Raw genomic sequence first — 55,234 nt, 5'->3', positions numbered from 1 at the left:
GCGATCCGTTCCGCCGCCCTCCAGCCTGCCGCCCCACCCACCACCCGGCATCCACCGATCGGCCCGTGCGGCGGACGACCCCCGTTCCCCGGGGTCCCCGTAGAGCGGAACCCCCTGGCAGCGGCGGCATGACCGGCGCCGAGTCCAGCGCCGTGACCGGCCGCGACATGGCCGCGTTCGACAGTCCTCAGGACGGGCAGGTACGGCGCGCCCGGCAGGATGGAGCCCGTGCCGAAGACCCCCCCGGAATCGATGCAGCACCACCTGCGCCAACGCCTCAACTGCCGTGCCCGCGCGCGGTGGCCGCAGGTGAACGCCGTCACGGTCCGCCTCCGCGCGGAATTCGCCTACGTGGCAGCCGAACTGACCAGCGGCCAGATCCTCCCGCTGTGTCGCCTGCGCTTCACCGGGGTGTTGCACACCTGGTCCTTCGCGCTCTACCTGGCGAGCAGCGACAGCTACCAGGACACTGCCCTGCCCAGCGGGCTGCCCGCCGGCTCTCCCGAGGAAGCCCTGGAATGCGCGGGTGACCTCTACCTCCGGCCGCACGCACCGGGCGACTGCGGACCGGCGCGCGTGCCAATGGGACTGTGGTCCTCATCGGAGCGCCGGCTTCGGGCAAGACCAGCTTCGTGCGGGCCCTGCTCGCCCGCCGCCAGATCGACGAGCAAGCAGTGGTGTCCAGCGACGAGATCCACGCTGAACTCTTCGACACCGCACCTGCCGAGGCGCACTCCGAGGCGGCGGACTCCCGGATCTTCGAGGAGCGCGACCGGCGGATCGCCGCCCGGCTCTCCGGCGGACGAACCGCAGTCGCCGAGTCCACGAACGTCACTCCCCAGGCGCGCGCCCGCCTCATCGCCATCGCCAGGCGCTTCGACGCCCCGGTGACCGTGCTGCGATTCGACCCGGACCTCAGCGTCCTCCTCCGGCAGCACACGGAGCGAAGCCGTACCGACCTCACGGCCGACGACGTCCGCGCCTACGCCGCGGTCATGGCCCGGCACGGCGGGGCCGACCAACTGCGCGCCGAGGGCACACACGCCGTCCACGACGTGCCCGGGGAGCGTCAGGGGACCACGCCGGCCGAGGCCGCCGCGCGGTTCTCCTTCACCTGACAGCCCAGGCTCAGCGGCTCAGCCTGGCCTGCCAGCTCTCCTTGGTCCTTCTGGACCTATTCGCTCGCTTCCTTGACCAGTTGGTACGAGGCGGCGAGCGAGAGGCTCGGCCGCGCGGTCCGCAGTGCCTTCACCGCCGCGACCTGGTCGTGGACGTCGATGCCCGATTCGCGGAGGAACTCCCGTACCCAGCGGCGGCGTACGAGGGCGTCGGACGCCGCCGCCGTCTCGGCGACGATGCGCAACGCTTTGTCCAGGCCTGCCCGCTCGCCCGCCTCGGCGGCTTCCAGAGCCTGTCGCAGGTCCGATTCCACCTGCAGGGAGTCGCGGATGACGACGACGGGCTCCTCCTGAGCCTTGTGCGACCGGAACACTGCACCACTCCTAGGGGTAGACGACGTGAACGCGCGTCCGGTCAGAGGCAGTTGGACCGGATCGCCGAGGCGCCGAGGATTTCGGGGGCCGCTCCCGAGGTGCCGTTACCGGTGGTGGCGGTCGGCGGAGCGGTCGGCTCGCCTGTTGACGAGGCGGGTGGCGACGTTGAAGAGCAGGCCGATGCCCACCGCGGCTGCGAGTCCTGTGATCGGATCGGAGGCATTCCCCATCACGGCCCCACCCACGGCGCCTGCGACGGCGCACATGCCCAGCCCCGTGCCCCATCGAGCGGTCGATCCGTCCGTCATGGCCCCTCCTACGGTCGATGCGCGCTCAGCATGTCACACGCTGCGGTACGGCCGGGAGACACCACGGCTGCTCCCCGCCTCCTCACCGGCGCCCACACCGTCCGCCGTCTCACCCTGCGCCCCCGCTCAGCCTCTGACCCCTACAACACCGGGATTCCCGGCGTCCACCTCTGCTCCGCCGCCACACCCCTCGGCGATCGTGACCCGCGACGAGATGTGCGGCGGCGGCGCCACCAGGCGGTTGCTGTCAGTCACCATGGTGTGAGCTGGATCCCCTTCTGACGGGTGCCGGCCGGGGGTGGCCCGTGACGGTCCTCACGCGCCCCGGGCGCCTCCTACCCTTCCTCGTAGACCAAGCACCGGGCCACTCCGGCCGCTCAGCCGGTCAGCCCTTGTCGATGCCACGTTCGGGCGCCAGACGCCGTGTCCGCGCTGTTTTCACGGCTCAAACCATCACAAAACGCCCAAAATGTCATGCCCTGCGAGGTTTGGCCGACCCGAACAGCACTCCCCGACCGGCCCGCGCGCCCCGCTCCACTACGACGCAGCGTCGTACCAGCACCCCTTGGAGCCAGCCGCCGACCCCGCTAACAATTGCGGAGTCGCCAGCTGCGACGGCAGTACGAACCGCCCCGCAGCTCCCCTGCGGCAGTCACCACTGGTGACCGCCCCGGCGCCGACACCCGCCCGCCGGGCCCCACCGGGCCCGCCGAACCGCGGAGCGAGGCGCCCAACCGATGTGAGGTCGAACTCCACATGCCCGTGATCACCACCCGCATGCGCAAGTCCGCCGCCCTGCTCGCCTCCGCCGCCGGCATCGTCGCCATCGGCGCCGCCGTCGCCCCCACCGCCGCCTCCGCCGCCACCCCGCAGCAGATCGCCGCCAGCATCGTTCCCGCCGACCAGCTCGCGTCCTTCGACCAGATCGTCTCCCACGAGAGCGGCTGGAACGTCACCGCCACCAACCCGTCCTCGGGCGCCTACGGCCTGGGCCAGGCCCTGCCGGGCAACAAGATGGCCTCCGCCGGCGCCGACTGGCAGACCAACGCCTCCACCCAGATCAAGTGGACCTACGACTACATGAACAGCCGCTACGGCAGCCCCAACCAGGCCTGGGCCTACTGGCAGATCCACCACAACTACTGATCGTCCCGATCGACCCGATCAACGGCCCCCGGCGGGGCCAACCCCGAGGGGCCCGGCACCCGCACACGCGCGAGCCGGGCCCCTCGGGCGTTCCCAGCGACAGCGACCGGTCTCAGCGGAACGCGGCCACACCCGCCGACCTCACCGCGCAGCCGACCAGGCCCGACCGAGGAGCGAGGATGGGTACGTCCCGCACCCTCGGCCTCGCCCTTGGCCTCCCCCTGCTTCCCCGCTTCCGCGATCGAGGAGGCAGCCGACGCGGTCAGGACGAAGTTCTTCGGGTTGGTCCCCGAGAGCAGCGGGCCGAGGACCAGGGCACGCCTGGCCGAGGCGAGGTCCAGTGACGTCATCCAGCCCGGTTCCTGGGCCTCGTCGCCCTCCCGGGGGCGCGACAACCACGTGCGCACGCCCAGGACGATCAGTCCGGCCCCGACGACCACCCGCCCGCAGTCAGCGATGGCGGAGCTCGTGCTGTCGGGGTCGTAGGCCCCGGAGAACAGCGTCACGACGGCGGTCGCCACAATCGCGAGCCCGGCGATCCATCCGCCCGCGAACAGCGCACCGTTGCGCTCGGCACGGTCGCCCGTCAGGATCAGCACGACGCCGATGAGCGGGAACGGGCTGAGTGCGACCGCCGCGGCCGTATTGGAGCAGCACCGAAGAGCCCTCCTGTCGCACGCCTGGTGACAGCAGTGTGCGTCCTTCCCCGTCCGTATCCCGGAGCCGCCTCACCGGTGCCCCGCGGTGCTGCCTCCGAACGGGTCAGCACCGCCCGGACAGCGATCGAACCCCGGGTGGGCAGGTGGCGGCCCCACGCCCACGCCTCGTGTCGAGCCGAGGCATGCCGGTGATGGGCGACCGTCGGGGGAAGATTAAGGGGTAGCAGAGGAGACCACCCCCGGACCGACACCCCGTTTGACACCGGCCGCAGCCGGAGCGGAGGCCCTCGGGGACGAAGCGGAGACGGCGCGGGGACGAAGGGCACGCGTGGACCATGACCGTGGTGGCCAGGAGGTCCTGGAGTTCGCGGAGGACCGCGTAGAGGGTCAGGCCGGCGCAGGGACTTTTGGGTCGAGCCGCAGCAGGGTGCAGAAGGCCTGGGCGACGGAGGCGAGGGTGACGTGGCGGTGCCAGCCGGAGTAGTTGCGGCCCTCGAAGTGGTCCAGGCCGAGACCATTCTTGAGTTCGCGGTAGTCGTGCTCAACTCTCCAGCGGATCTTGGCGATTCGCACCAGCTCGCGCAGTGGGGTGTCGGCGGGCAGCGTCGAGAGCCAGTAGTCGGTGGGCTCGGCGCAGTCGGGGGGCCACTCGGCGAGCAGCCAGCAGTCGGGCAGGGAGCCGTCGGCGCCTCGGGGGCGTGTCGGTTGGCCGGGCGGACCCGCAGGGCCAGGAACTGGGAGCGCATCTCGGCGTTCGGGTTGTGCTTGGTGGATTTGCTGCCCTGGCGCCAGGTGACGGTGCGGGCGGCCGCCTGTCCGGCTGCCAGGGCCAGCGCGCGCAGGGTGGTGTGCTGCTGGGGGTAGGCGGACACGGGAGGGCGGCCCTGCCCGCAGTACGGCGGGCGTTTCCCTTGGACCCGACGCCACGTCACCAGAACGAAGGCGGGGTCGGCGACGAGGTTGAACAGATCGTCGAACCTGCGGGGAGGTCATCGTTCACCCAACGGTGCGGCTTGGTCCGGATCTCCAGTCAGAGCAGGGCGTCGGTCTCGACAGGCCCTGCCGTGATGTGCAGAGTGCGGATGCGCGGTAGCGCTTCGTCGCTCTGGTCGAGGTAGAAGATGTGCGTGAACGGGGCACGCACGACGGTGTCAGGTTCGGTCTTCTTGGCGACGGTCGCCTCGCCCCGGAGGATCAGCACGTCCCCGACGGTCCACGTCTCGATCACCTCGTGCGTGGTGATGAGCGGGGCGTCGATCTTCACGAAGAAGTCCTTGATGGCGTCGACTCCGTGCACGCGGGCCGTACCGAAGATCATCTCGGTGTCCTGGTCGAGGTTCGTGGCGAACGCGGTCGCGAACTCGAGGGTGTCGATCTCGTGCATGAAGGCGTGGATCCATGCAGGGGCTTCGCCGCGGTCGGTGGTGGCGGGCATGCTCATCAGATCCTTTCCAGCGCGGGCAGTTCGGCGAGGAAGGCGTCGATCTCGGCGTTGACGGCCTGTGGGTTCTCGCGAGCGGCGAGGTGGCCGGTGTGCAGCAGCACTTTGAAGGTGGCGGTGGGGATCGCGTCGGCCATCCGGCGCACGGCGTGCACGGGGAACTGGCTGTCCTCCTCGCCGGCGATCACGAGGACGGGGACGTCCTTGATCGTGGCGAGCAGGCGGTGTTCGTCGCGGCGGCCGATCAGGATGCTGCGCAGCGCCCAGGCGACCGACTTGGGGTCGTTGGTGAGCACGAAATTCAGGAACTCGAGGAACTCCGGGCGTTCGGCCTCGGCCGTTGGCCCGGCGAACGCGCTGCGGGCCGCTTTCAAGGCCAGTTGAGGCATCTTCGAGTTCAGTGACAGGTACCCGGCCAGCGCAGTGGCCCAGACGCTCTCGAAGGTCGTGGGGAGCGAGGCCGTGCAGTTGATGCCGACCGTCCCCGCCGAGCGGTCCGGGTGGTAGGCGGGGAAGACGCCGGCCAGCATGCCGCCCCAGCTGTTGCCGATCAGCACCGCCTTGTCGATGCCGAGCGCGTCCTGGATCTCGACGAGCGCGTCAGCGCACTGCTTGAGGTCGATGATGCGGCGCAGGGCGTCGGACTTGCCGTGTCCGGGGCTGTCGATGAGCACCACGCGGTGGGTGGGGGCGAAATGCTCGTACTGGTGGCGCCACATGGTGCCGTCCATCATCAAGCTCGGCCAGAAGATCAGAGGCGAGCTGCCCGCCCTGCCGCCGTCGCGCACGTTGATCAACCCGACAGAAGTGGGGATGAGCCGCTCGGTGACGCCGTCGAGCCAGGTCGTGGTCATGGCGATTCCTCTCGTGACGGGGATCGTTCTCCACTCTCTAACCAGGAGCGTATTGCTACTAGTTCTTGTCTGCAACCATTGGGATCAGGTTCGAGGCCTGGATCGACTGGTGACAGACGCTGCACGCCAGGTAGGGCTCGGTCTCCTTGCCGCAGACGGTGTGCAGGAGCGGCCGGCGCGGGCCGGCGCCGGCAGCCTGCGGATCCGGTCCGCGCTCCTCGGCCCAGCGGGTGATCGCCACGATCGCCGGCACGACCAGCTCGCGAGCGGCATCCGAGAGCTCGTACTCGAACCACTGCTTGTCCTCGCGGTACGCCCGCCGCGTGAGCAGGCCCAGCTCGGTAAGGGCGTTCAGGCGGGTGGTCAGGATGTTCGCCGAGATGCCGAGCGCGCGCTTCAGTTCGCCGAACCGCGCTGTACCGAAGAAGACTTCGCGCAGGATCTGATAGTTCCAGCGCTCCGAGATCGTCGCGAGAAACGTCTGGCCATGCTGGAACACGACGGGCTGTGAGTCGTTCATCACGGGACCACCTTGATTGCAATTCGATACTAGTTCTACCATGATATCGGTGGAGGCCACGCGGCTGCCGGGACATGCGCGCACAGCGCCGTGCGGCTGTACCACCCAGGCGTCGGAGAGCGGGTCACCGGGTCTTCGCGAGGCGCCGGGCGCGCTGACGCGTTCTCGACCCGAAGGGCGGACCGGTGGGATGACGACCGGTCAGCCGGCCCGTCGCCCCGCTTCCGAAGCGGAACGTCCTCCATTCGAAGAGGCGAGCGGTTACGCGACGGACAGGGCCTACCCGCCGCTCGGGTACGCGGGCCTGCGAGAGCCGCCAGTGGCGGGCAAGACCGTCGGGCGGGTCGGTGAGGCAGTCCCCGTCCAGACGGGTTCCGGCTTGTTCGACCTGACGGAGGATCGGGCCGACCTCCATGCCTTCGACGCCGGGCAGCGTTCCGAGGCCCTCGGTGGTGAACCCGAACAGCTCGTCGAGAGCACGGCACTGCACGACGGCCTGGAGGTTGTGCGGAAACGGCACCGTCGTGAACGACTGGCTGGACGGCAACGGCCGCTGGCAGGGCCCCTCCCCCTCGGCGGCACCAGCCGCTAACACCACACACCACGCGCCCCGACACAATCAGTCGGGGCGTTCGGCGACCAGAGCCCGGACCGGTGGAAGCCGCCGGCCCGGTCGGCGTGGTGTCCGTACGCGGCGGGCCTGGACGGATGTGAAGGCCCTCTACAAGCTGACGGTGACCGCGCCGGAGAGGACGGCGCTCGTGTCCGTGCTTGACACATGTGGGGCCGGCTGATGCCCACGATCGAGTCGGCGATGTGCGAGGACGAGGCCACCGCCGGCCCCGGCGGCGCGATGACCGTCGAAGTCGGTGTCATCACCGGGGACCTGACGGTTCGCACCGAACGCCGCACCGACGGGCCGGTCGAGGTCAGGGTCCAGTACACGGGCGCCGACGAGTGGTACACCCTGCAGGGCAGCCTCGCCCGCGCGCCGGAGGGTGAGCTCGAGGGCTACCACCACCTGGTCCTGGACACGATCGAGGTCGGCGCCGCGCAGGCACCGCCGGCCTGATGACCCGCCGTGGGGTGGGTCAGGCGCTGCGCCGCCGCTTGCCGGCGGGGAGGTGTTCGATCGCCTCCGGGAAGTGGGCCATCCCGGGCCGGGACCGCGGGATTGGTGTGGGGTGGGTCAGCCGGTGACGGTTTCGGCATGCCGGGTGAGCCCGTCCAGGAGCGCGGTCTGCTGCTCGGTCGGCTTGCCCTCGGTGCGGGCCTTGTCCTGCTTGCGCAGCCAGGTGCCGGGCCGGAGCGCCGGGTCGGCTTCGCCGCCGGTGCGGTTCGCCGGGCCGTCGATGATGCCGCCGGCCGCGAGGTAGGCGAGCAGACGGCGGTAGGAGCGGTTCCAGTCCGGCTCCAGGCGCCACAGCTCGTCCAGCGCGACGAGCTTGGCGGCCTGGTCGAGGTCAAGGTTGTCGGCCTTGCGCTGGCGGCGCATCCACGCGCCCGCCGCGTAGTCGTCCGGCTTCGGGGCCGCGCTCGGCTTCGTGCAGCGCCAGGCGATCGACGACCTGCGCGGCTTCAAGGAGTTCATCGAGTCCCGCGTGGTCGACACCGCGGCTGGGACGGGCGCCGGCCTCGCCCGAGGCGCGGACCGGCCGGGTCGCGCCACTGCCCCGGCCGACGCGCCACTGCTGTTTGTCCGGCCCGACCGGGGACAGACGGGGGGCGTGCGTTTCAGCGGCATCATCGACACGAAGGGCGGCGCAGTCGCATGGGAATCATCGCGTGGATCCTGATCGGCCTCCTGGCGGGAGCGATCGCCAAGGCCCTGATGCCCGGCCGGGACCCCGGCGGAGCGATCGTCACCATGGCGATCGGGATCGCGGGCGGGTTGCTCGGCGGGTGGCTCGGGAAGATTATCTTTCATGTGCACTCCATCAACGGCTTCTTCCACCTCTCCACCTGGATCGCCGCGATCGCCGGCTCCTTGATCATCCTGACCCTGTACCGGCTGACGGCCGGTCGGGGCCGCTGATGACGACGGCCCGGCGGGTCCGGGCGCTGGTCGCAGTCGACCGCCGCGCCCGGCCCGCCGGACTGCTCGACAACGGCCCGGTCCGCGCCGGCTCCCTTCGGGCCGGTTCCCTGCGGGCCGGGCCGACCCGCGCGAGGGAGCGCGCCGCCACCGTGCGCGGCGCTGCCGCCGCGCTCGATCAGCGGCTGTTCGTCCGGGTGGCGCGGGCCCGGCTGCCCGGCGTGGGGCGGGTGCTGCCGGGGCTGAGCCGGGCGGCCGATCACGGTGTGCTGTGGTCGGCCGCAGCGGCAGGTCTGGCGGCCTGCGGTACCCCGCAGGCCAAGCGGGCGGCCGGGCGGGCACTCGGCTCGCTGCTGGTGGCCTCGGCCCTGGCCAACGTGGTGGCCAAGCGGATGGCCGGGCGTCCGCGCCCCGAGCTGAGCTCCGTTCCACTGGTCCGCCATCTGCGCCGGGCGCCGTTCACCAGCTCCTTCCCGTCCGGGCATTCGGCTTCGGCCGCCGCATTCGCGGTCGGTCTGGGCCTGGAGTCGCCCGCGCTGGGCGTGGCGGCGGCGCCGGTCGCGCTCGGCGTGATGCTCTCGCGCGTCTATGTGGGTGCCCACTATCCGGGTGATGTGCTGGCCGGTGCCGCGCTCGGCGCGTCGACCGCCGTCCTGCTCAGGCGCCGGCGGCCGGGGCCACAGACCCCTCCCCCACCGGCCGGGCTGCCAGGGCCGGCGGTCCAGCTGCCCGCGCTGCCCGGTGGAGCGGGCCTGCACGTCGTGGTGAACAGCGGCTCGGGCGCGGGCGGCCTGGCCGACCTCTGGCGCGACGCCGACGCCGACGATCCCCACCAGGCGCTGATCCGGGACCTGCTGCCGAAGGCCGACGTCCAACTGGCCTCGGACGGCGACGCGTTGCCCCAGTTGATCGCCGAGGCGGCCGAACGGGCCCGCGCCGACGGCGGCGCGCTCGGCATCTGCGGCGGCGACGGCTCGATCAATCTGGCGGCGGGGATCGCCGCCGAGCACGACCTGCCGCTCGCGGTCTTCACCGGCGGCACGCTCAACCACTTCGCCGCGGACGCCGGCATCACCGACTTCGCGACCGTGGCCGCGGCGGTGACGGCGGGCTCCGGAATGGCGGTGGACCTGGGCACGGTGACCGACTCCGGCGGCGACCGGCACCGGGTCTTCGTCAACACCTTCAGCATCGGCGTCTACCCCGACCTGGTGCGCCTGCGCGAGCGTTGGGAGCACCGGATCGGCAAGTGGCCCGCGCTGGCCCTGGCCGGCGCCCGGCTGCTCCACACCGCCGAGCCCGTCGAACTGGAGATCGCCGGCCGGCCGCGGCGCATCTGGCTGCTCTTCGCGGGCAACGGGCGCTACCACCGTCGCGGCGTCGCGCCGATCACCCGCGAACGCCTCGACGACGGGGTGCTCGACGCCCGGGTGGTCAACGCCGGACACCGATTCACCCGACTGCGCTTGGCCGTGGCCTGCCTGACCGGCGCGCTGGACCGCACCCGGTTCTACCACGCGACACGGTTGCGAGCTCTTGAACTCACCGACCTGACAGCGGTGAGCCATCTGAGCGTGGACGGTGAAGCGGTGCCGGCGCCCGACGCGCTACGACTGGCCTCGGCCGCCGGGGCGCTGCGGATCTACCGCGTCACCTCCTGATCGAACGCGGGTGGCGGTGGCTCGCCCGTCCGGCGAGGGGCTGAGCCGTTTGAGCCGCCCTCCAGTGGTCAGACGACACCTGAGGCCGTCGGCCGGCCCCGCGCGTCTCTCCCCCCTCACGCGGCGGGTCGGCATCCGGATACGGCCTCGGGCAGCCGCTCCGGACCCGGTGAAACCACCCGGGTCCGGGGCGCTTCCCGTTCACCCGCACGGCGGCACCGCCCTGATCGAGCCCTGATCAAGCAGACCCAGAAGCGCATGGCCCGCCCGCACGCCGAGGGCCTGGCCGAGTTCGTGCCCCTGCCGCAGGCCGGCTGGGCGAAGGCCTGGCACCTCAACGCCCAGGGCGCGGCAGCGGCGGCGACCTTCCCCGATGCCCGCCGAGAGCGGGGCGGCGCTCGGAGGTCGCGCTGGTTCAGGGCGCAGAGAGCGCGCCGCCCCGCCCCGTAACCGCTTCTGCCCGTGGCGCCGGGGGTTCAATCACTCCCCGCTCTCGCGTGCCCGGCCCCGGGCCGCCATGGTCGGGTACGCCAAAGCGGGGCGCCCGCTGGTCGGGCGCCCCTCGAGGCCGTGCGGTGCTGGCCGCTGCTACCAGCGGTACCAGCGGCCCCGGCTGCCGGAGGCGCCGGTGCCACGGGCGACAAAGCCCACCAGCCAGACCACCAGCACCACGATGGCGACCCACCAGAGGATCTTCACCGCGAACCCGAGGCCGAACAGGAGAAGGGCGAGCAGCAGGACGAGAAGAAGGGGAACCATCGTGACCTCCACAATTCAGTGTCGGAGGACCGGGTGCCCTGGTCCGGCGCCACTATTCGTAGGAATCTTCCGGTTCGGGTCGGGCAGGCGACCCGATGTCAGGCAGGACGGTGCACCCATGACGAGGAGAGTGCGATGAGCACGGGCGACAAGATCGAGAACGTCGGCGACAAGCTCAAGGGGAAGGTCAAGGAGACCGCCGGCAAGGCCGTCGGCAACGAGCGCCTGGAAGCCGAGGGCAAGGCCGACCAGGTCAAGGGTGACGTCAAGCAGGCTGGCGAGCACGTCAAGGACGCCTTCAAGCACTGAGCGCCCCGCGCGCAGGGGTCCCCGACCGCTTTGGTCGGGGACCCCCGCGCGTTCCGCGGCAACCTTCCGGCACCGTACCGCCGCCCCCACGAAGGAGACCGCCGTGCCCGGGACAGCGGCGAGGGCAACATCGGATCGGCGAGGGATTCGTAGACGCCCTCCAGCCTCGCCAACAGCCGCTCACCGCGCCCCCGGGCGGATTCGACGGACTGAGCGTCGCGCGGGACCAGCAGGGCCGGGACCCGGGAAACCGCACCGCCTACCCCTCCCGTCGATCATCGTCCCGCGGCCGCCCACGCTACCCGCGCCAGCCGGCCACCCTCAGCGGCTTGACGCGATCAGGGTTCGCCCGGTGATGAGAGCCGATCGAAGTCGACCTCGGTGGGACGGCCCAACGGTCCGGATCACGCGGCACCACTTCGCGGCGGCCGAGGAAGCGTTGCAGGGTGCGCCACTGCTTGTGCTCGGCGTTGGCGTGCTCCACACAGCTCCGCTCCGAGGACTGCTGATGGCGCTCCGCGTTCCAGGCGGCGACTTCCTCCGGTGTCGCGTCCTTCTTCGGTTTGAGTGGCGGGGCCTGGACCCGGCCTGGAAATTCCTTGGCCAGACCCCGGTATCCGGCGGCGACCTTGGCTTTGACCCGTGGGAACTGCTCGAACAGGTCGGCGATGCCCTCGGTGCGCACCGCTGTCTGGTCGTGCATCCGGCCGGGGCGGAACGCGCCGGCCCACAGGGTGCGGCCATCGCCGTCGGTGACGACGGTGGCCTTCTTGGTGTTCATCTTCTTCTTGCCCGAGACGAGCGCGCGTCGGCCGGGCTTGTTGACGCGCGGGCGGCGGGCCTGGACCTCGGTCCCGTCCAGCCGCAGTTCGACGCCCTCGGCCGCCGCACAGGCAAAGACGTCCGCCAAGGTACGAAGTCGCAGATCGGGGTGTCCCTTGACGGCGCAGCCGCGCGCCGCGATTCAGCCGTGCTCCACACCCTACGTCCACTGGGGCGGGTGAAGCGGTCGAGTGTGGATCTTCAGGCTTCGCCGCGGGCTGCCCGTAGACGTTCGCCACGCAGGCCGAGTTACGCGTCCGCCGGTTCCGCTGTCGTGAACGAGTGCTCCGGACGAGCCGGGCTGTCGGCGATGGATGCGAGACTCGTCGCCATGACGCTGTGCGATTACTTCTCTGCTGCTGACGACCAGGCCGCTTTGGCGGTGGCCGGGCGGGCCGGGGGGCCGGCCGAGGTCGTGCCCGACGTGGTCTTCCTCAAGAACATCGACCCGGTCGTCGCCATCGCCCAGCTCGAATCCGTTCTCACGAACTGCACCTATGAGGAAGCCATCCGACGCCCGCGGGCCGGGCAGTTGCTGTCCTCTCCGGAGGACGACGGCCTCCTCATCATCAGCGTGTCGGACAGCCTGGCCGAGGCCCTCGCAGAGGCGACGCGGGCCGACCTGGAGCGCATCGCCAAGCCGTGGTCGTTGACCGCCGAATTGCAGCAGAGCAAGGTCGACGCCTTCAACGCACTTGATGTCCTTGATGCCTTGACGGGCCTCGCCCGGCGTGCTCGGGCAGCCGACATGCACCTGTATTGCTGGTGGGCCCTCTGAACCGGACAGGCTGCCCGGGCCGGCTCAGTCGCGGCTGACGCGGTTCTCGTCGATCACCCGCTGGGGCATCGCGCTCCACACCCGGTCGGCGTGGACGTCGCGGCGGATCACGGTGGTGCCGGGCTGGAACAGCTTGGTGTCGGTCACAGTGGCAGTCTTCCCGGCTCCGGGGCCGGGAAGTCCGCTCGAAGGTGTGACGGCGCCTCAGGACTCCGGGAGACCCGTGGCGGCCGACCGCCCACCGGCCCGGCGGCTGCGGGGCCTCCAGACGCCTGCGCAGCTCTTGGCGGCCCGCGCGAGTTCCTTCCGGTCGGTGGCGTTGACGGTGCCGTCCAGGACGGCGGAGACGTCGGCGAAGGTGCCGTCGTCGAGAACGCGGCCCGCGCACAGCCGGACGCGCAGGCACGGGGCGAAGGCGTCGAGTCCGGGATCCGCGAGTGCGGGCCCGGTGTTCGAATCATCGAGTCGTGGTCGGCTGAGCATCGGCTTCCGGGAGGAGCTGGACGACGCTGACCCAGGGGAAGTCGCCGGTCTTCTGGAACGCGCGGACTCTCCAGCGTCCGCCCGGCAGGGGGACCGGGGCCTGCGCCGGTTGGCCTCGGCCGTCCGGGTAGGGCGTGTCGAGGTACCGGCCGGCCTCCGCCGAGTCCATGAGGACAGCCGGTCCATCGGTCTCCCAGGTCCCGCACTCCTCCCAGGACGTCACCGGGTCGTCCAGCGCTGCTTCGGTGACGGTGAGCAGCTCGGTGTCGGAGTCGGCGGCGAGCCAGCGCATGAAGGCCCGCTGTTCAGGCAGGTAGCAGGTGGTGGCGCCCTCGTCGCCAAGCACCAGCGCGGACACGGTGTCGTGGCCGCGCAGGGTGATCACCTCGGCCAGGCCCTCGACCTCGCAGGCCCGGTCGTAGTCGTCCGGCTGGTCGCCGTCGCTGATGATCATGCCGTCTTCGGTGCACCCGCCCCAGTGGGGCAGCGCGGACGCCGGGATGACGATCAGCGGACCGCCCATGGACTCGACCCAGGTCAGATCGAGGGACCTCCGGACAGCATGTCGATCAGAACGCATGGGCGCAGTGTGCCGCTGACCAGTGACAACCAAGAAGCCCGGGTGAGCACTGCCTCCTCCAGTGTCCATGCCACTGCTTCGACAGGCCCTTGCAGGTCCGGGAAGGTGACCAGTTCGTCGAAAAGTCGGCGGTTCTTGAGGCAGTGGTAGAGCTGGCCGAGCATGCGGTTGAACAGGTTGCGCTGAGCGCAGGCGTGCCAGGCGCTGGCGTCGTCACGGCGACGGCGGTGGTGGGCCTTGGCGCCGGGTGAGGTGGTGAGGGTGGCGAAGGCCCACAGGTAGCCTGCGTCGCGGCCCCTGGCGTGGCGATGCCGACGGCCAGGCGTCGGGCAGGTCTTCTGTCCATGGCTGCTCCCGAAGTCGTATGCCGAGCACCACTCCTGACTGCCCGGCACGTCGCCTACGGGACGGCCTTCCCCGGTCCGCACCCACGAGCCGCGCGGGACGGCCCGCCGCTCCCGCCGGGGCTCGGCCGCCCACGGCGTCGAGGCGCTCCCGGTCACGTGGTGACCGGGAGCGCCTCGAACCCGTCCGGGACTCGGGCCGCTCCGCGTCAGGCCGTGGCCCGACTCCGGCCGCAGCCCGCGCCCGAGGAGTCGAACGAGGGCGGCGGGTTGGTGATGAGGCCGATCGGGTCGAGTCCGGAGACGACGGATCCGAAGAGGGCGCCCACGCCGTTGCTCAGGACGCTGCTTGCGGCCTCGCTCCCGACGAGGCCGCCGAACACCCCTCCCACCCCTGAACCGCCGAACCCGGCCTCGGCTCCGACGAGTCCTTCGAGACCCGCCTTCTCGAGACCCGGCGTCCCCCATTTCACCGACTCCCAGCCGCTGTCGTTCGCCTGGGTGAGGACGCTCGACGCGAAGGACCCCGCACCGCTGGCCAATCCGCCGAGCAGCATGCTCGAGCCGAGTGAGCACTCCGGACCGCAGAGCCCGGCGAGACCGCCGGCGACCATGCCGGTGTCCGCATCGATCAGCACGTCCTTGACGTTGAGGTTGCCGTTGATGAGGCCGTTCGCGACGCCGCCCACCGCACCGCCGACCGCGCCGACGACCGCTCCGATGATGGCCGTGCAGAGCGGCCAGCACAGTCCGCTCCGGTCCGTGACGTTGGCCGGGTCGTCCTGGGCGTACCCGTAGGCCGACCGGCTGATGTCGATGGCCGGGTCGCGGGTGAGGAACTGGGCCGTGGCGGGGTCGTAGTACCTCGCCTGGAGGTAGAGGAGCCCCGAGGCGGCGTCCTGGTAGCCGCCGGTGAACGTGAGGGGTGTCGTCGCCGGCCCCGAGGACGAGGTGATCCGGCCGTAGGGGTCGTAGCCGAAGCCGGCGGCGACCGCGCCACTGCCGTCCAGCAGTTCCCTGGTCGATCCCAGCGAGTCGCGCAGGTACCAGTAGCTCGTGCTCCCGGCGAGCTGCTCGACGGCGCCGCCCGGCCCGTAGACGTAGCTCGTGGTGCCGTCGCTGAGCAGGTCGGCGGTCTGGGCGTCGTCCCAGGTGAACCTGGTGGTCGTGCCGCCCGAGGTGGTGCTGGCCCGCAGTCCGTTGCCGTCGTAGGCGTTGGTGCTGCTGCCTGCGGGGCCGGTGGTGGCGGTGAGCCGGTTCGCCTGGTCGTAGGTGTAGGTGCTGGCCGTTCCGGACGCGGGCTGGGCCTTGGTGCGGTCGCCCAGCGAGTTGAAGGAGTAGGTGGTGGCACCGGTGGGCGCCGACTGGCACGGTGCGCTGCTCGTCGGCGTGCCCGGAAGGGTCCAACACAGCTGCGAGGCCGCGTCGAAGGTCTGCGCGCTGCCCGCGACCGTGGTTGGGTTGCCGGCCGGATCGTAACCGTACGACGCCGAGTCGGTGCCGCTCGCGGAGGCCAGCCGCTCGGTGGTGGTGTAGCCGAAGCTCTGGGCCGTGTCGGGCAGGCCGCTCGGCGTGCTGGTCGCCACCTGGCCGGCGCCGTCCCGGGTGTAGGCGAGGGCGGCCAGGGTGTTGGTGCCGTTCGTGAGCGTGGTGCTCGCCGTCCGGCCGTCGTCGTCGGCCGTGGTGGTCACGGTGTCGCCGTCCGGGTAACCGGTCGACGTGAGGGTCCCGTTGGCGTCGTAGCCGAACCGGGTCGTGGCGTTGTTCCAGTCGGTGACCGAGGTCTGCCGTCCCGCCTTGTCGAAGGTCTGGACGACGGTCTGGGTCGGGCCGCCGGGGTAGACGATCGAGGTCGTCCGGCCGTCGTTGTCGTAGCCGTAACCGATCGAGGAGCCCGCGCCGTCGGTCTTCGAGACGATCTCGCCGAACGCGTCGTAGGACCAGGTCGTGGTGCCCGTGCCGTCGGTCATCGCGGTCCGCACCCCGCCGCTGTTGTACCGGTAAGTGACGTTCGGGGTGACACCGTCGGAGTAGCTGAGCGAGGTCAGGTGCCCGGCGGCGTCGTAGCCGTCGGTGACCGTCTGGTTGGCGGCGTTGACGCTGGTGCGGGGCTGCCCGTCCGCGTCGTAGGTGATGGTCGTGGTCCGGCTGTCGGGATCGGTGCGGCTGGTCTGGTGGCCCTGGCTGTCGTAGCCGTACACCGTCCTGGCTCCGTCCGCGTCGACGGTGTCCGCCGTGCTGCCGTCCGGGTTGTAGTCCGTGCTCGTCCGGGTGCCGTCCGCGTTGATGGTGGCCGTGAGCCGGTTCGCCGGGTCGTAGGTGTAGGTCGTCTGGTTGCCGTTGCCGTCGGTGCTGGAGGTGCGGTTGCCGTCGGCGTCGTACCCGGTCGAGGTCGAACGGCCCAGCGGGTCGGTGGTTTTGACGATGTGACCCCACGCGTCGTAGGAGAAGGCGGTGCACCCCTTGGCCGGTGGCGTGCATCCGGGGGCGGTGCCGGCGGCGCTTCCGTCCGGGTTGACCATCGAAGTCATCCGCCCGGTCGCGCTGTCGTAGCCGTACTGGAACCGGCTCCCCATCGGGTCGGTCTTGCTGACGGCCTCCCCGGAGGCGTTGAACGTGGCGGAGGAGGTGTAGCCGTCGGCGTCGACGACGCGGGTCTGGTCCCCCGGATGGGCGGCGTCGTCGTAGTAGTAGGCCGTCGTGCGCACCGGCGGGGAGGCCGGGTTGCTGTCGACGATCTCGGCGGACTGCTGCGGCTGGGTGACGGTGGTGCTCGTCGGCAGGCCGAACGTCAGCGTCCCGTCGTTCGTCCCGCCGGACACCGCGATGTGCCCCGCCTGGTCGTACGCGTACATGGTCAGCACCCCCAGGGGGTCGATGGCCGATGTCATGTCGTCGATGGCGTCGTAGGTGTAGGCGGTCGTGCTCCCGTTCCCGTCGCTGGCCGAGATCTTGTTGCCGTGCTCGTCGTAGGCGAAGGTCTGGACGTTGCCGAGAGGATCGGTCACGGTCGTCACGCCGAGGCTCACCGGGTCGTACGTGTAGGACCAGGTGCTCGGCGTGCTGCTGCCGTACCCCTTCGTCTCCGAGGCGAGAAGCCCGTTCTGATAGGTGTAGAGGACCTGGTGCCCGGCGGCGTCGGTGACGAGGGTCTGCCCCGCCGCGAGGGAGGGGCTGCTGCTCGGACCGTAGGAGAAGGTCGTGGTGCGGCCAGTCTGGTCGGTCTGGGTGACGACGCGTTCCGACGAGTCGTACGCCATGCTCATCACCGGTGCGGGGCTCGTCGTGGTGTCGCCGTAGTACTTGGCCTGGCGCCATGAGGTGAGCAGGTGGGAGGCGGTGTTGTAGCCGTAGACGGTGTGGTCGTTGTCCTGCGGGGCCGGGAGCCGCGTCGTCGCGGCACCGTGGACGTCGGTCAGATCGCCGGCGGCGTCGTAGGCGTAGGTGACCTGGCGTCCGGCCGAGTCGCCGAGGCTGGTGATGTGCCCGCCGCTCCAGCCGAGCGTGTACACGTGCCCCGCGGGATCCGTGATGGTCGACAGCTGGCCGCCGCTGTAGGCGAGGGTCGTCGCGTAGGGACTGGTGGCGTGCGCACCGGCCTGGTCCGTCTCGGCGAGGAGGTGGCCGGTGGCGACGTCGAAGGTGTAGATCTCCTTGCCCCTGCGGGTGAGGGTGTAACTGGAGCCGGCCTTGGTCAGCGTGGCGTCATAGCGTGGCGCCGAGGGCACGTACCCGGTGGCGGTGCTGGTGAACGTGAGCTGGGAGCCGTCCTCCTGATGGACCGTCACATTGCCGGTGGCCCCGTCGGTGACCGCGGAGAGGTTGTAGGAGAAGGTCCAGCCGTAGCCGAACGGCCCGTCGAGCGCGCTCCCCCCGTTCGGCCCGGCGGGATCGGCCAGGGCCGAGGCGTAGGTGCGGGTGAAGGACAACGGCATGCCACGGCCCGGCGTGGACAGGTCGGTGACCGTCTCGCCGTAGTAGCCGGTCGCCGTGTCGACCGGGTCACCGGCGGTTCGGGTCGCGCAACCGCACTGGATCCACGCCGGGTTGCTGCCGGTGGGCGCGTCGGTGATGCCGGGCGGTCCGCCGATCGGCGTTCCGGGGGTGCCGCCCTGGGGGAGGAAGGCGATGGCGTCGTAACCGACGTCGTACCCGCCTGGAGTCATCGCGCTCTGGTTCGACAGCTGGACGGTCGCGCCGGGGGACATCGCGAACGTCCCGATCGTGACCCACTGGTCCGAGCCCCAGGCCTGGTTGACCCGGATCTTCCACGGGCTGGCGTTGCCGCCCGGATTGACGACGTAGACGACGTCGGTCGCGCGGGCACCGGTCGCCGGGATGTGCAGCTTGACCTTGTAGTACTGCAGGCCCGGCAGTGTCGGGGTCCACGTGCCGGTGTTCATGACGGCGGCCTCAGTGCCGTTCTGGGTGTGGTCGAACATGACGTAGCCGCCGAAGCCGGCGCCGAGCTGGTGGGTGTCGATCGCGCCCGTCGGATCACCGTTGGCATTGGTGCCGTAGGCCATCGTGAAGGATCCGCCGTTGGACCAGTTCGAGGTCGACGGGCACCCGACGATGTTCAGCGGGGTCCTGCCCGCCGCCAGCCCGACCTGTGCCGCGACGATGACCGGTGGTCCGTTGGAGGTCGTCGGCACGACGTTCGTGTCCAGGGCACAGACCGGTGGGTGCGGGTCGGTGACCGGGGGCTCGGTGGAGCCGGGGCCGACCGCGTAGGCGCTGGTCGAGCACGTCGTCGAGCAGGTGGGTATCCAGGTGACCGGCGCGTGCCACCAGCACTCGTAGTCGGCCAGCGCGCAGGTGCCCGACTGCCCGCTCGCGCCCGGCGTGCAGAGGTTGGCTGTCGTGGTGCAGAAGGTGTTGAAGGCGGGGATGTTCAGCCAGTTGCTGCCGCCGTTGAAGTTCGCCTGCGCGTACGCGTGGGTGCCCGTCCGCACGAGCGGGGTGCCCATCCAGCCGAGCACCCGCTCCTGGTAGGGCCAGTCGGCCGGATGTGCCGCGTCGCCGTAGCTGTAGGCCAGGTAAGGGGCGCGGTTCGGCGGGAAGTTGGGGTTGACGGGGTTGTTCGCCCAGCCCAGGCCCCACGTCCCGTCCGGGCCGGTGCACGTCGGGCCGGGGGTGCAGCCGGTCGTGTTGCCGTGCTTGGCGTCCGGCTGGACACCGGTGTTGTACGCCCAGATCGCGAAGTACCAGTTCTCCAGGAAACGCGGATCGCCACCGTTGGCGGTGATCCCGGCGCTGTACAACGAGTTCCAGGTCCGTTCGAGGATCTGCAGGCCGGCGGCGATGTTCTCCTGGTAGTCCACCGCGATCTTCCACTGCCCGTGCGCCGAGTACTGCTGACCCGTCTGGCTCGCGAACATCCCCGTCGTCACCTGGGAGATTCCGTAACCGCAGTCGGCACCAGCGTAGTTGATCGTGTCGATCGTCCCCGCGGCACCGTAGTAGTCGGCGATCACGGGGTTGCCCGCGATCCCCGGCAGAGCGTGCCAGGACGCCTGGTCCCAGTTGGACTCCTGCGCCATGATCGCCTCGAAGACGGAGCGCGGCACGGTGTTCCAGGTGTCGCTCGACGGGTGCGAGAGCGGCACGGCGGCGAAGTCACCGTTGGGTGAGTAGGAGACCAGGCCCAGGTTGCCGAAGTTCGCGGGGCGGGCGTACGCCGAGCCGGTGAGCAGGTTCTGTTCGGCCATCTGGACGGCCCAGTCGATCTGGCTCGATCCCGGCTGCGCCACCTGGAACGTGGGGCTGTTGCGGGGCACCGAACACGCCGGGGTCGCGGGTGTCCCGGCCGCCGCGCCGCCGGCGCTGCTCGCGGGTCGGCTCTGCTCCGGGTCGGGGGCCGGCGGCAGGTCTGCGTTGAGGGCGTCCGGGTCGACGCCGTCGGGGACGACAGCCGAGGTCGCGGTGGTGGCCGGGGTCTCGGCCGTGCTGTCGTACGGCTGCTTGACGAGTCGTCCCGTCCTGGCCGCGAGAACCGTCGAGTCGGGGTTCGCGTCCGTCCGTTGCGCGCCGAAGACCGCGTCGCCGTCCATCGAGACCGTCAGCGGGTCGGTGATCGACTTCGTGTCGAGCGGGCGTACGGCGGCCCCCGCGTCCATGTGGTCGGCGCCCGTCACGATGGTGTGTCCACCGCGCCCCGCGAACAGCTGGAGTCGGGAGGTGTTCCCCGTGCCCGCGTCGCTGACGGCACCGTTGCCCTCGTGCTCGACGTGAGCCGTCCCGGAGCCCGGTGCGGTGACGAGGAAGTCCACGCCGCCGTCGGCTGCCGGGTGCAGATCGTAGGCCTGGCCGGGAAGGGTGGCGAGGGTCAGGGGGAGGCCGGTCCGCGGCCCGGACTCGGGCACCGACACCAGCCGGGAACCGAGGACGCCGACCACTCCGTGCGCGGTCGGGACCACCGACGTCAGCTGGCCCGCGATCCTGGTCGTGTGCTCCACCGTGCCCGACGCCAGCGCGGCCGAGACGACCTCGGTGGTCTGCTGGTCGTCCCCCAGGGCGGCGGTGAACTCCGCCTCGTCGCCGGTCCCACAGCCGGGAGAGTGGTAGGCGAGGGCAACACCGCTGGCCACGGCCCGCACGCGCCCCGTCTCCAGGTCGACCGAGTACGCGAAAGCGCCGTGGTCGCGTCCCGCCGTCGAGTTCGCGGCCGAGAGCGGGGCCACCGTCACCGCCGCATAGCGACCGTCGCCGGACACGCACTGGTAGCCCGTCCACGACGACTCGTCGAGGCCGCCGGGCTGCAGCACGGCGATCTCGTGCCACGCGAATCCCGATTTCTCGCGCGAAACCTCGAGGTGATAGCCGTGGCCGTCACCGGATCCCGATACCGCGAGGTCGGGGGACGAGGCCGCGGCGGGACCGAAGTCGGCGGCGACGCCCTGCCGCAGCGGCGCGTTCGGGCGGCTCGGCGAAGCGGACGCGGTGACCGCCGCCACCCCGTTGGCGGCCAGACTCAGACAGAGCGCGACAACGACCCGCCTCGTCCAGTGGTGCGGTGTGAACCACCGCGGAACGACTCCGTGTGCTGCAGTCCGCATCGCATCCCCAGTCGGTGCCTGGCTCATCCTGCGTTCGCCCCGCCGGCGGCGATGATGTGCGCCGCCTTGCCGAGCCGGTCGTCAAGGCTCTGTTCGAAGGCCGAGAGGGCTGCCGCATGCGACGCGATGTACTGCTTGTCGTACGCGGTCTCGACGGCTACCGCCACACCCATCAGGTTGGTGGACAGCTTGCAGCCCAGATCGGCGGTGGCGGTGGCGATCTCCTGCGGAGTGTGGGCGAGAAAGACCGCGCCCGGCCGCTCCGCGGACCGCCACTTCGGGTCGTCGTAGGCCGCCCAAGGAGAGGCGTAGTCGAAGCCCTTGGACTTCATGCAGGTGCTCCACCGGGCGTTGACGTCGACCATCCGGGGATCGGTCGCCGGAACCTTCGGCCCGCCGTCCGGCAACTGGCCGGAATCCGCGGGCATCGGCGGATCTCCGACCTCCGCTCTGCCCTTCCCCAGGCACCCGTGGTCGGGAACGCTCTTCCCGTCGAACACGGTGACGGCCTTGTTCGATCTGTCCACTCCGTCGAGAACCGCGAGCACCGCATCGGAGATGGTCGGCTGGGCGCCGGCGTCGCTGACACCGACCGCGTCGTACCCGTTGCTCCTGGGGGCGGCCGGATCGAAGAAGCCGTAGAGCACGGAGCGACTCTTGAGCTCCCGGGGCGTGTCGCCGAACGCATCGCCCCACTGCGGAGCCGGATAGCTCAGGCCGTAACTCTGTACGCACTGCCGGGTCACGACGGTGGAGGCTTGGAACAGCGTCCTGGTCTGCTCGACGGTGACGTCGTAGCGATCGATGGGCAGGGTGATCTGGTCCACCGAGGTGATCACCGCGATGGGACCGAGCGGCGGTGGTGCGCCGTGCGGCGTCGCCGTGCCGCGGGCGCAGGAGGCGGCGGCGATCAGCACGGCCAGAACCGCCGCGACCCTCGTCGTCCTGGTACTCGAAACGGTCTTGATCCTCAAGATGCGACCTCGGTTGGTCCCGGTTGTCACTCGTCGGTGGTGGCGGCCGCCTCCGGGACCGGCGACCGCCACCACCGAGAAGGCGGCACTAGCTGGTGATGTAGATCCACTGCGTCGTCCACAGGCAGCCCGACCCGCAGTCGGGCAGCACGATGCCCCGGCCCGGAGCGAAGTGGACCGGTACCCAGCCCGAATCGGCCACGACGTAGCCGGTGTTGACGCTGCTGCCGACCCCCCACGTGCCGGGGATGTCGGCCCAGCCGGGGCCGGTGTTCCCGTCCTTCCGCAGCCCGTAGCAGTAGTCGGGGCCGCCGCTGTATACGGTCACCCCGGCAGTCGGGCAGGAGATATTGACAACGGTGGCGTCGGCCGGCGCGGCCATGGCGACGCTGCCCGCGAGGATGCCGCCGGCAACGGCGATCGCCGCAAGCTTCTTTCGGACCCTCAACATCGTGTTTCTCCGTTCGTGCCGTTCGGCGTCACTGGTCGCCGTCGACCTCGGATCGCCGGGTTCTGCCTCCGGAGCAGGAGCCAGGTCTGGAGTGCGGCACGAGTATCGCCGCCCGCTCGGGGCACGAGCCAGGGATTCGGACCGTCCCGGACAGTCCCGGACGTTCGAGGACGGTCTGGCACGAACCGGCCTCGCTGCGAGTGGTGTTGACGTGAAGCTGCCGGCCGTCCCACACGAGCCCGGTCCGGGCCCGGGACCTGGCTGGACGCTCCCGGACAGCCTCGGACACGGTCCGGTCGCGCACGGCGGCCAGAACGTGGGTGGAGTCGGTGCGCTGAGTGGCAGGGGCGGCTGCCATCAGGGCGGCGTGGAGCACGAGCATCTCCAGAAGAGGATTGACGGCTCGCCAGGTGCGAGAGCAGCGGGCATTCTCTCCTGAGATGATCTTGAAGCCTTGATTCGCAGACCGGGGCCGCGGTGAGCGGATCAACACAGGCGGCTTCGGCCGATCCCCTCGCCGGGGTTCGCCGAAGCGCTCGACGCGCGACTCGCTCCCGGGCACTGCGTTCCGCCGTCCTTCCCCGCCCAGCCGTGATCAACATGCAGGAGTACCACGTGAGTCAGACCAGCACCCTGTCCCCCGACGACCGTCAGGAGGCCGCCGCCCCGGACCGTCGGCCCTGGCTGGTGCGACGGGGGCTGCTCCTCGAGTCCGGCCCCCAGCGCCGACTGGCCCTCGGCGGCTTCGTCAACCAGCTCGGCACCGCGGCCTTCCTCGCGACGGCGCCGCTGTACGCGATGCGGGTGGTCGGCCTGTCCATCGGGCAGGTCGGCCTCGGCCTCGGGGTCGCCGGAGTGGTCGGCCTGCTCGCCGGCCCGCCCGTCGGGCACCTCGCCGACCGCCGCGGCCCGCACGGCGTCTTCCTGGTCACCCTGCTGATCCAGGCCGTGGCCATGGTGTCGCTGCTGTTCGCCCACTCGTTCGCGGCGTTCATGGCGGCGGTGGCGGTGACCGACCTGGCCGGCGCCTCGGGGGGCGCGGCGCGCGGCCCGATGATCCGCCGCTTCGGCGGTGACGAGGTGCCGAAGTTCCGCTCCTACCTGCGCTCGACCGCATTCCTGGCCAGTACCTTCGGCGCGCTGGCCGCCGGTGCGGTGATCCAGCTCGACTCCGGCACCGCCTACCGCGCGCTCATCCTCGCCAACGCCCTGACCTTCGTCGGCTGCGCGGCCGTCATGCTCCGGCTGCCCGGGCTGGAACCGCTGCCGGCCTCGACCGAGTCGGACCGGTGGCTCGCCCTGAAGGACAAGCCGTACATGGCGTTCGTCGTGCTGGACGGCATCCTGTGGATCCAGGGCGAGGTGGTGACCTACGCGCTGCCGCTGTGGGTGGTCCTGCACACCCATGCACCGCGCTGGTTCACCGGCGTCGCGCTCGCCGTCAACACCGTGATGGTGGTCCTCCTCCAGGTCCGCACCAGCCGCGGGATCAAGGGCGGCCAGGTCGCCGGCCGGGCCACCCGGCGCGCCGGGGTGGCGTTCCTGGTCGGTATGGGGGTCATCGCGACGGCCTCGGGCCTGCCCGGCTGGGCCGCCGCGGCGATCATGACGGCCGGCGTCGCCATCCACACCGTGGGTTCGCTGTGGCACGCGGCCGGGTCGATGGAGCTGCGGTTCCGGCTGGCCCCCGCGCACGCGCAGGGACAGTACTCCGGCGTGTTCGGCATCGGCATGGGCCTGTGCTACACCATCGCCCCCGGCCTGCTCGGCCTGCTCTGCCTGAACCGGGGCGCCCCCGGCTGGCTCGTCATGGGCGGCCTCTTCGTCGCCGCCGGCCTCGCCATGCCGTTCGTGGTCCGATGGGCCGGACACTCCCGGGAACTCGGCGCCTGAACCGCCAGACCAGAGCCCGGACCAGCCCCCCGAACAGCCCGGCCCCCCTTGAGCAGACCCCGGCCTGCACCAGAGGCCCTGTCTCCACGCACGGACAGACCGAGGATCACCCGGCCGATCCACCGCATTCGAACGCATGCTCACCAAGATCGGAACGACAACGGCTTCCGAGTGGGACTCCAGGGAGTCCCACAATTGAGCAGCAACTACGGGGTCCTCCTGACAAGATCGCCCTGCCATTCAGCTCAGCTGCCAAATCGTGTATGACTATGTGCCAAAAGCCCGAGCCTCCATGGTCTCGGCGATGTGTGATCAACCCGCGGCCCACTATCGGACCGCTTCGTAGTTAGAGGGGGACCCCATCAGCAGACAGAGTCGCGCCCTGGGTGGCGTCATTGGCGCGCTGCTCAGCGTCACCGGTCTCGTCGGTGGCGCCAGCTCGGCCCAGGCCGCCGGCACCGGCTGCCTGGCACCGATTCCTGGCAGCAGACTCAGCGGCGTGCAGATCAACCAGCTGGCACCCGGACAGGGTCTCAAGAGCCCGGACGGCAGCCAGTCGATGCAGGGTGGGTGGCCCGGGCAGGCCTCCGTCGACCAGCTGGTCATGCAGACGGACGGGAACCTGGTGGTCTACGCGCTCACCCCGAGCGGCTCCATGGGCCCCGCGATCTGGAGCAGCGGCACCTGGGGCCACCCCGGCGCCCACGCGATTGCCCAGGATGACGGCAACTTCGTGGTGTACGACACCAACGGCTCGGCCCTGTGGGCTTCGGGGACCTGGGGCAGCAGTGGTGGCACGCGACTGCTTGCCGACGGAGACCTGCTGGTCGGCGGTGTCGCCGGCCGCCTGGGCTGGGCATCCGGCACTCGTGAGAAGCCATCGCAGTGGTGCCCTGCCAACGGGTCGTGGGGGCCGGGACTGGACCCGACGACCTTCGTTGGCCTGGAGCCCCGCGAGTGGATGCAGTCGCCCAACGCCTGGCTGGTCTTCCAGCCCGACGGCAACGTGGTGATGTACCGCAAGCGGGACAACGCCCCGATCTGGAGTACCGGCACCTGGGGGACGCACAGCACCGACCTGTTCCTCCAGGGGGACGGCAACCTGGTCCTGAACGGAAGCGGCTACGGCTACCCGGGGTGGGCGAGCGGCACTTGGGGTCACCCGGGCGACCACGCGGTGTTCCAGACCGATGGCAACTTCGTGATTTACGACGCCAACGGTACCGCGCTGTGGAGCTCGGGCACCTGGCAGACCGCCAACCAGTAAGTCGGGGCTGATACCCGGGCCCCGCAGCTGAGCGGCAGCTGCGGGGCCGCAGCATTCCCGGCCTACTCCGCCGCTGGTCGATGCTCGATCACCGGCAGGGGCGCCAACGGCTTCCGTCCGGTCAGCCCCAACTGCCCACCCACCCTCGCAGTCCGTTGGTCGAGCTGCCTGGAGATCAACTCCCTCCGCTCCGGTCACGGGTGTCGGCGAAGGCTTGAGCGAGCCCCCGGCGTACGGGACGCCGGCTGGCTTCAGCTCCATCAGCACCCAGCCCACCCGTCCCGCCTTTGCCTGTCCTTCCTCGCCGCTTGCTCGCAGTCGCGCGTTCGCGGGCCCGGGCTGCTCGGCGAGCCGAACGTGCGCCTCGCCGAGCAGCCCGACCAAGAGCGCCCGAACATGCCGTTGGCGGCGCTCGTGGAGGTGGTGGGGCCGGTGAGAGCGCCGGCCTCTGCTTGAGTACCGGTCTGACGGGTCGGCAGCCGGCGGGCACGGTCCCCGGGCCGGGGGCCGGGGGCCGGGGGCCGGAGGCCGGGGCCGAGCCGCTCGGCTGTCGTAGGGGATCGTCGGGTTGAGGCCCTGCTTCGGTTCCTCGGGCGGTGCCCGGGCGTGGTCGAGGGCCGGCGCGGCGTTCTGGAGAGCCCTGCCCATGGGCGCCGGTACCGGTTGCGTTACGCGGTGCGGATGTCCCACCACTGCTGGGACTGGAAGTTCTTGGCCCACAGCTGTGCCGGGGCGCCGTTGCCCGCGACGGTGGCGTTGCGGTCCAGCACGGTGTTGTTGTTGTTATTGAAGCGGACGTTGTAGATGGCCAGGTCACCGGAGGGGTGATACCACTCCTGCTGGGTGGTGCCGTTGCACTGCCACAGTTGGACCCTGGTCCCGTTGTTGCCGGCTCCGTTGGTGTCCGCGTCCAGGCACATGCCCGGGAACCGGACGTTCTGCAGGCTACCGTCGGTGGACAGCAGCCATTCCTGCTGGGTCGAGCCGTTACAGGCCCAGGCCTGGACCCTGGTGCCGTCTCCGCCATTGGTGGCGTCGGCGTCCAGGCACTGGTTCGGGGTCGGCCTGTACAGGCTGTAGATTCGCACGTAGGAGACCGGGCCGGCGGCGGGGGTGGCATCCGCCGCCCGGGTACCGGGCGCTCGGCCCTTGTCCCAGTTCACCTGGTGGGAGGTGGCCGAGGCGCTGCCAGGCGTACCGACCACCGACTGGCCGTCGGCGTAGGCCGTGCCTGCGCCCGTCGTCACCGCGGCCATGAGGCCGGCCGCGGCGGCTGCTGTCCCGAGAGTGTTCTTGATCATGCTCTGCTTCTCCTTGATGGGAGTTGGTCTCAGATGACGGTGGCCGGCGCGCCTTGGTGTGGCTGGCGGCGCTGTGCCCGGCCGATGTGAATCCTTCGGTTTTGCGCTGAACTCCCGCCAGAGCAGGGCGACATCGTGTGACAATCACACATGCCGCAGCCGTGTGAGCTGCGGTTTGGGACGGCGTTACACGCACTTGGTAACGCACCGATCCGGGGGGATCATGCCGTGCCGTACTGGACCGCGCTGCCCGACGGGCTCAGCCCCGCACACCGGCAGCTCGTGGAGGAACTGCGGGCGCTCAAGGACGAGCACCGGCTGACGTTGAAACAGATCGAGCGCCTGACGCACTACAGCCATGCCTCCTGGCAGCGCTGGCTCAACGGCTTGCGCCCCATCACCCGCGAAGCGCTGGAGAGCCTGATCACCGCGCTGGGCATCGACGGCGACCGGCTTCTGCTACTGCTCGACCACCCCGACACCGACCAGCCGCCGATGTCCGAACTGCGGTCGCTCCCCGGAGCAGCGCTCGAGGACCCGGCACCGGAGCCGACGCCGACACCGGCCGCCGGTCCCGGCGCCGGCGCGGAGCAGCCGCCCGAGCCGGGGACGGCCACGACAGGCGGCGAGGAGCAGGCGCCTGCCCCGGTCGCGGCGCCGCTCGGCGATGTCGAGGAGGCGGGCCGGGCGGTGGGCGCCGGCGATGACGCGCCGCTGGTGGACCACGCGGACGAGGCGCCGTCCTCGCTGTCCGGGGCGGCGCCGCTCTCCCGTCGTACGGGCCGGCTGCGGCGGCCGGTGCTGGCCTTGGTGCTCGGTGTGCTGCTGGGCATCGGCTCGACGGCGGGCCTACTGAAACTGCAGGGCCACCCCGCCGCGAGGGCCGCGAGCACACCCTGCCGCTGGTTCCAGCCCGGCCCGAACATTACCGCGGCGCTGCCTACCGGGCCGGGCTGGTCCAGCCAGGTGCCGATGGCGTCGGACCAGCCGACCGTGCCGATGCCGCCCCTGCCGGCCAGCCCCTCCGCGGTCCCCTCGCAGCCGAGTCCGGCCGCCGCCGCACAGGACCAGGCCGGACCGGCGACAGCCCCGAGCTGGGTGGCCCAAACGGCATACGACCGGCAGGCCACCACCACGACCGCAGGTGCAATCCTGGCGGTACGGTCCCCCGTCACGGCGGGGGACGCGCTGATCATCACGCTGTTCCTGACCGACACCTGTCCCGGCACGGTGACCGTCACCGACTCCCAGGGCGACCGGTTCCAGGACGTCGGGGACGTCACTGGCGTCGCGCGTGAGCGCCTGCTGGTCCTGGCCGCCTTCGACGTCCGGCCGCTAGCGGCCACGGACTCGATCAGGCTCTCCTACCTGGATGCCGGCAGCTACACGGTCACGGTCGACGAGTTCCGGGGCATCCACGCGGTCCGGGCCGGCATCGAGCGCTTCGGCGAGGTGGCCGCCGGCGATGACTCGGGCAGCCAGGCGACCACCACCTGCGAACCCGGTGACCTGGGGATCGCCACCGCCGGCAGCAGGACCTACGCCGCAATGTACTTCAACCCTCCTTGGCACATGTTGCCGGTCGTTCCGCCCGCCCCCTACAACCTGCGCACCAGCTGGGACACCACGACAACCACCGGACCGTGCCAGGCATCCGGTGCCGTGTTCTACAACGAGGTCATTTCGTCCGTCCTCTTCCACTGACTGACGGCACTACCGCCTCCCACCACAGCCGCCGCCAGGACCGGGGCGCTGGCCGGCTGCTGCTGCGGGGTTCACCTCGGCGTCGTGGTGGAGCGCGCAGGGCTTTCCCGCCCGCGGCGGCGACCCGCGGGCGGGCGGGGCCGGCAGGCGGGGGCGTGCGACGGTGGCGGTCAGGTCCCCAGCGGCTTCCAGGCGTCGACCAACGTACGGCAGCCGAACAACTGCTCCTGGGAGGTGGCCGGCGTGTGCGCTGTGACGGCTGCGTGAGGTGCGGTGGCCGCGGTGGGCGATGCGCTGGCCATCAAGATCATCGGAAGTGCTGTGCAACCACCATACGCACGCCGGGCCGTAGCCATTGCCGTGGCCACGGCTTCCGCTCCGGCTCTGGTCGGGTCCTGCCCGGCGCAGGCGGCCCAGGGTGCCGGAACCCGGTAGCGCCATCGAGTCCGGGCCCGTCGACGGGGCCGGAAACCCAACATGGCCCGGAACATTCTCCTGCGAGGGATCCGGCGGACTGTCCCTTCCCGGTCAGCGGGCGCGGGCCGGCTGCTGGACAGCGCCAGCTCCAGCCGCCCGGCGCACGAGAGGCCGCTCAGCGTCGCTCCTCGGACAACCGGCACAACAGACCAGCCCCACTGCCCAGAAGAAGTGGGCACTCAATGAACATCAGTATCAATAGAGAGACAGCCAGAAGGGCTCAATCGGGTCCATCTTCACGTGCTGATCCCGAAGGGCCATGAACTCACAGAGAATCAGGGCCGCAGCCGAGCTCCAATGCTGATCGCCGTCCGGCCCGGGGCTGCCCCGAGCACCAGCGGCACTCCGGTTCGCGTGGAACGCCCCTACGCCACCTCCTACGGGACAGGGCAGGTTTTCACCTGCGCTGCGGCCCGCCCGCGACTGTCTCTAGTGGTGCCATGCCTCGCCTCCGACGTTGTGGATCATCCGCTGCAGTACCTTGAGGGTGACCAGGTACTCCTCATCAGAGATGCCGTCGTGGGCCTGCTCTCGCATGGCCGTCTGGCGCTCTGCGCACTGGCGATAGAGCCGGGCCGGGTGACCCGGGCGTCGGCCATCCCGATCAGCTCCGGGGCCGTCCTGCCAGCCCGGTCCTTCAAGCCGAGTTCCTCTTCCAGCTCACGCACGACGGCATCGCGGAAGTCCTCGCCGGCATCGACGTTGCCACCGATGGCGCTGTAGTGCACGGAGTCGGCGCGGTCGCGGCGCAGCAGCGCAACGTCGTCGCCGCAGAAGGCGCTCACGCCCGTCTGGTGCCGGCGGCCAGTGCCCGTTTCGACTGCGCGAGGGCGGGTTCCGGCTTGGTGGCAAACGCGTGATCGTCGGGGAAGCCGGCCGCCGCCATCCGGTCCTGGTCAGCATGCCCGGCCTCCTGCACGTACAGGTCCCGGTCGATCAGGGCGTGGCCCCGCTCGGGCGCGTACGTCGTGTACACCGCGACGATCACGTTCCCGACCCGGCCCATCGTGCCGGAACACTGCCGGCCTGCGGCCGCCGCCACCGTGCCTTCTTCGCCTGCCCGGTCTCGTCGAAGATGAGGACCCCAGCGTCGGCGCCGAGGTGCCGGGCCGGGAAGAAGCGCACCGCGTCCCCAGCCGCATCCTCGTCCCGCACCGCGCGCTCCACCAGGTGGTGCAGGCGGCAGGGCCGAGCCAGCCCCACTGTCTCCGCGAGCGACCGGCAGTTGCCTTCAACCTGCGGCATCAGCAGCCCACGCAGGTACAGCAGTGCGTTCTGCCGCAGGTCACGGCGGTGGAAGACCGGCGCCAGGCTTACGGCGAGTTCAGCGAATACCTTTTCCATCAGCCCGGGATCGACACGTGCGGCGCTGGCCACCCGATCTTCGTGTTGTGTCACAAGATCATGACTATCGGGTAGCCTGCGTCCGCCAACTCAGTGTTCACCGACACCTGGAGACTGGCGCATCGCCGATTCCACCGTCACCAAGGAGGCCGTGCCATGGAACCCGTCACGTTGATCACCGGCGGTTCGAGCGGGATCGGTGCGGCCACTGCCCATGTCCTGCTCAAGCAAGGCCACCGCGTGGCGATCACTGGCCGCGATGCCGGTCGCCTGACCGCCTTCGCCACCTCCACCGGAGCGGGCGAGCGGCTGCTGACCATCACCGGTGACGCCGGCGACGAGAGCCATGTCGCCGCTGGCGTGCGTCAAGTCGTGGGCCTGTGGGGCCGATTGGACACGGTGATCGCGAACGCCGGGTTCTCCCTGCCCGGCACCCTGGAGGACCACGACCCCGCGGCCATGCGGGCCATGGTTCTCACCAACATCCTCGGCCCGGCCCTGCTGGTACGCGAGGTACTGCCACACCTGAGGCAGTCCAAGGGCCGGATCGTGATCGTCGGTTCGGTCGCGGGCACCAGGAACACGCCCGGCAACCTGTACTCCGTCACCAAGTGGGCCGCGCACGCCCTGGCCGAGAACGTCCGACTCCTGGTGGCCAAGGACCGCGTCGGCGTCACTCTTGTCGCCCCAGGAGTTGTGGACACCCCATTCTGGGACGAGCGCGGTGGATCACCCGCAGCGGCGCCGACACTGACCGCCGAACAGATCGCCGAGACGATCCTGTTCGCCGTCAATCAACCCGAAGGCGTGGACATCAACCACCTCGTCGTGCGGCCCGCCGGCCAGGTCAACTGATCGACCGCGCTGCGGGCGACGGGGCGCACGAGCAGCAGCATCAGGCCACGATCTACGACCGGAGTACCAGCGACCGGCCCAGGCGCAGGGGCCGAGGTTCTGCCGCCGGGACACCCCCGACGAGGGGTCGGTGCGCCCCGGCGGCAGGACCTCGGTCGGCCACGGGTACGGCTACCGCTTCAGCCAGGTGCGGATCGCACGGGAGACGGCGCCTTGCTCGACGGGCAGCAGTCGGCGACCCGTGCGCGGATGTCGCGTTCGAGGGCCTGGACGGAGCGGTGGACGCCGCGGCGGAGCAACGTGTTGGTGGGCTCGGCAAACCACCGCTCGACCAGGTTCAGCCAGGACGATCCGGCCGGTGTGAGGGGTAGCTGGAAGCGGGGGTGGGCCAGCAGCCACTTCTTGATCGCCTCGGTCTTGTGGGTGGCGTAGTTGTCCAGGTTGTCCAGGACGAGGTGCACTTCAGGGCCGGCCGGGACCTCCCGCTCCAGCTTGGCCAGGAACTTCTCGAACTCGGCGGTGCGGTGGCGTCGACGCAGGGAGCCGATGACCTTGCCGGTGGGCGTCATCCGGACCAGCTTGGCGACCTGCCCACCGGTGCCCGTCCGCTCCCAGCCCGGTCGAAGCGCGGCGCCCAAGCCCTCCGGTCCGCGAGGAAGCGGGCGCGCCACTCGGAGACCGTCTCCGCGCTCACCGCGACGGCAGCCGCGACCGAACCCACCGAGCACCTGCCGCTCGTAATCCGACAACACCAACGCGGCTGGCTTCGGCCCGGGACGTCTCATGCGCCGATCAACAACGGATCAAGGGACTCAGGACACCAGGCGCACGAGATCAGCGGGGCCCGGCCGGGGGCTTTCCACCATCCACTCCCCCAGTGACGGAGAACGTGCCTGAGCTGCGGCGCCGCCACGGAGAAGTCGGACGGCGTGCCGGAGGAACCCCGGGCTCTCCGCGTCGGCCCGGAACTGCCGACAGGAACCGCAGGCGCCCACAAGCCAGAACCGGGATCCCGCACCGCCCCGGCATCTGACGTCTGGCCAGTTCCGGAAAGGCTGTGGTCAAGGCCGGCTCTGTCACAACACGGGTCTAACGTTGCCCATGTGAACGCTCCTCAGCTCGCCTACCGCGAGAGCGCCGGTGAGGGCCGCCCCGTCGTGCTCGTGCACGGCAACTCCAGTTCCTCGCGCACCTGGCTGCCGCTGCTCCAGGGCCCGTTCGGGCGGCGCTTTCGCTGCCTGGCCCCGGACCTGCCCGGGCACGGCGCCTCGCCGCGCGCCGGTGACAGGTACTCGTTCGCGCTGTACACCCGCGCGCTGGCCGACTTCGTCCGGGACACCCACGCCGAGGGTGCGCTGATCGTGGGGATGAGCCTGGGCGGACACATCGTGATCCAAGCCGCGCCCGAGCTGCCGGGAGCCGCCGGGTTCGCGGTCTTCGGCGCGCCACTGAAGAGCGGGCCCGGGGCGATGGCCGGGAGGTTCCTGCCGCACCCCTCGCTCGGCACGGCCCTCAGCGGCGAGGTCGGCCCGGGCGAGGCGCGCGCCTACGCCGCCGCCCAGCTGGCTCCCGGCGCGCAGCCCGCTCCCGAGGCCGTCGCCGACATCCTGGCCACCGATCCGGCCGCCCGCACCGATCTCTCGGCAGCCCTCGCCACGGGGTCCTTCGCCGACGAGATCGCCATCGCACGCGGACTCAGGCGGCCGCTGGCCATCCTGCACGGGAGCGAGGAGCAGCTCGTCAACCTGCGCTACCTGCGCGTGCTCGCGCCCACCCTGCCCACCCTGTGGCGCGGCGAGATCCAGCTGGTCCCCGGCGCCGGGCACAGCCCACACCAGGAGGCACCGCAGGCGTTCACGGCACTGCTGACCGACTTCGAGGCGAGCCTTCCCGGGCCAACGGCCCGGGAACCAGCCGATCAGTGATCCCCGGAACCGCCCTGGCACGCCCCCACCCACAAGCCCCCCCCCGGGTGGCCGCCCGGAAGCGTCGGCACGGACCACGAGACCCCGGCCACGCCCGGCAGCCGGGATGCTGCTCACACCCGACCCAACGACCACAGCCACACAGCACAGCCGGAGGGCCCACCGTCGCCGAGGCGGCCCAGCCGGCAGCGGCGAGGCCGCCGCACCTGGTAGGGCCCACCGCGGCCCGCCACGGCCCGCCAGTGACGGCCTCGACCCTTTCGGGGGGCGGGGGGCGTTTCGGCTCGTTGACCTCCGGCCCCACGGCCCGTGCTCTGCGAATCGCCTGCCTCTTCGGCCGAGCCGGCGCCGTTCGCCGGGCCGTCATCGCCGGATGGCCGGCCGGTCGTGATGCGCCGACGGGCGTGGCTCCGGAGACCTTCGGGGTCGGCTGCGACGGGCCGGGACCTGTGCTCCAGACGTAGCCGCCCTCGACCCGCAACGCCCGGCCACCGGGGGCGGGCTCGAACTGACTTTGCCGGGGCAGTGGGGGCCGGTGGGTTCACGGTCCGGGCCGCCGGGCGGAGCGGACAGGACGGCTGCCGGAGCGTCGGCTGCCCGCTCGGCGATCGCGGTCAGCGACTTCGAGCGAGCCCGGCACCGCGCCGGCCGGCGGCGCGCACGCAGCGAGCGCAGGGACGAAGGTGGCGGCGGCCCTTGGCCGTGCGCGGATCGGGCACCGCCGTCGGGCAGTCCAGCGGATGCGGGTGTTCCGCGGCCCCGGCGGGGTGGGCCTGGTGGATTGGCCCAGGCCGCCGGGGACGGTCGATGACGAGCGGGCAGAGACGGTCTCGCGTCGCGGCGGCCAGGAACTCGACACCTCTGGACGGACACGCGAAACCACCGTGCCCCGGTATCGGAGGTGCCACGTCGCGGCGCAGATGGGCCGATGAGCAGGTCAGCTCACCGGCCGGGGCCGGTCGTGGCGACGAGCGCGCGGGCGGGATCGAGATCCCCGTGATGATCCCAGGTGGGTCATGCCCGGGCGGCTGCGGCGGGCTTGAGGACTTCCCTGCACCAGGTGCGGAAGTCTGTCGGTGCGGGCTCGGCGGTCGCCCAGTCCGCGTCGTAGATGCCGTGGTCCTGTGCGGCGAACGCCTCGGTCATGTCCTTGACCGTCTGGTCACTGGCACCTCGGGAGCGCAGCAGCGACGCGAAGTCGTCGCTGCTCAGGCGGCGGTAGGTGACCGGACGCCCGAGTTCCTGGCTGATCACCTCGGCCATCGCGTCAGGGGTCAGTCTGTCGGGGCCGAACACGGGGAGGTTCTCCTGCCCGGTCCAGGACAGATCGGTGAGCAGGCCGGCGGCGGCGCCGGCGATGTCCCGCGTCGCGGTCGACGCCAGCGGCAGGTCGCCTGCGCAGGTCAGTTGGAACGCGCCCTGCTCGCGGATGGCATCGAGTTGCCCCAGGAGGTTCTCCATGTAGAAGGGCATGGACAACGCCCGGTACGCCGCACCGGACGTGCCGAGTTCGGCATCCATCGCGAAGGCCGCCGACAAGACGCCGGCCGGGGACGGCCAGCCGTGGCCCGCGCTGGACACACCGACGAGGTGGCCGACCCCGTGCCGGGCAACGGCAGCGGCGCCCGCCCGGGCGAAACGGAGATAGTGCGCCTGGGCGCTCGGTGCCTGCGGGTTCGGCGGGACGAGCCAGAACAGCGCATCGGCACCGGGCAGGGCCTTGTCGAGCACGGCCGGATCGTCGTGCGAACCGCTGACGGCCTCGACCCGCTCGCGGACCGCGTCGTCCAGACGCGAGGCGTCACGAACGATGACGCGGACCTCCTTGTCCTGGTCGAGCAACTGACGGACCAGTTGGCTGCCGATCTGTCCCGTCGGCGTGGTGACGACGATCATCGCATCTCCTCTAACATGAACCTGAACTCCGGTTCCGAATGTAAGCGCGACCTCCGCGCAACGTCAACTACAGTGGAGCGACCATGACCGCTCCCCAACGCCCGCTGCGCGCCGACGCCCGGCGCAACCGCGAGACCGTCCTCGACGCCGCCGGCGAGCTGTTCGCCCAGCGGGGCGACGCCGTGCAGATGGACGAGATCGCCGAGCGTGCCGGCCTGGGCGTCGGCACCCTCTACCGGCACTTCGCCGACAAGCAAGCGCTGCTCGCGGCGATCATCGGCCGCCGGTTCGAGGCGATGACCGCCCTCGCCCGCGCCGCCGACGAGACCGAGGACCCTTGGACGGCGTTCGAGACGCTGCTCTACGGCTATCTGGAATCCGTACAGGCCGATGCCGCGTTCCGCTTCGCGCTCCTCAGCCCGGAAGAGCCCCGCTGGAACGACATCGCCGTCGAAAAGACAGACTTCTCAGCGATCACCGAAAGCATCGTGCAGCGTGCCGTCGACGCCGGCCACCTCCGTGACGACTTCCACGCTCGCGACTTCGTCCTCATCACCCGTGGCGCCATGGCGAACATGACCGGCGCCAACAACTGGCGCAGGCACGTCACGCTGTTGCTCGAGGGCATCCGCGGCCCCGAACGCTGACCCGACACCGGTCCTTCGAACCACCCGCGGGCGCACCAGAGCACCATCGCATTCAGCAGAGCTGAGGATGACACTCCCCAGCCGGGCTGAACGGTCCGGCGGGTCAAGAAGTGTCGTGCTGCAGTGACTCGCGCCAGACCAGGAACTTGCGGTCCTCTGCGGTCCACGCCGCCAATTCGTCCCAGACCGCGATCAGCGCTTCGTGGGCCAGTTCGACGGTCTCCGCGCCCTGGGAGCCATCGATGACCAGCATCCGGATGGTGGCCAGGCGTTGTGCGATCTGCCACTGGTGCTCGCTCAGTTCAGCGCGCGGTACCCGTCTGCGAGTCGCGCCGGCCGAGCTCAGCGGTACCCGGACCAGCTGGGTGAACAGCCGCCTCGACTGCCCTGGCTGCCTCGGCTGCCTTTTGACCAACGGTAGACGTAGCCGACGTGACGGCAGGAAGCCGAAGACCATTCGCGAAATCACGGCCAGAACCCCGGACTCCCCCATCCCGTGCTCGATCGTCGGCCGGACCTGCTCGGGGCTTCCCCGGCCCGTCGTGCGGTCCGGCACCGGTTGCGGCCGTCCGCCCAGGCCGATGGTGCGGTCGGCGGGGACGGGGCCGTCCACGCGCAGGAGCCGGACCCCGCTGCCGCAGGCCGCGCGGAGCAGAGCCAGGATGCCGAGCAGTGCCTCGTGCGGGCGCGCGGCGGCGGTGAGCGGGACGCCGCGTTCGATCCGGCGCGGCGGACGGGCGGAAGGGCGGTAAGGGCCGGCGGTCCTGGGCCCGGACGCGGTGCTGGCCCGCCCCCTGTTGCCGGGTGGGCGGGCCAGGCGTCGACGCGGCGGTCAGGCCCTCTGCAGGCCGGCCTGGACATCGTCGAAGTTCATCACCGGAATGAAGGTGATCCTGGCGCCGAGCTCCTGAAAGAACGGCTCGGCGACACTGGGGATGTCGGACGCCTCCTTGAGGTCGAAGACGATGAAACCGGTCCGCATCCCGTCCTTCGCCCCGAAGTACGCGGCCTCCGGCTTGATCCGCTCGAACACCGACGCCATGGTCTGGGCCAGCGTCTTGCCCGCGATCGCCTTGTTCGTCTTCTCGGTGTCCATCTGGACCGTCAGCAGCACCCTCATGGCTGTTTCCACCTCTGGTTGGCGTTCGGGCACATACGTGCCCCCTTCCAGATCGTGGCCGCGATCCGCGGACCCGGCAGCCGGGGCAGCGCACAGGAGGGACACGAGGCCGACCCTGCCGAGGGGTCCGACACGCAACGCCCCGCTCCCGAGGCCCGGGCGCGGCGCCCGGGGGCGGGCCGTTCGTCGCCCCGGTGCCCCGTCGCCGTACAGGTCGGTGTGCGCCGTTCGGACGCAGGCCGGGCCGATCGATCCAAGCAGCCCGGGAACGCCCGCCCCCGCTTGGCGGTGAGGACCCGACACCCCCTTGGCCGGGCTACGGGCCACGGGCCACGGGCTACGGCGCCGGACGGTGAACGCCCGGTGTGCCACGACAACGGCGGCAAGCCACCGTGCGCACGGACCGCCAGGACAGCAGCCGGCCAGGACCACGGCCGGCGAAGCCGCCACCGGATCGACCCACCCTGGCGCCGAACGGGTGATCCGCTGCCGCCGCGCGGGAGCAGGCACGGTGCGGCGAGGCGGGACCGGCGCCTTTGCGTCCGGACACGTGGTCGGGACGGCAACACGAAGACCACCAGGAGAGCCGGGACCACCGATGCACGCCGCACCCGCCGACAGCCCCCGCCAGGACAACGCCGCCGACCCGGCCACCCGGCGCCGCTTCCCCGTCGCCGGCGCCGGCGCACTGGCCACCGTCCCCCTCCTCCCGACCGCTCCGCCGTTCGCGCAGCCCCACGGCCTGGCGGATCCGGCACGGCCGCCAGTAGCGGACACGGAGACGCCCGGGCCCGAGGAGGCACCGCGGCAGCTGGTCGAGGGCAACGAGCGCTGGGTGGCCGGAGAGCTCCTGCATCCCCACCAGAGCGTGGCCCACCGCCTGGCGGTGGCTGCCGGAGAGCACCCGCTGACGACCGTCTTCTCGTGCATCGACTCCCGGGGTACCGCCCGAGATCGTCTTCGACCGCGGCGTCGGAGACCTGTTCGTCGCGCGAACCGCCGCCCAGACCAATGACGACCTGATCCTGGACCCGGCCTCCGTGCGAAACAGGCCGACCCCGATCCATCTGGTTCCGGCCATCCATCCGTACATCTCGACGACCGTCTCGCCGAGCAGGTCGACCAGGGGCGGGCCCGGCCGGCTGCGTAGAGAAGGGTCGAGGAGCCCGTCGATCGCCACGGTCTTGGCCTGCCCCAGCCGCGAATGCAGGCCCCCGACCAGGGCGTCCAGCTCGTCGCTCCGCCTGCTCCTGGGTCCGTCCTCTTGTCCCGGGGCATCCAAGTCAATGATCCGGTAGGTCTGCGGGCACCCCGCAGTGGTCGAAACGCGCTCGTGGCTCCATGGCTGGGCGAGCAGACCTTCGATCATCGTGAGGCGGGTAGTTGTGTCCACCCGCGGGAGTAAACCCGATCGGGCTGACACGCAGCTCGACGGGAACCGCACTGTTGTCGTCACCCGTCCCGGCGCTGTGCGGCGAGCGCGATCCGGAGTCGCGTCGGTTCGCCGGTGGTGCGGGCGAGGCGTCGGAGCATGAGGGTGATGGATGGCACTCCAGACGGGGTGGACCCCGGCGTGGGCGGGAGTCTCTCGTGGTCTCGGACGTTTCGGCGGGCGCGCATGAACCAGGCCAAACCACGCTCCACGAACCAGCGGTGGGGCAGGACGACGAAGGCCTGGGCGTCGGGTGGTCGTTTCACGATCTTGATGGAGGCCCGCCACCACGTGCAGGAGACCTCGCCGGTGACCTGCGGGTCCTGGCAGCCGGAACCCCGGCTCAGCGCGGGGCCAGAAACCGCGATATCGCGGGATGCTTCCCGACATAAGCTGATACGGGTCGATACGAGCAGCCTCATCCAGAACGCAGCACTTGGCGATCCATCATCTGTCCGCCAAGTGGCAGGGCTCGGCCGCGACGAACACAGAGGGCGCCGCCGCCCGGCTGCCAAGAGGGGCCAGGGGGCTGGGTCAAGGGCGAGCCCTATAAGGAAGGATGCGCCTTTGGAGTGCACGACGAAACGGACGAGGTAGACCATGGCAGAGCCGAACTTGCTGGACCTGATCCACCTGGAGAACACGGACGCAGACGGTGCCCGTGACACCGTCCGAGTCCAGCTTCGTCCCGACCTGCCAACCATCCACAACTACCTGCGAGCCGACGTCCTGGTGTCTGCGAGCTTTGTCGACGCCCGCCTGGATCTTTACCTGTCCCCGGACGACCTGACTGCCTGGCAGCACGAACTGTCCGCCCTCGCACCCGGCGCAACTGCACTGATCGGCGGAGACCGAGGGCTGAACCTCACCATCCACCTGAACGACGACGAAGCCACCACCATCGAGATCAACGACCCCGACCGCCTCTACACAATCCTCTGGATCCGCCCCCACGACGATTGGATCAACGACCACCGCGCACGCATCGAGAGGGCCCGCCGGGCCTGGCCTGCCGAAGGTGTGTAATCGTTCCTCCAGGAGGCGTGTCAGCGGCGGGCCGCCTCTGTCGCGCGGCCGGCCTCAGCCAGCCAACTCCGGTACCAGAGGGCGAACGTCATGGGCTCCTGCCCCGGCCCGAGGAGCGGTTCGAGGTCGCGCTCGTCCGCCCGGTCGTCGGACCAGATACGGCCACGTTCGGGTCCGCTGACAACCAGCCACTGGCGGTAGGCGCAGCCCAGGTGGCACAGGGCGATGGCGCCGACAGTCCGCTCGGGATCCCACATCAGCGCCTCCCACCTCGCATCCCAGGCGCCCATCGCCCGGCCGAAGTCCTCGTCCTCCACGAAGTCCTCCTCCTGGGGACACTCGTCCTGGAGTGCGCCGACCTCGACAGGATCGGGGCCCTGAACCGGGAAGGGCTCGGACAGGCGGGCCAGATCGGGCAGGTCCGCCCCGTCGCCCTCCCAACGCCACCGCCCGTCCACGCGGCGTATCGGAAAGACCCCGTAGCCCGGGCCGGCACCGCCGGCGCCGACCTGGGTCAAGAACTCCCGGTAGTCCTCGGGGAGCCGAACACCCAGCTGACCCTCCAACTCCTCCAGTTCGCCCGCAGTGAGCGGATCCTCCAGTAGGAACCTGTGGCCATGGAAGCCGAAGACCGCTTCGGCCCCCGCCACCGTCGCCAGTTGCTGTACCCGCTCGCGGACTCCCGCCCAAGACCCGGTGCTCATGCCCGCAGCGTACGAGCAGGGTCTGACACGCACTGAGGTGGCCCGAGCAACCCGGGCGGCATCACGACCGGCTCACACGCATCCACCACTCGCTGCCACCCGCACCCGCGCGACACGACCACCCCCGACGGAGAACGCCGCCATCACCGCACGGCCCGCAATCCCGCCCTCCGAGCCGGACCACCGGGCGACGAAGGCATGAGAAGCGGAGAAGGCAGGATTCGAACCTGCGTGGGCCTGCGGCCCGACCGGGACCAGAGCCCCGGCCCCCGATCAACCACTCCGGGCACCTCTCCCCAGGACCGGCCCGCTCGCTTCGCCGCGGTCCGTCCCCGTGCCACCAACCATGCACCGCCCCGCTGACCCGCCACTGACCCCGGCCTGACGGCTCCCCCGGCAGCCGACGGCGCGGTGCCCCAGTGGGAGAGGCGCGGCCATAGGCGTTCCGGGCCCCACCGCCGGGCCCGGCCGGTCAGCGCGAGCTTGTCCTGTCGATCGAGCCTTTGGCGACCGGTGTGCGGCCGGGCGCGGGAGGGCCTGCGGGTGTGAGCGGCGGTCGTCTCGCGATTCCCGGTCGCCTGACGCCGAGTTGCGTGACGACCGCCCGGCTGCAGGCGCCCGGCCAGGACGTGGCCGCGGTGATCTCCAGGGGGTCGGCTGCCGGTACGGCCGCGGGGGCGGCTTCGACGCCGGTTGCCGTCGGTCGCGCCGTCCGGGACTGCCCAAGACCGTCCGACACCGTCCGACACCGTCCGGGGGGCCGGGAGACCGGCTTCGGCTCTTGCCACTGCGATTGTCCGCTGGAAGCATGACCGCGTCCGGCCGTACCCCGGCGCACCATGCGCCGATGCGTGTGCCGGCTGATGACCCTCGGGGGAACCGTCTCATGCTGTCTCGCCGTACCTCGCTGCGAACCGCCGTCGCCGTCCTCGGCGCGGGCGCCGCGCTCACCCTGACCATGTCCGCACCGGCCTTCGCCGCCAACGAGGGCGATCACTGGCTCACCACCGCGAACTGCACCGCCGACCAGAAGATCGAGCTGCAGCTCTACAGCGACGGCCAGTACCACGACTTCCAGGCCATCGACCCGACCCGGATCAACGGCAACTGCGAGTTCGTCCTGCTGGACGGCCGGGTCGGCTGGGACTCCTTCAGCGGCGCGCAGTCCCCCTGGTACTACGACGGCCCGGGCCGCAGCTACCAGGCCTACGTCATCGACCACACCTCCGGCCAGGTCGCCTACGGCATCCGCAACTGAACCCAGGGCTGAACCGAGGGGACGTGCGCGGCCGGGCACTCGCCGACCACGCACGTCCCCGCCGGTGTCCGACCCGGTCGGCCCTTGGCCGCGGCGACAAGCACCCAGGCGCCGTCAGAGCCCGGCGACATCGATCCCTCGCGGCGTGGGGACCGCTCCCGCTGCCGAGCAGCACCTGCTGCCGGAACCCGCCCAAAGACCCACGGCCCGGACGCACCCCTCCCCTGCAGGCCGCCCCGACGGCGATCGTCCGGCAGTCCCCGCACCCACCGTGCACCGCCCCGGCCGGCGGCCGGTGAACAACTCCCAGCAGCCGCAAGCCACCAGCGGTCCACCACGGGCCCGCGGGATGCGCACGCCGGACCCCTGACGGGCCACCACTTCGGCGAGCCGGCGCCGGGCCCCGTGCCCGACCACCAGCCGGCGACCGGAACGCGCGTGCCGGCCGGTGCGGCGGTCGAGCACCGCACCGCACCGACACGCGTGCCGCTCAGGTGTTGCTGTCCCAGCGCGGCGCGCCGTTGCACGGCGTTGTGTTCGGCAGCGGCGCGTAGATCACGAGGTTGCCGTCGGTCTGGAAACACACGTAGTAGTACGAGCCGGTGTTGCCGCCCGTTCCGGAGTTCCACAGCGGCTGGTTGTTCTTCTGCACGACGAGGTTGCCGTCGTTCTGCATCACCGCTGAGGCGCCGGGGTGGCCCTCGGTCTGCGTGTTCCACAGCGGGTGGCCGTTGACGTCGTAGATCACAAAGTTGCCGTCGTTCTGCATGGTGAGCTGGTACTCGCCCACGCACCAGCGAACGCCGGGTGCGAAGTTGCTGCCGGGAGCCCAGGCCTTGTCGGCCGTCAGGCCGGCCTGGCAGGGGATCCAGGCGTCGTGGGGGGCCACGGTCGCGGCGGACGCCGGGGTGGGGCCGAATGCCGCTGTGGCGGCGAAGGCGAGGGCGGCAAGCCGGAGGGCTGCCAGACGGGATCGCATGGGGCTGAACCTTCCCGGTCGAAGAATCAACGGTCTGGAAGTGCTCGTAGCCGTGCATGCCCCCGCCCGGCGGGAGCGCCGATCAGCGTAGCGAGGCCGGAACGGCCATGCCATAGGCCAAAGGCGCACCCCAAACGCGAGCAGCACAGCAGGAACTCCACCCGCACGGCGACTTCGGCCGGCCCCGCCCCGAACGGACCGGACCGGACCGGACTCGACCTGGTCTTCCCGATGGTCGACCTCAACGTGCTGCCCTGGCAGCGGATCCGGGGCTCAAGGACGCGGCGGCCTTCGCCCACCCTGGCGGGCATGTGACGGTCACCCGCTCACCGCGGGAGACCACCGGAGCCGCCACGGACAGCGGCTGGAGCGTCCTCCGACACGACGGTTAGCGGCCCAGTCGGCCGAAGGGCACCATCCGACGCGGCACCTCCCCGGGCGAGATCACCGCCCTTCCTCGGCAGACCGGGCAACAGCCGGAGCCGAGGGCGCCCCGGCGCTGCCCCCGCCCGGGCCTGCCGTGCCGTCCCGACCCAAGCCGACGGCGCAAGACCCACCGGCCAACGTCCCCAGCCGCCTGTGGCCCGGTACACGAAGCCGCTCACCGACGAACGGACCCAGCTGCGACCGCAGTTGAGCACGAAGCGCCGCACCGCCTTCCCGTAGAGGCGGTCAGCGGTTGCCGGTCCAGACGACCCGGCCCGCGAAGCCGCCGCGCTCATCCGCCTTGGCCCTGCGGATCTCTTCCACCTGGTCCATGCCGATCCCCAGATCCGCGGCGAGCGCGTACACCACCTCCAGCACGTCCGCGAGTTCCTCCGGCGCCCTCGCGTCGTCGGCCTCCAGGAACTCGGCGACCTCCTCTCCGAGCTTGTCCCGCAGGCGACTTCGGTACTCCTGTGGGCCGGCGATATAGGTGACAGGCGTCGCCCCGCCCTCCCGGATGATCTGCGGAATCCGGTCCCGCACCAACTTGCCGTACTCGCCCCTGCGGTTCACCGGTTGTTCTCCCCCACCCATCACTGCGGGGCAGGCCCCGACAGCCGCCCCTTCATGCCGAGGCAGCCTAGGCAACTCGCCTCAGCAGCCGCCATACGAACCGCCATTCCCATCCCTTCGGGTCCAGGACGGCCCAGCATCAGCGCCGACCACGCGGAAGCAGACGGTGGCCCCTGCCGACAGGGGCCGTCCGCTGCGGTGCCGGGTCCAGGGCGGCGAAGCCAAGCGCAATACCCCAGGCGGCCAGGGCTCATCGCGCTCGGCGATCGCCCGGTCCGCACCCGCCCGGTCCGCACGACGCAGTCACTTCAGTCGTAGGCGACAGGCGCATTGCGGGCCCTGACCCCGTGGCCGCGCTTCCGACCGACCGGGCCGGCCGGACAACTCCCCGGCAGTACGAAACGCTCAGGACCGCTCGGGACGGTTCCGCGATCTCCACTGCCAGAGCCCAGAGGCCCGGTGATCGATGTCGAAAGCGGGGCCGAGCGGGCCCACCCGCTCGTACGCCTCTTCAGTCCGCGGATCGTCCAGCTGGGCAAGACCGTAGGCGCCCTCCAGGCGCAGCAGTTGATTCTCCTCGTCCAGCAGTGCCCGGAACGCGTCAGTGACGGCTGGCGTGCGGTCTCGGAAGCGCGACAGGGCGACCGCGGCGCTGGAGCGAGCGCCTTCGTCCGGGTCACGGATCAGGGTGAGCAGCGCGTTCCTGATGTCGGGGGTGAGGCCGGGTCCTGCTCCGAGTGCGTTGCCCACGGCGCGGCGTACCGCAGGGTCGGGGTCATGCGCGAGGGCGAGCAGTGCGGTGGTGGCTTCGGGGGTGGGAGGGGTGCCGCGTGCGTAGAGGAAGTAGGGCACTTCGCGGCGCACCCGGGGGTCGGTGTGGTTCGTGTAGCGGAGTCCGAGGGCCTCCTTGTCAGGGTGGTCACCGCCGGGGTGGGCGTCGAGGACCTTGGCGAGGACCTTGCCGTCCCCCTCCTCCGCGGCCCAGGCGGTCAGGAGACGGTTCCGTTCCTTCGCGTACCAGTCCTGGTCGGTGGGCTCGATGCCGACTCCGATACCGAGGGAGCAGGCCACGAAAGCGCGGTGGGCGGGCGAGGGGTGGTGGCGCATGGCCTCCACAGCCGACCATGTGTCCTTGTCGCGGCGCTGGCTGAGGGTGAAGCAGGCCGCGAACCAGTCCACGTGCCAGTTCGCGTCTTCCTCCTCGGGGTGACGAAGCGCGCGGGCCGCCAGCTCCCCGACCGGTGTCGGGATGTGGAATGCCTCCTCCAGCCAGGTGAGGACGGCGCCGTGCCCAGCCCTGACGGTGAGCCCGCCGACGGAGATCTGCTCGACACGGTTGTACTCGCAGTCGGGAATCACGAGCACCTCGGCGGGACCGGGCGCTCCCGTCCTTCGGCGCAATTCCTCGGCCGCACCCCTCTCGTACCAGTTCCTGGCCAGGGCCAGCAGCCGCTTCTGTGCTGTTTGCGGCAGGCGCAGCTGCGGCTCGTTGCCCAGGAGCGCCGTGACCACCGCCGGAGAGCCGAGTTCGACGGCCCTCAGCAGCGGCGTCGTCCCGTCCGGCAGCAGCCGGTTCTGATGCGCGCCGCCGTCAACCAGCGCCTCGGCGACCGGTCCGTCGTACGCCGCCACGGCCGTACACAGCACCGGGAGCCCGTCCGCGCCGAACGCATCGAGGTCCGCACCCGCTTCCAGTACCATCCGCACCGCGTCGGCGTCGCGCGTGCGTACCGCTGCCACGAGCCTGTCGTCCTGGCTCCCCGTACCTCCGCTGTCCCCCAGCGCTCCCATCCGACCCCCTCCTGGCAGGATGACACCCGCCCCTGCCTCACCGACACGTCCGAGCGGCCTGGTGACGCCACCCGTCCCAAGGGCGAGATCCTGGTCCTGTATGTGCTGTGCGCGCAACTGCTTTGCCCTCCCTCGGCCAGCAGCAGTGGGCGATGTGATGGTGTTCCGTCCGCTGCCAGCGTCCACGGTTCCGGCGTTGGCCACCCCGCCTGCGCTGCCCACGGTGCCGTCACCTCCAGGGCCTGCGGCGCCGTAACGACCGACCCCCTGCGATCCATTCGCACCGCCGGCGCCGTTCGTTGCCCCGGTAGGTGTCCGCGCGGTCGGAGCCGGCGCAGAGGCTCACTGTGGTGGATCGGTCGCCGATGCGGGGAACGTCGTTCACCGGTACCACGTGGCGGCCCGCACGGCTGTGCTGGTCGACTATCGCGTACCGCAGGCCTTCGTTCGCCGAGCTCTGCTGCCGATGCGCATGCGACCGCGGAATCCGAACCGCGTCCGGAGCGCTTCCGCCGCCGTTTCCAGGGCCCCCGTCACCCACGGGTCGGGCCCGCTGCCGCCGCGGCAGCGGGCCCGGCCGGGGCGGAGCGGTCAGTCGACGATGACCGCCATGTCGCCGTAGCTGGCGTACCCCGCGTCGAAGGCCGCCTCGCTGATCTGCAGCTGCCCGCGGGCCGGGTCGTTGACCAGATACTGTCCGTTGCTGACCGCGGTCACGACGACGGTGTGCTCGGACGGGCCGGCGTAGGGCACCACCCGACCGTCGTACGCGGTGTACGAGCCCGCCGCGACGTCACGCCAGTTGTAGTCGACCCAGACGATCGCCGGGTGTCCCGCGGCAACCGCGCTGCGCAGTTGGGCGGGGGAGATCCCCTGTCCGGCCGCCGCCGTGGACAGGCCGTAGGACTGCGCGGCCTGGGCGATCGGCGGATAGTACACGCCGAAGCCGGTGCCGGCTGCCTCCGAGCCGCCGGGGTCTCCCACGAAGGCCCGGAACGGGTCCCCGGACAACGGCCCGGAGACTCCCGCCTGGGGATGCGCCAGGTCGACGCCGATGCGCCCGAGCACGTCCTGGTCCGACACCTGCACACCCCGTGCGGCCAGCACCATGCGCAGGGAGGTCGCCTCGCAGTCGTTGCCGAGTTGCTGCCCGAAGACCGGGACAGCGGCGGAAGCGGCGCTCGCGAGGGGCGTGCCGGCCACCATGACAGCGCTGGTCAGGACCGCGGTGACGGCTGCTGCCAGCCTGCCGTGCCCCTTCGCCGCCGGCCGGCCCGGCACGGAGCGCCTCCCGGCGCGCGGTGCGCTCTCGGGGGACGAGGCCGCGGGTGGAACCGGCTGCCGCGGACCGGGATGCAGGCACCGCCCGCCGTTCAGAACGTCCTCGTGGCTCTCCATCGCTCATCTCCTTTCCCATGGCTCCTCATCGTCCGAGGAGCCGGACATCCGCCCCCAGCTGCCACCGGCCTGGACGCAGGCCATCGCCGGCCACGGACATCCCCTCCATCGAACCCCGGCTCCGCCGGCTTCGCCTCGCGGGGACAGCTGCACTGGCGGAGCCGGCCACGCTGGTGTAGGCAACGGGAAGTGCCAGCACAACTGGCTCTGGTACTCGGACCTGTCCTACGACGTCGAGCGCTGTCACCTCGCGCTCGACCCTCGGTTCCCCGCCCATGCCGCAGGGCACCAACTGGACAGTCCCGCAGCTCGACGATGCAGAACTGCTCGCGCTGGAAACCGTGCTCTTCGGTGACGCCGCCGGCTGAACCGACCCGCTGGTCCGGAATACCGGGGGAATGCCCGTCCACCCACTGCGTCCCGCTGGTCTGGGCGGTCAGGACAGCGGCGGTCAGGACAGCGGCGTTCAGGACAGCGGCGTTCAACGGCACAGGGTGCGCAGGGTGGTGAGGCAGTCCGCGGCACGGCGCTGCGGGTCGGTGTCGGTGCTGGCCCAGGCGATCCGGGCGTCCGGCCGTATGAGGACGGCCGTGACGTCCCGCCAGATCGGATGCGCCGCTTCGGTGTTGACTGTTGCTGCCCACTGCTCCAGGGCATCGGTGGGGCACGGTGTCCGGTTCCCGCCGAGGTCCAGCAGCAGTGGTCGGCCGTGGTGCAGCAGCGGGTGGGCGGTGGGCACGCCGGCCGTGTCCAGGGCGAGGCCGGCCAGTCGGGTGCCGTTCAGCGGGTGCGCGCCGGGTACGGTGCCGGCGGGCAGCGGATCGTCGAACCCGGCGATCCGGCGGGCCCACTGGCGGTTGGTCTGCGGTTCGGCCAGCGCGGCGGACCAGACCTCGCGCAGCGCGATCTGCTCCGGGCTCGCCGCGGCGAACAGGGCGAGTTGCGCGCGGGTGTTGTCGATGACGGCGCGGGCGGCCGGCCGGCGCTCCGTGTCGTAGCTGTCGAGCAGTCCGTCGGGCGCCCGGCCCTGGAGGGTGGCGGCCAGCTTCCAGCCCAGGTTGGTGGCGTCCTGGATGCCGAGGTTCATGCCCTGCCCACCGGCCGGGAAGAACATGTGCGCGGCGTCCCCGGCCACCAGCACCCGTCCGGCCCGGTACCGTGCGGCCTGGCGGGTGGCATTGCCGTAACGCGACAGCCAGCGGGGGTTGCGGATGCCCAGGTCCCGTCCCAGCAGCGCGCGGGTCTGCTCGCGCACCTCCTCCAGGGTCAACGGTTCGCCGGCGCCACGGTGCATGGTGGCCGTGGACAGGCCCGCCAGCCGGTGGACGCCGTCGCCGATCGGGGCCACCAGGAACGACCCGGCCGGCCCGGTGGCGCCGAGCGGCGCGGTGGGCGGATCGTCGAGTTCGACGTCGGCGAGCCACCCGGTCAGCGTGGTGTCCTGACCGGGGAAGTCGATGCCGGCCGCCTGGCGCACCGCGCTGCGGGTGCCGTCGCAGCCCACCACCCAGCGGGCCCGCACGGTCCGGTGGGTGCCACCGGACCGGATCACCGCCTCGACGGCGTCCGGCCCCTGGGTGAGCGAGACGACCTCCTCCCCGCGCAGTACCCGGGCGCCCACGGCAACCGCGTGCTCCTCCAGCAGCTGTTCGGTGACGGACTGACCGAGCGCCAGCATGAACGGGTGCACCGCCCCGACCGTGGAGAAGTCCAGCCGGGTGGTCGCCGCCCCGAAGTGGCCGGTCGCCACCGGGGTGCCCCGTTCGATGAACCGCTGCGCGAGTCCGCGGGTGGCGAAGGTGTCCAGCGTGCCGGCCTGCATGCCGACCGCGCGCGAGCGTCCGTCCGGTTCCGGCCGGCGTTCCACGACAGTCACCTCCACTCCGTGCAGGCGCAGCTCCGCGGCGAGCCAGAGCCCCACCGGGCCGGCCCCGGCGATGAGCACGTCGAGCATGACAACCACTTCCTCTCACTCTTGTCCGTTGGACAAGAGTGAGCATGCCCTAGAATTGTCCATTGGACAACAGTGGTTGGACGGCAGAGGCGCGAAAGCCGACCGGAGAGGTGCATCGGATGGGTACGACACGGGGCGAGATCGTCGCCGCCACACTGGCGGTCCTCGACGAGCACGGGCTGGACGGGGTGACCATGCGCGCCGTCGCGGCCCGGCTCGGGGTGCAGCACAACACCGTCCGCTGGCACGCCTCCAGCAAAGGCCGCCTGCTCGAACTGGCCTCTGACGAACTCCTCGCGCACTGTCTCGACGAGCCGCTGCCCGAGGCGTTCCCCGAGCGGCTCAAGGAACTGGGTCGCCGCTGTCGCACGGCGCTGCTCTCCCACCGCGACGCCGCCAGAATGGTCGCGGGCGTATTCGCCGCCGAGCCGCGCACGCTGCGCTACGCCGACACCGTGATCGCCACCCTGCTGGCAGCCGGCCACTCGCCGCGCACGGCCGCGTGGACCCACTGGTCGATCTTCTACCTGACCCTGGGCCTCACCCAGGAACAGCAGGCCGCCCAGGAGACCGCACCGGCCCTCCCCCCGGGCCAGGTCCCGGCCGACACCTACCCGGCCCTGGCCGCGACCCTGTCCTACGTCGGCCCCGACAACTTCGACCAACGCTTCGAATTCGCCCTCGACCTGATGATCGCCGGCCTTCCCCGGGTGGAGGGGCCGGCTCGGTGCGCACCGGCGGCCGACCAGCCTTGACGCCCTGCGGCAACAGGGGTTCCAGTACCGCCCGTTGCAACGCCGAGGATTACCGTCACGGACAATGCGGGTGCCGAAGGCCGGCGCAGACCAGTAGCCTCTCGATGTGTCCGCATCCGACGAATCCGCGCTCCCGAACCCGATGGAGCCGCGCGGGAACTCCACCGCCCATCTGCACCTGCCGACACGGTCGGCGCGGTGGCGAACACGGTCGCGCGCCTGTGCCATGGGCGACCTGGTGGCCGCCGTGGCCGGTGCCGCACTGCTCGTCCTCTCCCTCGTCGACAGCCTTGCCTCGTGGCCCTCGAACCGGGTGCTCGTCGTCCATGACGACCTGTCACGTATCGCGGGAGCCGTCCTCGTACCGTGCTGGATCTGGCTGCTGGTCTCCCTCTTCCTGGTCGTACGCCCCCGCGCAGCACGCCGCGACACGCAGGAGGAGGCCGCTCGCCGTGCCGCCGAGATGAGGATCTGGCGAGCGATGTTCCCCGACCGACGGCTGCGGCTCGGGCTCGGCGTCATCGGCATCCTGTGCCTGGGCGTGGTGATCGGTGGATTCGTCGTAGGTGGAGCGAAGGGCAGCAGCCGGATCCTGCCGGGCCCGAGCTACCAGATCTCGACGGCAGACCTCAACGATGACGCGTGGACACCGGTTGCGCCGCAGCAGTACACCCTCTGGCAGGCCCGGTTCATCCGGGAGGACGGCCTCTTCACCGTCTTCGGACTCGCCCTGGCGGGCGGCAGTCTCGGGCTGCTCCAACTGCACCACACGACACGGAGGCAGACCACGTCATCGCGGATGACGGGGGGACCGGACCCGATCAACCGAGACGGGGACCACGTCCGTTGAGACGGGAGCGCGCCACGACAACGGTCGGACGTGCCGGGGCTGCCGGAGGGTTCGGGTCCGTCCAGCGAGGTCAGAAGGTGCAGCGAGGCCGGAAGGTGCAGCGAGATCGAACCGGTGGCTGAAGCTCCGTCAGCAGCGAGCCGGCTCAAACCTGGTGGATCCGGGCCAGTGTGCAGCGCGTGACGCGGCCGTCTCCGGACGGGCGGGTCGACTCAGGGTCCGGTACGCACCGACCGACCCGCATGGACCGGCCACCGCATGCCGACCTCAGCCGGGAGCCGCCCCGGGTCCGGCCGGCTCCGCCAGCACCACCGCCAGCAGGCCCGGGTGCCGTGCCTCGACGGCCGCCCGGCGCAGCGTCATCACCCGGTGCTTGCCCTCCTGCCGGGTCTCGGTGAGCCCGGCCTCGCGCAAGATCCGCCAGTGGTTGGTGAGCGTGGAGCGCGGTACGTCGAGTCCGTCCGGGCTGCAGGTGCTCTCCCCCTGCGCGGCCAGTACCCGGACCAGCCACAGCCGCACCGGATCGCCCAGCGCGTGCAGCACCACGGCGAGTTCGGGCTCCCCGGACATCGTGTTCCCCTCCCCTGTGCACCGTGCGCCCCCGGGTCGGCCCGGGGATCCCCTAGTATGCCTTTCGCTTCGTCAATTCGGTAAAGTCGAAACGATCACACCGATCAATCCAACCGATCCGGGGGGACCCGCCATGCCCGCACTCGCCAGCTACGCCCGCATCTACGTCGACGACCTGGACCGCGCCCTGCCGACCTTCCTCGACCTTACCGGCGAGCAACCCGCCCTCCGGTTCGCCTACCGCGACCTCGAACTGGCCCGGATCGGCGGCTACCTGCTCATCGCCGGCACCGCCGAGGCCCTGGCCCCGTACCGCGCCACCCAGGCCACCACCGTGGTGACCTCGCTGGACGAGATCCTGGCACTGACCGGGCGCCACGGCGGCGAGGTGCTCGACGGCCCGAACCAGGTCCCCACCGGCCGCAACCTGACCGTCCGCCACCCGGGCGGCGCGATCATCGAGTACGTGGAGTTCGACACCGCCACCCGGGCCCGGACGGCGGAGTAGGTCTTCTCTGTTCAGATCTTGTCGGACCGGCGCGCGGCGGTGGGCGCCTGCCCGGGCGGGCCGGCGAAGCGCCCTTGTACCCGGTCGTACGTGGGCGCTTCGCCGGTCTGTCCAGCCGGGATGCCCTGCGTCGCGCGCTCGGCGAGACAGCCTTACCGAGCGCACGGGCCGCTGGGTTGGTAGGTGACGGCTCGTCATAGTCGAGCAGCCGCCTGCTGCACTGCTCCTGCTGACGGGGGATCGGGCAGGAGCAGCCTGGCAGTGCGACCACCCAATACCTCTGGTGAGGACGCCCCTCGTCCGCCCGGCCTTGCACCAGGATGCATGATGCAGTCACCGCCGCACACGGGTTCCTGCCGCCGATGCGGTGCAGCGGCTGCTTCTCGGCTGCGTCAACGTCGTTCGCCCCCGGCTTAGCCTGCGGGCGCCGCGCCTTGACATGGTCGTCGCACCGTCGAAGTACGGCACCTGTCAGGAGCAACGGCTCCATCCGGGCTTCCGCCTCCGGCACCGGGCGAGACGGTGCGTGAAGCGCTCCAGGGCATGCCCTGGAGCGCTTCGGTGGACCACGAGGCGGAGAAGGCAGGATTCGAACCTGCGTGGGCTTGCGCCCGACCGGGACCAGAGCCCCGGCCCCCGATCAACCACTCCGGGCACCTCTCCCCCAGGACCCGGCCCGCCCGTTCGCTGCGGCCCGTCCCTGTGCCATTAACTATCGCCCGCCGCGCTGACCCGCCACTGACCCCCGCCTGACGGCGGCATCCGCACCGTAACGACCACGGTGCCGGACCCGGCCATGAGCGTGAGGCCGGCGACGTACGGGGCGGTAGTCGACCCGGGACGCCTTCGTGATGAGATCATTCCGGCCCCGACCACCAGCCCCCCGGCCGGCCGAACCGGTGCCCGGCCCGCGGGCGGTCGACGCTGCCGCACAGGAAAGCACCACCGAACCGCCGCCGGGTGCTCCGACCGTCGCGGCGGACAGCACCCGCGTTTGCGAGTGCGCACGGCCGGCCCTCGACACACACCACCAGAAAGGCATCCGACGTGACCAACGAGTCCGACAACGCCACCGGCCAGGAACCGGCCCGCGCCGGCAAGCCGCGGAGTGGCGGCCCGGTCGGCCCAGCCGTGCCCCGGATGCGGCGGCTCCAACTCGTCGGCGCCGCAACGGCCGTCCTCGTCCTGGCGACCATGTCCGCCTGCTCCGGCCACACCGGGGGGCACCGGAGCGGCCACGCTGCGGCCGGCGCCACGCCGGCCGGCCCGCCGAGCGCCCCCGCGACCCCGAGCACTGCCCTGTCGAGCCCAACTGCTTCCCCAGCGCCGGGCGACACCGCCACCGCGGCGGGCAGCCCCTCCCCCACCGGCGGCGCCGCGACCGGACCGGCCGTACCGAGCACCGCCGCGACGCCGGCCCCCAGCGGCCCGCTGGTCCCCGTCACCGCGCCGGCCCTGCTGGCCGCCGTGGTCCAGGCACTGCCCACCGGATTGACCGCCGATCACTTCGAGGCCGACCCGCCCTCCACCAACGACCCCTACCCCAGCGTGTACGCCCAGGTGCACACACCCGACGGCACGGGCCAGCTCGGGGTCAGCATGTACCCGAGCACCGGCGCCCTCACCTGCCCGGACACGGGCACCTGCCCCACCGACCCGGCCGGCGACCCCGTCCAGGTCCAACACGAACCGGGCAACTGCATCCAGAACACCGTCATCACGGTGCAACGCCACGAAGGGTTCACCCTGGCGGTCCAGATCTCCAGTTGCCTGCTCGCCGGCAACACGCCGGCCGTCCCGGCACTGACCCAGGATCAGGCCACCGCCCTGGCGGGCAACCCAGCCCTCACGACCAAGATGCCCGCCTCCTACGTACAGAGCGCCAACGCACAGTACCCGCACCTCCCTCTGGTCTAGGCCGCGTTCCTCCGATCATGCGACTCTTTTTCGGACGGGTACGACTGGTCGGGGGGATCCGAGCACCGCCCGAGCGGGCGTGTCGGAAGGCGCTGCTGCCCGTCAGCAAGGGGCGGCGTGGCGGCAGGCGGCGGGATCATCGGCAGCTGACCAACGGGGTCCTGCACCCGAGTACCGCCAAAGCCAACCCCACGGGCTGCTACGTCCCGGCCGCGCCGGGCTCCCGCCTCAGGGATTCCTGGTAAACGTCCGCACAGGTGGCAGAGCCCTCGACCAGGCCGTCGCAGAAGGCGGCGACGTCGGTGCCGATCAGTTCCAGGACCCCCTTGCCCTCGGCAACGCCCTCCTCGAAGAAGTCCACGATCCCGGGGAGCAGGGGCCCCTCGGGCAGCGAGACCGGTCCGACCTTGAACAGGTACCTCTGCATCTCCTGGTAGACGATCCGGTAGTCCGGCGGGAGCGCCTTGACCCGGGCCGTGTGCGCCCGCCACTGCTTCTTGCCCTCGACGATGTCCTGGATGCCCACGTCAGCCTCCCAGCCGGCTCAGTTTCCTTGCGACGTTCCTGTTCAACTGCTCGCGCCACCGGTCACGCCAGGTTCGAGCCCCCTCTCCGCCGACCAGCGCCGTGCAAAATCCCCGGATGTCGTCGCCGAGCACCTCGTGGACGCCCTGCCCGTCCGCCGCTGTTTCCTCGAGCAGCCCCAGGGCGGCGTCCAGGATCGGCATCAGGGCACGGCCGGTGAAGCCCGCACGGGGCACGAGGTGGCCCTTGATCTGTTCCCACGCCGCCCGGTGGTCGTCCGGCAGGGCCTCGGCCCGGTCCTCGAACGCCTTCCACTGCCTGGTGAGATCGCTGCCTGTGACGCTCTCCCAGAAGTTCATCTCCCGCCCTCCTTGAGCCTGTCGATGCGTGATGAGACGTACTGCCATTTCGCCCAGAACTTCGCGAGTTCCTCGCGTCCGGCGTCGTTGAGCGCGTAGAACTTGCGCGGCGGACCGACCCCGGACGGCCGCTTCGTCACCTGGACGAGCCCGTTCCGCTCCAGCCGCAGCAAGATGGTGTACACCGTGCCCTCGATGACGCCGGTGAAGCCGAGCTCGTTCAGCTGACGGGTGATGGCGTACCCGTAGGTCTCCTCGCTGCCGATGATTTCGAGCACGCACCCTTCGAGCGTGCCCTTCAGCATCTCCGTCAGGTCGTCCATCGCGAGTCCTCCTCAGCACTCCCAGTACTGCGTGATACCGAGTACTGCTATACGGTACCACCGAGTAGTGGAGAGCGGCAGCCCCCGACAGGCGCGGGACGGGCGGGTGCCCGTCCCCCAGCCCGGCCCGCGCGACCTGCTCGTCCAGGTGGAGGCCCTCGCGGTCAACCCCATGCAGCACCACGTCCTCGCCCGGATCGCGCGCCTCGTGGACGCCGGCATCCTCACCAGCACCGCCACCCAGGACCTCGGTCCGATCAACGTCAGGAACCTTCGCGAGGCCCACCGGATCAGGGAGTCCGGCACGGCGATCGGCAAGACCACCCTCACCGGCTTCTGAGAGTGGCCGCCACCCGACCCGGTGCAGGCGGTTTCTGACGAGCGCGAGGTGATCCGAGTCGGTGTCAGAAGCCTGACGGCCGGGGCTCGGTGCCCGGGCTGTGGACGCCGGCCGGGGCGGGTACGGCGGGAGCCGGGTACGGCGGGAGCGCCGCCCGCGCACCGGTCACCAGGCCCGCGCGGCGCCGGTCACGAGGCGGTCTGGCGACCGCTCCTGCACTGAGGCATCATCAGTTCTGGCAGTGGGGCAAGGGGGCGGATGTTGGAGCTGGCGGAAGTCATTCGGGCACTGCGCGACGAGCTTGAGTACGCGATGGCGGCCGGAGCTGACGAGGCCCTGCGCTTCGAGCTCGGACCGGTGGAGGTCGAGGTGTCCGTGGCGATCGAGGCCGGGGCGTCGGCCGAAGTCAAACCGCGGTTCGTGGTGCTCAGTCTCGGCGCCC

The 55,234-nt window shown here is 71.2% G+C and carries 58 protein-coding genes, 2 tRNA genes and 1 pseudogene (1 of these 61 cut by a window edge); 22 read left to right on the top strand and 39 right to left on the bottom strand.

Features of this window, described 5'->3' with window-relative positions; genetic code table 11:
* Positions 1-590 precede the first annotated feature (590 nt).
* A complete protein-coding gene (locus OG294_RS39455; protein ID WP_327071390.1) occupies positions 591-1,118 on the top strand; it encodes an ATP-binding protein in 528 nt (175 codons plus the stop codon).
* A gap of 56 nt (positions 1,119-1,174) precedes the next feature.
* On the opposite strand, the gene OG294_RS39450 is transcribed toward OG294_RS39455, so the two are convergent.
* Entirely contained in the window at positions 1,175-1,492 is a 318-nt protein-coding gene (locus OG294_RS39450) for a hypothetical protein (protein ID WP_327071389.1), read from the bottom strand.
* 105 nt (positions 1,493-1,597) lie between these two features.
* Positions 1,598-1,801, bottom strand: coding sequence for a hypothetical protein (locus OG294_RS39445; protein WP_327071388.1), 204 nt, complete (start codon positions 1,799-1,801; stop codon positions 1,598-1,600).
* A gap of 756 nt (positions 1,802-2,557) precedes the next feature.
* On the opposite strand from OG294_RS39445, the gene OG294_RS39440 reads away from it, so the two are divergent.
* Positions 2,558-2,947 (top strand): lytic transglycosylase domain-containing protein, encoded by a 390-nt coding sequence (locus OG294_RS39440; protein WP_327071387.1) that lies wholly within the window; start codon positions 2,558-2,560, stop codon positions 2,945-2,947.
* On the opposite strand, the gene OG294_RS39435 is transcribed toward OG294_RS39440, so the two are convergent.
* The 6 genes and pseudogenes from OG294_RS39435 to OG294_RS39410 form a co-directional block, all read right to left on the bottom strand.
* Positions 2,941-3,663, bottom strand: coding sequence for a GAP family protein (locus tag OG294_RS39435; RefSeq protein ID WP_327071814.1), 723 nt, complete (start codon positions 3,661-3,663; stop codon positions 2,941-2,943). The two genes, OG294_RS39440 and OG294_RS39435, sit on opposite strands and share 7 nt — an antisense overlap.
* 330 nt (positions 3,664-3,993) lie before the next feature.
* Positions 3,994-4,508 (bottom strand): annotated as a pseudogene (locus OG294_RS39430) (transposase); the annotation flags it as partial.
* A 128-nt stretch (positions 4,509-4,636) separates the two neighbouring features.
* The gene (locus tag OG294_RS39425) at positions 4,637-5,041 is read right to left on the bottom strand and encodes a nuclear transport factor 2 family protein (protein WP_327071386.1); all 405 of its coding nucleotides are present in this window, start codon (positions 5,039-5,041) and stop codon (positions 4,637-4,639) included.
* A gap of 5 nt (positions 5,042-5,046) precedes the next feature.
* Positions 5,047-5,901, bottom strand: a complete 855-nt coding sequence (locus OG294_RS39420) for an alpha/beta fold hydrolase (RefSeq protein ID WP_327071385.1) — start codon at positions 5,899-5,901, stop codon at positions 5,047-5,049.
* Between the two features lie 58 nt (positions 5,902-5,959).
* Complete coding sequence (locus tag OG294_RS39415; protein ID WP_327071384.1) at positions 5,960-6,421, bottom strand: winged helix-turn-helix transcriptional regulator; 462 nt, start codon at positions 6,419-6,421, stop codon at positions 5,960-5,962.
* A gap of 124 nt (positions 6,422-6,545) precedes the next feature.
* Complete coding sequence (locus tag OG294_RS39410; RefSeq protein WP_327071383.1) at positions 6,546-6,968, bottom strand: hypothetical protein; 423 nt, start codon at positions 6,966-6,968, stop codon at positions 6,546-6,548.
* A gap of 246 nt (positions 6,969-7,214) precedes the next feature.
* Between OG294_RS39410 and OG294_RS39405 the strand changes: the two genes are divergently transcribed.
* Entirely contained in the window at positions 7,215-7,493 is a 279-nt protein-coding gene (locus tag OG294_RS39405; RefSeq protein WP_327071382.1) for a hypothetical protein, read from the top strand.
* A gap of 117 nt (positions 7,494-7,610) precedes the next feature.
* Here OG294_RS39405 and OG294_RS39400 read toward each other — a convergent pair whose 3' ends face one another.
* On the bottom strand, positions 7,611-8,012 hold the full coding sequence (locus tag OG294_RS39400) for a hypothetical protein (protein WP_327071381.1): 402 nt from the start codon (positions 8,010-8,012) through the stop codon (positions 7,611-7,613).
* 180 nt (positions 8,013-8,192) lie between these two features.
* On the opposite strand from OG294_RS39400, the gene OG294_RS39395 reads away from it, so the two are divergent.
* The 3 genes from OG294_RS39395 (at position 8,193) to OG294_RS39385 (ending at position 10,567) form a co-directional block, all read left to right on the top strand.
* Positions 8,193-8,456, top strand: coding sequence for a GlsB/YeaQ/YmgE family stress response membrane protein (locus OG294_RS39395; protein WP_327071380.1), 264 nt, complete (start codon positions 8,193-8,195; stop codon positions 8,454-8,456).
* On the top strand, positions 8,456-10,117 hold the full coding sequence (locus tag OG294_RS39390; protein ID WP_327071379.1) for a bifunctional phosphatase PAP2/diacylglycerol kinase family protein: 1,662 nt from the start codon (positions 8,456-8,458) through the stop codon (positions 10,115-10,117). The genes OG294_RS39395 and OG294_RS39390 overlap by 1 nt, the downstream gene beginning before the upstream one ends.
* A 258-nt stretch (positions 10,118-10,375) precedes the next feature.
* Positions 10,376-10,567, top strand: a complete 192-nt coding sequence (locus OG294_RS39385) for a hypothetical protein (RefSeq protein ID WP_327071378.1) — start codon at positions 10,376-10,378, stop codon at positions 10,565-10,567.
* Between the two features lie 138 nt (positions 10,568-10,705).
* Here OG294_RS39385 and OG294_RS39380 read toward each other — a convergent pair whose 3' ends face one another.
* Positions 10,706-10,876 (bottom strand): hydrophobic protein, encoded by a 171-nt coding sequence (locus tag OG294_RS39380; RefSeq protein ID WP_327071377.1) that lies wholly within the window; start codon positions 10,874-10,876, stop codon positions 10,706-10,708.
* Positions 10,877-11,011: 135 nt separating this feature from the next.
* On the opposite strand from OG294_RS39380, the gene OG294_RS39375 reads away from it, so the two are divergent.
* Positions 11,012-11,185 (top strand): CsbD family protein, encoded by a 174-nt coding sequence (locus OG294_RS39375; protein WP_327071376.1) that lies wholly within the window; start codon positions 11,012-11,014, stop codon positions 11,183-11,185.
* 298 nt (positions 11,186-11,483) lie between these two features.
* Here OG294_RS39375 and OG294_RS39370 read toward each other — a convergent pair whose 3' ends face one another.
* Positions 11,484-12,095, bottom strand: coding sequence for a transposase family protein (locus OG294_RS39370; RefSeq protein ID WP_327071375.1), 612 nt, complete (start codon positions 12,093-12,095; stop codon positions 11,484-11,486).
* A 243-nt stretch (positions 12,096-12,338) separates the two neighbouring features.
* Between OG294_RS39370 and OG294_RS39365 the strand changes: the two genes are divergently transcribed.
* The gene (locus OG294_RS39365) at positions 12,339-12,785 is read left to right on the top strand and encodes a hypothetical protein (RefSeq protein WP_327071374.1); all 447 of its coding nucleotides are present in this window, start codon (positions 12,339-12,341) and stop codon (positions 12,783-12,785) included.
* Positions 12,786-12,809: 24 nt separating this feature from the next.
* Here the strand turns inward: OG294_RS39365 and OG294_RS39360 are convergent, their stop codons facing one another.
* The 7 genes from OG294_RS39360 to OG294_RS39330 form a co-directional block, all read right to left on the bottom strand.
* A complete protein-coding gene (locus OG294_RS39360; protein WP_327071373.1) occupies positions 12,810-12,932 on the bottom strand; it encodes a hypothetical protein in 123 nt (40 codons plus the stop codon).
* 57 nt (positions 12,933-12,989) lie between these two features.
* The gene (locus tag OG294_RS39355) at positions 12,990-13,268 is read right to left on the bottom strand and encodes a hypothetical protein (protein WP_327071372.1); all 279 of its coding nucleotides are present in this window, start codon (positions 13,266-13,268) and stop codon (positions 12,990-12,992) included.
* Positions 13,243-13,848: an Imm21 family immunity protein gene (locus OG294_RS39350; RefSeq protein WP_327071371.1), complete on the bottom strand. Its 606-nt coding sequence runs from the start codon at positions 13,846-13,848 to the stop codon at positions 13,243-13,245. Before OG294_RS39350 ends, OG294_RS39355 begins: the two co-directional genes overlap by 26 nt.
* Positions 13,806-14,243, bottom strand: coding sequence for a hypothetical protein (locus OG294_RS41295; protein WP_442789297.1), 438 nt, complete (start codon positions 14,241-14,243; stop codon positions 13,806-13,808). The genes OG294_RS39350 and OG294_RS41295 overlap by 43 nt, the downstream gene beginning before the upstream one ends.
* Positions 14,244-14,401: 158 nt before the next feature.
* On the bottom strand, positions 14,402-21,250 hold the full coding sequence (locus tag OG294_RS39340) for a DUF6531 domain-containing protein (RefSeq protein WP_327071370.1): 6,849 nt from the start codon (positions 21,248-21,250) through the stop codon (positions 14,402-14,404).
* A gap of 23 nt (positions 21,251-21,273) precedes the next feature.
* On the bottom strand, positions 21,274-22,167 hold the full coding sequence (locus tag OG294_RS39335; protein ID WP_327071369.1) for a hypothetical protein: 894 nt from the start codon (positions 22,165-22,167) through the stop codon (positions 21,274-21,276).
* A gap of 145 nt (positions 22,168-22,312) precedes the next feature.
* Positions 22,313-22,675, bottom strand: coding sequence for a hypothetical protein (locus tag OG294_RS39330; RefSeq protein WP_327071368.1), 363 nt, complete (start codon positions 22,673-22,675; stop codon positions 22,313-22,315).
* A gap of 615 nt (positions 22,676-23,290) precedes the next feature.
* Here OG294_RS39330 and OG294_RS39325 point away from each other — a divergent pair.
* Together OG294_RS39325 and OG294_RS39320 are read left to right on the top strand one after the other, a co-directional pair.
* Positions 23,291-24,568, top strand: coding sequence for an MFS transporter (locus OG294_RS39325; RefSeq protein ID WP_327071367.1), 1,278 nt, complete (start codon positions 23,291-23,293; stop codon positions 24,566-24,568).
* A 499-nt stretch (positions 24,569-25,067) separates the two neighbouring features.
* Positions 25,068-25,835, top strand: coding sequence for a hypothetical protein (locus OG294_RS39320; RefSeq protein ID WP_327071366.1), 768 nt, complete (start codon positions 25,068-25,070; stop codon positions 25,833-25,835).
* A 668-nt stretch (positions 25,836-26,503) separates the two neighbouring features.
* On the opposite strand, the gene OG294_RS39315 is transcribed toward OG294_RS39320, so the two are convergent.
* On the bottom strand, positions 26,504-27,136 hold the full coding sequence (locus OG294_RS39315; protein ID WP_327071365.1) for an RICIN domain-containing protein: 633 nt from the start codon (positions 27,134-27,136) through the stop codon (positions 26,504-26,506).
* 228 nt (positions 27,137-27,364) lie between these two features.
* On the opposite strand from OG294_RS39315, the gene OG294_RS39310 reads away from it, so the two are divergent.
* Positions 27,365-28,840 carry a helix-turn-helix domain-containing protein gene (locus OG294_RS39310; RefSeq protein ID WP_327071364.1) on the top strand — a complete coding sequence of 492 codons (1,476 nt, stop codon included), beginning with the start codon at positions 27,365-27,367 and terminating at the stop codon, positions 28,838-28,840.
* A 170-nt stretch (positions 28,841-29,010) separates the two neighbouring features.
* Here OG294_RS39310 and OG294_RS39305 read toward each other — a convergent pair whose 3' ends face one another.
* From OG294_RS39305 to OG294_RS39285, 4 genes are all read right to left on the bottom strand, one after another.
* Complete coding sequence (locus tag OG294_RS39305; RefSeq protein WP_327071363.1) at positions 29,011-29,142, bottom strand: hypothetical protein; 132 nt, start codon at positions 29,140-29,142, stop codon at positions 29,011-29,013.
* Positions 29,143-29,781: 639 nt separating this feature from the next.
* A complete protein-coding gene (locus OG294_RS41290) occupies positions 29,782-30,102 on the bottom strand; it encodes an NUDIX hydrolase (protein WP_442789296.1) in 321 nt (106 codons plus the stop codon).
* Positions 30,099-30,305: a hypothetical protein gene (locus tag OG294_RS39290; RefSeq protein ID WP_327071362.1), complete on the bottom strand. Its 207-nt coding sequence runs from the start codon at positions 30,303-30,305 to the stop codon at positions 30,099-30,101. The genes OG294_RS41290 and OG294_RS39290 overlap by 4 nt, the downstream gene beginning before the upstream one ends.
* Positions 30,302-30,694 (bottom strand): transposase, encoded by a 393-nt coding sequence (locus OG294_RS39285; protein WP_327071361.1) that lies wholly within the window; start codon positions 30,692-30,694, stop codon positions 30,302-30,304. Before OG294_RS39285 ends, OG294_RS39290 begins: the two co-directional genes overlap by 4 nt.
* 123 nt (positions 30,695-30,817) lie before the next feature.
* Here OG294_RS39285 and OG294_RS39280 point away from each other — a divergent pair, with 123 nt between their 5' ends.
* On the top strand, positions 30,818-31,516 hold the full coding sequence (locus OG294_RS39280; protein ID WP_327071813.1) for an SDR family oxidoreductase: 699 nt from the start codon (positions 30,818-30,820) through the stop codon (positions 31,514-31,516).
* Between the two features lie 179 nt (positions 31,517-31,695).
* Here OG294_RS39280 and OG294_RS39275 read toward each other — a convergent pair whose 3' ends face one another.
* Positions 31,696-32,154 carry a transposase gene (locus OG294_RS39275; RefSeq protein WP_442789295.1) on the bottom strand — a complete coding sequence of 153 codons (459 nt, stop codon included), beginning with the start codon at positions 32,152-32,154 and terminating at the stop codon, positions 31,696-31,698.
* A 465-nt stretch (positions 32,155-32,619) separates the two neighbouring features.
* On the opposite strand from OG294_RS39275, the gene OG294_RS39270 reads away from it, so the two are divergent.
* Complete coding sequence (locus OG294_RS39270) at positions 32,620-33,441, top strand: alpha/beta fold hydrolase (RefSeq protein ID WP_327071360.1); 822 nt, start codon at positions 32,620-32,622, stop codon at positions 33,439-33,441.
* Between the two features lie 1,014 nt (positions 33,442-34,455).
* Here the strand turns inward: OG294_RS39270 and OG294_RS39265 are convergent.
* The gene (locus OG294_RS39265; protein WP_327071359.1) at positions 34,456-35,337 is read right to left on the bottom strand and encodes an NAD(P)H-binding protein; all 882 of its coding nucleotides are present in this window, start codon (positions 35,335-35,337) and stop codon (positions 34,456-34,458) included.
* Positions 35,338-35,420: 83 nt separating this feature from the next.
* Here OG294_RS39265 and OG294_RS39260 point away from each other — a divergent pair, with 83 nt between their 5' ends.
* Positions 35,421-35,984 carry a TetR/AcrR family transcriptional regulator gene (locus OG294_RS39260; protein WP_327071358.1) on the top strand — a complete coding sequence of 188 codons (564 nt, stop codon included), beginning with the start codon at positions 35,421-35,423 and terminating at the stop codon, positions 35,982-35,984.
* Positions 35,985-36,087: 103 nt separating this feature from the next.
* Here the strand turns inward: OG294_RS39260 and OG294_RS39255 are convergent, their stop codons facing one another.
* Both OG294_RS39255 and OG294_RS39250 read right to left on the bottom strand, forming a co-directional pair.
* Positions 36,088-36,597: an nSTAND1 domain-containing NTPase gene (locus tag OG294_RS39255; protein WP_327071357.1), complete on the bottom strand. Its 510-nt coding sequence runs from the start codon at positions 36,595-36,597 to the stop codon at positions 36,088-36,090.
* Positions 36,598-36,816: 219 nt separating this feature from the next.
* Positions 36,817-37,209, bottom strand: coding sequence for a DUF3303 family protein (locus OG294_RS39250; RefSeq protein ID WP_327071356.1), 393 nt, complete (start codon positions 37,207-37,209; stop codon positions 36,817-36,819).
* Between the two features lie 1,927 nt (positions 37,210-39,136).
* Here OG294_RS39250 and OG294_RS39240 point away from each other — a divergent pair.
* The gene (locus tag OG294_RS39240) at positions 39,137-39,562 is read left to right on the top strand and encodes a DUF5959 family protein (RefSeq protein WP_327071355.1); all 426 of its coding nucleotides are present in this window, start codon (positions 39,137-39,139) and stop codon (positions 39,560-39,562) included.
* 20 nt (positions 39,563-39,582) lie between these two features.
* On the opposite strand, the gene OG294_RS39235 is transcribed toward OG294_RS39240, so the two are convergent.
* Positions 39,583-40,266 carry an SMI1/KNR4 family protein gene (locus tag OG294_RS39235; RefSeq protein WP_327071354.1) on the bottom strand — a complete coding sequence of 228 codons (684 nt, stop codon included), beginning with the start codon at positions 40,264-40,266 and terminating at the stop codon, positions 39,583-39,585.
* A 206-nt stretch (positions 40,267-40,472) separates the two neighbouring features.
* A tRNA-Gln gene (locus OG294_RS39230) sits at positions 40,473-40,562 on the bottom strand.
* A gap of 590 nt (positions 40,563-41,152) precedes the next feature.
* Between OG294_RS39230 and OG294_RS39225 the strand changes: the two genes are divergently transcribed.
* The gene (locus OG294_RS39225; protein ID WP_327071353.1) at positions 41,153-41,524 is read left to right on the top strand and encodes a hypothetical protein; all 372 of its coding nucleotides are present in this window, start codon (positions 41,153-41,155) and stop codon (positions 41,522-41,524) included.
* Positions 41,525-42,014: 490 nt separating this feature from the next.
* On the opposite strand, the gene OG294_RS39220 is transcribed toward OG294_RS39225, so the two are convergent.
* From OG294_RS39220 to OG294_RS39200, 5 genes are all read right to left on the bottom strand, one after another.
* Positions 42,015-42,503, bottom strand: a complete 489-nt coding sequence (locus tag OG294_RS39220; protein ID WP_327071352.1) for a hypothetical protein — start codon at positions 42,501-42,503, stop codon at positions 42,015-42,017.
* Between the two features lie 672 nt (positions 42,504-43,175).
* Positions 43,176-43,502, bottom strand: coding sequence for a nucleoside triphosphate pyrophosphohydrolase (locus OG294_RS39215; protein WP_327071351.1), 327 nt, complete (start codon positions 43,500-43,502; stop codon positions 43,176-43,178).
* A 405-nt stretch (positions 43,503-43,907) separates the two neighbouring features.
* Positions 43,908-45,242, bottom strand: a complete 1,335-nt coding sequence (locus tag OG294_RS39210) for a HEAT repeat domain-containing protein (RefSeq protein ID WP_327071350.1) — start codon at positions 45,240-45,242, stop codon at positions 43,908-43,910.
* Between the two features lie 642 nt (positions 45,243-45,884).
* Positions 45,885-46,574, bottom strand: coding sequence for a C39 family peptidase (locus OG294_RS39205; RefSeq protein WP_327071349.1), 690 nt, complete (start codon positions 46,572-46,574; stop codon positions 45,885-45,887).
* A 598-nt stretch (positions 46,575-47,172) separates the two neighbouring features.
* Positions 47,173-48,645, bottom strand: coding sequence for an FAD-dependent monooxygenase (locus OG294_RS39200; RefSeq protein ID WP_327071348.1), 1,473 nt, complete (start codon positions 48,643-48,645; stop codon positions 47,173-47,175).
* A gap of 119 nt (positions 48,646-48,764) precedes the next feature.
* Here OG294_RS39200 and OG294_RS39195 point away from each other — a divergent pair, with 119 nt between their 5' ends.
* Both OG294_RS39195 and OG294_RS39190 read left to right on the top strand, forming a co-directional pair.
* Positions 48,765-49,400, top strand: coding sequence for a TetR/AcrR family transcriptional regulator C-terminal domain-containing protein (locus OG294_RS39195; RefSeq protein WP_327071347.1), 636 nt, complete (start codon positions 48,765-48,767; stop codon positions 49,398-49,400).
* 238 nt (positions 49,401-49,638) lie between these two features.
* Positions 49,639-50,250 carry a hypothetical protein gene (locus OG294_RS39190; protein WP_327071346.1) on the top strand — a complete coding sequence of 204 codons (612 nt, stop codon included), beginning with the start codon at positions 49,639-49,641 and terminating at the stop codon, positions 50,248-50,250.
* 267 nt (positions 50,251-50,517) lie between these two features.
* Here the strand turns inward: OG294_RS39190 and OG294_RS39185 are convergent, their stop codons facing one another.
* Positions 50,518-50,820, bottom strand: a complete 303-nt coding sequence (locus tag OG294_RS39185) for an ArsR/SmtB family transcription factor (protein ID WP_327071345.1) — start codon at positions 50,818-50,820, stop codon at positions 50,518-50,520.
* Between the two features lie 133 nt (positions 50,821-50,953).
* Between OG294_RS39185 and OG294_RS39180 the strand changes: the two genes are divergently transcribed.
* A complete protein-coding gene (locus tag OG294_RS39180) occupies positions 50,954-51,328 on the top strand; it encodes a VOC family protein (RefSeq protein WP_327071344.1) in 375 nt (124 codons plus the stop codon).
* Positions 51,329-51,902: 574 nt separating this feature from the next.
* Here the strand turns inward: OG294_RS39180 and OG294_RS39175 are convergent.
* Positions 51,903-51,991: transfer RNA gene (locus OG294_RS39175), tRNA-Gln, on the bottom strand.
* Between the two features lie 384 nt (positions 51,992-52,375).
* On the opposite strand from OG294_RS39175, the gene OG294_RS39170 reads away from it, so the two are divergent.
* Positions 52,376-53,245 (top strand): hypothetical protein, encoded by an 870-nt coding sequence (locus OG294_RS39170; RefSeq protein WP_327071343.1) that lies wholly within the window; start codon positions 52,376-52,378, stop codon positions 53,243-53,245.
* Positions 53,246-53,444: 199 nt separating this feature from the next.
* On the opposite strand, the gene OG294_RS39165 is transcribed toward OG294_RS39170, so the two are convergent.
* From OG294_RS39165 to OG294_RS39155, 3 genes are read right to left on the bottom strand one after another with little or no spacing between them, the layout of a single operon-like run.
* Positions 53,445-53,771, bottom strand: a complete 327-nt coding sequence (locus OG294_RS39165) for a DUF1048 domain-containing protein (RefSeq protein WP_327071342.1) — start codon at positions 53,769-53,771, stop codon at positions 53,445-53,447.
* A gap of 1 nt (position 53,772) precedes the next feature.
* Entirely contained in the window at positions 53,773-54,129 is a 357-nt protein-coding gene (locus OG294_RS39160; protein ID WP_327071341.1) for a DUF1048 domain-containing protein, read from the bottom strand.
* Complete coding sequence (locus OG294_RS39155) at positions 54,126-54,452, bottom strand: PadR family transcriptional regulator (RefSeq protein ID WP_327071340.1); 327 nt, start codon at positions 54,450-54,452, stop codon at positions 54,126-54,128. Before OG294_RS39155 ends, OG294_RS39160 begins: the two co-directional genes overlap by 4 nt.
* Before the next feature lie 106 nt (positions 54,453-54,558).
* Here OG294_RS39155 and OG294_RS39150 point away from each other — a divergent pair, with 106 nt between their 5' ends.
* Together OG294_RS39150 and OG294_RS39145 are read left to right on the top strand one after the other, a co-directional pair.
* Positions 54,559-54,792 (top strand): hypothetical protein, encoded by a 234-nt coding sequence (locus OG294_RS39150; protein ID WP_327071339.1) that lies wholly within the window; start codon positions 54,559-54,561, stop codon positions 54,790-54,792.
* A 258-nt stretch (positions 54,793-55,050) separates the two neighbouring features.
* Positions 55,051-55,234, top strand: partial view of a trypco2 family protein gene (locus OG294_RS39145; protein WP_327071338.1) — the 5' portion only. 116 nt of this gene lie beyond the right edge of the window; only the first 184 of its 300 coding nucleotides appear in the window; its start codon is at positions 55,051-55,053; its stop codon lies beyond the right edge, outside the window.

The sequence above is a fragment of the Kitasatospora sp. NBC_01302 genome (assembly GCF_035976515.1).
Taxonomy (GTDB): Bacteria; Actinomycetota; Actinomycetes; order Streptomycetales; family Streptomycetaceae; genus Kitasatospora.
Note: the sequence above shows the minus strand (reverse complement) of the source record. Positions and strands in the feature narration are given on the sequence as shown.

What these genes read in the sequence shown, in the direction of transcription:
- OG294_RS39280 (WP_327071813.1), top strand. Translation starts at nt 30,818, where the DNA reads ATGGAACCCGTCACGTTGATCACCGGCGGTTCGAGCGGGATCGGTGCG.
- OG294_RS39265 (WP_327071359.1), bottom strand. Translation starts at nt 35,337, where the DNA reads ATGATCGTCGTCACCACGCCGACGGGACAGATCGGCAGCCAACTGGTC.
- OG294_RS39405 (WP_327071382.1), top strand. Translation starts at nt 7,215, where the DNA reads ATGCCCACGATCGAGTCGGCGATGTGCGAGGACGAGGCCACCGCCGGC.
- OG294_RS39415 (WP_327071384.1), bottom strand. Translation starts at nt 6,421, where the DNA reads ATGAACGACTCACAGCCCGTCGTGTTCCAGCATGGCCAGACGTTTCTC.
- OG294_RS39340 (WP_327071370.1), bottom strand. Translation starts at nt 21,250, where the DNA reads ATGCGGACTGCAGCACACGGAGTCGTTCCGCGGTGGTTCACACCGCAC.
- OG294_RS39180 (WP_327071344.1), top strand. Translation starts at nt 50,954, where the DNA reads ATGCCCGCACTCGCCAGCTACGCCCGCATCTACGTCGACGACCTGGAC.
- OG294_RS39240 (WP_327071355.1), top strand. Translation starts at nt 39,137, where the DNA reads ATGGCAGAGCCGAACTTGCTGGACCTGATCCACCTGGAGAACACGGAC.
- OG294_RS39445 (WP_327071388.1), bottom strand. Translation starts at nt 1,801, where the DNA reads ATGACGGACGGATCGACCGCTCGATGGGGCACGGGGCTGGGCATGTGC.
- OG294_RS39225 (WP_327071353.1), top strand. Translation starts at nt 41,153, where the DNA reads ATGCTGTCTCGCCGTACCTCGCTGCGAACCGCCGTCGCCGTCCTCGGC.
- OG294_RS39330 (WP_327071368.1), bottom strand. Translation starts at nt 22,675, where the DNA reads ATGTTGAGGGTCCGAAAGAAGCTTGCGGCGATCGCCGTTGCCGGCGGC.
- OG294_RS39440 (WP_327071387.1), top strand. Translation starts at nt 2,558, where the DNA reads ATGCCCGTGATCACCACCCGCATGCGCAAGTCCGCCGCCCTGCTCGCC.
- OG294_RS39160 (WP_327071341.1), bottom strand. Translation starts at nt 54,129, where the DNA reads ATGAACTTCTGGGAGAGCGTCACAGGCAGCGATCTCACCAGGCAGTGG.
- OG294_RS39380 (WP_327071377.1), bottom strand. Translation starts at nt 10,876, where the DNA reads ATGGTTCCCCTTCTTCTCGTCCTGCTGCTCGCCCTTCTCCTGTTCGGC.
- OG294_RS39350 (WP_327071371.1), bottom strand. Translation starts at nt 13,848, where the DNA reads ATGCGTTCTGATCGACATGCTGTCCGGAGGTCCCTCGATCTGACCTGG.
- OG294_RS39365 (WP_327071374.1), top strand. Translation starts at nt 12,339, where the DNA reads ATGACGCTGTGCGATTACTTCTCTGCTGCTGACGACCAGGCCGCTTTG.
- OG294_RS39355 (WP_327071372.1), bottom strand. Translation starts at nt 13,268, where the DNA reads ATGCTCAGCCGACCACGACTCGATGATTCGAACACCGGGCCCGCACTC.
- OG294_RS39425 (WP_327071386.1), bottom strand. Translation starts at nt 5,041, where the DNA reads ATGCCCGCCACCACCGACCGCGGCGAAGCCCCTGCATGGATCCACGCC.
- OG294_RS39195 (WP_327071347.1), top strand. Translation starts at nt 48,765, where the DNA reads ATGGGTACGACACGGGGCGAGATCGTCGCCGCCACACTGGCGGTCCTC.
- OG294_RS39395 (WP_327071380.1), top strand. Translation starts at nt 8,193, where the DNA reads ATGGGAATCATCGCGTGGATCCTGATCGGCCTCCTGGCGGGAGCGATC.
- OG294_RS39390 (WP_327071379.1), top strand. Translation starts at nt 8,456, where the DNA reads ATGACGACGGCCCGGCGGGTCCGGGCGCTGGTCGCAGTCGACCGCCGC.
- OG294_RS39305 (WP_327071363.1), bottom strand. Translation starts at nt 29,142, where the DNA reads ATGGCCAGCGCATCGCCCACCGCGGCCACCGCACCTCACGCAGCCGTC.
- OG294_RS39185 (WP_327071345.1), bottom strand. Translation starts at nt 50,820, where the DNA reads ATGTCCGGGGAGCCCGAACTCGCCGTGGTGCTGCACGCGCTGGGCGAT.
- OG294_RS39420 (WP_327071385.1), bottom strand. Translation starts at nt 5,901, where the DNA reads ATGACCACGACCTGGCTCGACGGCGTCACCGAGCGGCTCATCCCCACT.
- OG294_RS39315 (WP_327071365.1), bottom strand. Translation starts at nt 27,136, where the DNA reads ATGATCAAGAACACTCTCGGGACAGCAGCCGCCGCGGCCGGCCTCATG.
- OG294_RS39385 (WP_327071378.1), top strand. Translation starts at nt 10,376, where the DNA reads ATGGCCCGCCCGCACGCCGAGGGCCTGGCCGAGTTCGTGCCCCTGCCG.
- OG294_RS39200 (WP_327071348.1), bottom strand. Translation starts at nt 48,645, where the DNA reads ATGCTCGACGTGCTCATCGCCGGGGCCGGCCCGGTGGGGCTCTGGCTC.
- OG294_RS39375 (WP_327071376.1), top strand. Translation starts at nt 11,012, where the DNA reads ATGAGCACGGGCGACAAGATCGAGAACGTCGGCGACAAGCTCAAGGGG.
- OG294_RS39220 (WP_327071352.1), bottom strand. Translation starts at nt 42,503, where the DNA reads ATGCGATCCCGTCTGGCAGCCCTCCGGCTTGCCGCCCTCGCCTTCGCC.
- OG294_RS39235 (WP_327071354.1), bottom strand. Translation starts at nt 40,266, where the DNA reads ATGAGCACCGGGTCTTGGGCGGGAGTCCGCGAGCGGGTACAGCAACTG.
- OG294_RS39260 (WP_327071358.1), top strand. Translation starts at nt 35,421, where the DNA reads ATGACCGCTCCCCAACGCCCGCTGCGCGCCGACGCCCGGCGCAACCGC.
- OG294_RS39400 (WP_327071381.1), bottom strand. Translation starts at nt 8,012, where the DNA reads ATGAACTCCTTGAAGCCGCGCAGGTCGTCGATCGCCTGGCGCTGCACG.
- OG294_RS39155 (WP_327071340.1), bottom strand. Translation starts at nt 54,452, where the DNA reads ATGGACGACCTGACGGAGATGCTGAAGGGCACGCTCGAAGGGTGCGTG.